This window comes from Ensifer sp. (assembly GCF_031989085.1).
GTDB lineage: Bacteria > Pseudomonadota > Alphaproteobacteria > Rhizobiales > Rhizobiaceae > Ensifer.
On sequence record NZ_DALZXU010000003.1, the window covers coordinates 1 to 56,734 of the forward strand.

Sequence of the window (56,734 nt, forward strand, 5' to 3'; positions counted from 1 at the left end):
CCCATTTCACAATCGACGCAAACGAGTTGAACGGCGCCGCATCCCCCGCAAACTGTGCCAGAAACAGACCGGGGCCCTTGATCGTTTTCATGATTTTTCCTCGTCTAAGCTACCGTGACCGGATCGAGGTCACACGGAAGAAACGCGGGGGGCACAGCTTTGGCCCGGCGCAAATTCGACCTTGAGAATGCGGGTGAAAGGAAAGGCGCGCCCGACCAGCGGGCGCGCCTCGTTGATCAGAACGGAGAATCCGGGAAGTAGAACTGCTCGGCATTGTCCTTCGTCACCAGCGTGGCGTCGAGGATGTATTCGCCGCTGACCGGCACCTGGTCATAGAACTTTGCAGCCGTCAGCTGCATTGCGGTTGCGACCATCGCCGGCGGATAGAGCACGTCGACCGGAACCATCTTGTCGCCGTCCATGACCTTCTTGATCATGTCCTTCGAGCCGGCACCGGCAACGATGTACTGGATGTCGGTGCGCTTGGCCTGGCCGATGGCTTCGAGAACGCCGACGGCCATGTCGTCGTCCTGGCACCAGACCACGTCGATCTTCGGATATTTCGTCAGGTAGTCCTGCATGACGCGGAAGGCGTCGTCGCGGTTCCAGTTGCCGTACTGGCGATCGAGAACCTTGACGTTGGAGCCGGCAATGCCCTTGTCGAAACCATCCTGGCGCTGCTGGTCGATCGGGATCGGCAGGCCGCGGATGACGACGACTTCGGCGTCCGGGGTCGTCTTCTTGATGTATTCGCCGGCGACCTGACCGAGCGCCGGGTTGTTGCCGGCGACGTAGAGATCGCGGATCGAGCTGTCGTTGACCGACGGCGCGCGGTCGACGAGTGCGACGAAGGCGCCGCCATCCTTGACCTGCTGGATGGCGTTGACCAGCGGATCGGGATCCGACGGCAGGATGACGAGCGCATCAAGCCCCTGAACCGCCAGGTCCTGCACCGCGTTTGCCTGGGTGGCGGCATCGGGCGATGTCTTGACGATGACGTTCAGGCCCGGATGCTCCGCCATCAACAGCTTGGCGACGCGCTCCGCATGGAAGACCACGCCGGCAGTCCAGCCATGGTCGGCCGCCGGGATCGACACGCCGATCGTCACCTTCTTGTCCTGTGCAAAGGCGCCCGGCGCAGCACCTGCAAATGCCGCCACGGCGGCGACGGTCAAACCGATAAATGTCCTACGCATAGTCTCCCTCCCAAGAGTTCCACGGGGCCTCGATTGCAATGAAACCGGGCTCGCCCCAACGGCCCGGCCAATCTCACGTGCGGCGCATCAGCGAGCGCTGCACCAGCATGGCTATGATGATGATCGCGCCCTGGATGGCGCCGATCAGGTATTCGCTGACGAAGTTCGAAAGCAGCATGATGTTGCCGACGATCTCCAGGATGAAGGCGCCACAGACCGTGCCCCAGACGCGGCCGACGCCGCCTCTAAGCGCAGTCCCGCCAACGACAACAGCGGTGATCGCCTGCAGCTCCCAGAGAATGCCTGTCGTGGCCGAGGTCGAGCCGAGCCGCGGCACGTAGAGAAGCACGGCAACAGCGACGCAGAGGCCCTGGATCACATAGGCGATGGTGCGGACCTTGTTGACCGAGATGCCGGAATAGCGCGCCACGTCCTCGTTGGAGCCGACCGCAACGACGTGACGCCCATAGCGGGTGCGATAGAGCACGAAGGCGGCAATCGCAGCGGTCACGAAGATGATGATGATCGGCACGGGAATGCCGGCGACCGAACCGAAATAGACAGGCCTATAGATCTGCTGTAGCTCGCGGTCCTGCAGCGTGATGGCGCCACCCTGCGACAGCCAGGTGGTCAGGCCGCGATAGATACCCATGGTGCCGAGCGTGGCGATAAAAGGTTCGATCCGGCCGACCGTGGTGATCAGCCCGTTGACGAGCCCGCACGCGGCACCGAGCACCAGCGCCAGGATCGCGGCGCAAATCAGCATCAGCACCGGGTCAGCGATGACGCCGCTGTTGATGAACAGGATCATCAGGCTGGCGACGAAGGCGACCATCGAGCCGACGGACAGATCGAGCCCGCCGGATGAAATCACATAGGTTGCGCCCAGCGCGATGATCGCGATGAAGGCGCTGCGGGTGATGACGTTCAAAAGGTTGGCGACGGAGATGAAATTCGGATTGGCGAAATAGCCAAGGACGAGCAGCAGCGCCAGCGCGACAAAGGGGGCGATCGCCGCCATATCCCAATCGCGCGAGGTTCGCGGCGCCTTCTGCGTTTCAGTTGCAACATTCGTCATGGTCTGCTCCCGCGCTTACGCGGCCTCCCCGGTATTGGCGCCTGTCGCAAGAACGACGATCTCGTTTTCGTTCATCCTGTCTCCCGTAACTTCGCCGACGATATGGCCCTCCCGCATGACGAGGATGCGGTCGGCGATGCCGATCAGTTCCGGCATTTCCGACGAGACGACGATGATCGACCGCCCCTCCTCTGCGAGCTTGGCGATGAATTTGTAGATCTGTTCCTTGTTGCCGATGTCGATGCCGCGCGTCGGCTCGTCGATGATGACGATCTCCGGATCGAGCATCATCATCTTGGCAAGCAGCAGCTTCTGCTGATTGCCGCCCGAAAGCTGCCCGGCCAGGATATCCTTGCGCCCGGTTCGAATGTCGAATTCGCGGATGGCTCCGTCGAGCGCGTCGGCCTCCTGGCGGCGATCGATCTGCAGGGTTTTGACGAACTTCGAAAGCGACGCCAGCGTCAGGTTGACCCGAAGGTCCTTGGTCAGCAGCAGGCCCTTGCCCTTGCGATCTTCGCTCAGATAAACGAGGCCGGCTTTCAGACTTGACTGAACGCTGGAGAAATCGACGGGTTTACCGTGATGCCGGATCCTGCCATGGCCGGGCCGAAGCCCGACGACGCCTTCCATCAACTCGGTACGCCCTGCGCCGACAAGGCCGGCAAAGCCCAGGATCTCGCCCTTTCGCAACTGAAAGCTCGCGTTGCGGGCAAAGCCCGGCACCGAAAAATCCTCGACCTCGAGCACCACCTCCCGCGCCGGCCCGCCGTGTCGCTCGGGATAGAGCTTTGCGACGTCGCGGCCGACCATCAGCCGGGCCATGTCGGCCGGCTGCAGATCGCCAGCGTCGTGAGAGGCGACGACGCGGCCGTCGCGCAGCACCGTCACCCGGTCGGCGATTTCCTTCACTTCCGGCAGGCGATGCGAAATGTAGAGGACACCGACGCCCTTGGCGCGGATGTCCCTGATGACCTTCAGCAATGCCTCGGTTTCGTGCGGCGTAAGCGATGCCGTCGGCTCGTCGAAGATGACAACCCGGTGCGGCACCAGCAGTACCCGTGCGATCTGGACGAGCTGGCGCTGCGCGATCGACAGCCGGCGCACGACGGTCTTCGGATCGATCTCCGCGCCGAGGTTGCGGATCGCTTGCGCGGCACGTTCGTTCATCGCCCGGTCGTCGACCGTCAGACCTTTGCGCAACTCGCGACCGAGAAAAATATTCTGCGCCACCGTCAGATCCGGCGCGAGCAGGATTTCCTGGTGGACAAGGACGACGCCGGCCGCTTCCGCATCGACGGGACCGGAAAAACTTACCGCCCTTTCGTCGATCGCAAGCTCTCCTCGGGTCGGCGCATGATTGCCGGCCAGGATTTTCATCAGCGTCGATTTGCCGGCGCCGTTTTCGCCGATGATGGCGTGAACTTCGCCCGGCCGCACCGACACGTCGATGTCACGCAACACCTCGACGACGCCGAACGTCTTGGAAACGCCCAGCGCCTCGAGCACGGGCCGCACACTCAGGGGTGTCGCAGCCGTCATATGGCGACCGCGCGGGGCGACCGGCGCCCCACAGGCTCGGCCGCCACGTCCCGTGCCGGCGCACGAACGCAACGAAAAAATCTCATAAGAACTCCTCCGAAAACAGTGCTAACGCATTTTCTGAGGTACGTAAATCAGATTTTGTTTCCCGGACGACAGTTTTGAGCAGCGGACAATTATGGCCTCGCCTTTTTGATCAAGGTCTCAAGCTGGCGGGGTGCCGATGCACGCATTCCTGCGTCCGCCCGGGAACACGAGCGGCTGCGGGCCGTTAGTTGGGATCGACAACCGAGGACACGGACATGAGCTTCGACCAACTCGTCCCCGCACCGGATCTCGCAGCCAAGGGCAGATCGCCCTTCCCCGGCGAATCGGCGGAATACAGGCGCGCACGGCAGGCGTTGCTGCGCGAAGAAATCGAGTTCCGGCGACAGATGACCCGGCTTGTGGAGCAGCGGCGATCGCTACCGGATGGCCCGGTGATCGAAAAGGACTATCGGTTCAGGGACGCCGACGGCAAGGAAGTCGGCCTGCTCGAACTCTTCGGCGACAGGCAGGCGCTGGTTACCTATTTCTGGATGTTCGGGCCTGAGCGCGCGCGGCCCTGTCCGATGTGCACAAACTGGCTCGGCGCGGTGAACGGCAACGCCGCCGACATCAAGCAACGCGTTGCACTGAAGATCCTCGGCCGCAGCCCCGTCGCGCGGCAGCTGGCATTTGCGGAAGAACGTGGCTGGAGAGATCTCGATTTCGTCGAGACGGTGGGCGACGACTATGCCCGGGATCTCGGCCTCATCAACGCTGACGGAAGCGAAAACCCTGCGCTGTGCGTCTTCAAGCGCGACGGCAAGACCGTCAGGCTGTTCTGGTCGAGCGAGATGACCATGGACATGGCCGACCCCGGCCAGGATCCGAGGGACGCACCTGACATCGCCTCGCTGTGGTCGATCCTCGACCTGACGCCGGACGGGCGCGGCACCGACTGGTATCCGAAGCTCAGTTACTGACGGTCGCTTTGGCGGCAACGACAGCGCTCTTTAACCGACCGCGACGCGCGCGGATGTCTCAGCATGGCAAACTGTGATGCGGGCGTCCGCCCGATCCGCATTTCCGCAAGATTTGCCGGTCGCTATCGTGCAAATCTGCCAATGAATTGCAGATCCGAGGTGGCGACGATGCGCAAGGCACAGACACAGGCGAGCTACGAGACCCGGATGAACCGGGTCATCGATCATGTCTATGCGCATCTGGACGAGGACATTTCCTTCGATGAACTGGCGGACGTCGCCTGTCTTTCGCCCTACCACTGGAGCCGGATCTATTCGGCCATGCGCGGCGAGACGATCGCGGCCACCGTTCGCCGGTTGAGGCTGCAGCGTGCCGCCGACCGGCTCGCCAATTCCGATACCGATATCGGCACCGTGGCCGCGCGCGCCGGATATGGGTCGGCCGATACATTTGGGCGGGCGTTCCGAGATACCTTCGACACCACGCCCGCTGCCTATCGCGAGAAGGGTTCGCACGCGGCCTTCAAGCTTGCCCACGCCGCCGGCGACAGCAACGGATTTCCGGTGAGCGTCGTCACCCTGCCCGAACGGCGTTGCGCGTCGATAGACCACCGGGGCTCCTATATGACGATCGACCATGCGATGGGTCGGCTCCTTGGCGAACTTGCTGCGCGTGGCGCCTTGCCTGACCGGCCGGAGATGATCGGCGCGTTCTTCGACGATCCTGATCTTGGGCCCGAAGACCAGCTGCGCTCGCGTGCCTGCATGCCGATCGCCGGTCCCATCGCACTCGACGCGCCCTTGACGGAAACCGTGCTGCGCGCAGGCCTCTACGCGAAGCTCAACTACACCGGTCCCTATGCGGCCATGCCCGGCGCCTATCGGTGGTTGCTCGGCGTCTGGTTGCCCGCATCAGGCAATGAGCCGGACGACGCGCCGGTCTTCGAAGCCTATCTCAACGATCCGCGCCTCGTTCCGCAAAGCGAGTTGCGCACCGACATCCACCTGCCGCTGAAAGGCGCGCCATGACGAGCCCTCCCGTTCCGGCGGCTGTTGCCGCAGTGTTTGCACACCACGCCGAGGCCACGCGGACGCGCCTGCTGCAGGTTCGCGATCTCATCTTCCTCGTTGCCGGGGAGACCGAAGGCGTCGGGCCGCTTACGGAAACGCTGAAATGGGGGGAGCCGGCCTATCTGACGCAGGCAAGCAAGAGCGGAACGACCATCCGCCTCGGCGTCGCCGAATCGGCACCCGGCCAATGCGCCGTGTTCTTCAACTGCAAGACGACGCTGGTCTCGACCTTCCGCATTCACTTCGGCCACGACTTTGCCTTCGAGGCGAACCGCGCCCTGCTGATGCCGACGACTGGCGCGTTGCCAACCGGACCGCTGGCTCTCTGCGTGCGGGCGGCGCTGACCTACCACCGCCGCGCGGCCGGGAGCGGCGCCACGTCGCACCCGACATCGACAGCTTTGCTCAGACGATGAAGCGAATGGCGCGCTGGATTTCGAAGAAATCCGTGGCCTCGAAGCGCAGCGTGCGCGCGGCGACATGCTCGACGCCGGGATAGTGACTGCCGCGATAGGCCTCGATCGGCGTGGTGTATTCCACGACCAGCTCGAAACGGTCGGCAAGCTTCGGCAGGCAGGCCTTCAGATCGCCCGACAGCGCTTTCTCCACGCCCGCGCGAATGGCGGCAACGGCCGCCTTTGGTGTCAGCGAACGGGTCGCCGGACCGAAACCCTCGCTGGTGGCAACGGTGCCGATACCCGAAGCGATCGCCTTGGCCTCGGCGCACATGCCGGCGTCCCCCGAGAGAAACGCCGAGGGCACGCCGTAGCGCGCGGCACAAAGTGCGTTCAAGGTGAACTCGGATGCCACCTCGCCATTGATCAGGAGCCGCGACACCGTGCCGGTCAGGGTGTGGGCGAGCGGGTTGGTGTCGGTTCCGGCCTTGTTGTGATAGCCGGTGTAGAGCGCTGCCGAAAAGCTCTTGTCGATGCCGAACATCATCAGGTCGGGATGGCCGCTCCAGCCCCTGATGATGCTGACATAGGCGGGCAGCTTCGACAGGATCAGGTTGCGGGCGGTCGAATGCGCGTCCTTGACGACAATCTCCTTGGCGCCGGCGGCCTTGGCGCCTTCGCAGGCGGCCACCAGCTCGTCGGTCATGTATTCGCGGAACTCCTCGTATTCCGGATGGCCCTTCTTGGCCTCGTCCCAGGCGGTGATCCCCGCCGTACCCTCGATATCAGCACTGATGAAAACCTTCATGATCGTTCTCTCATCTCTCAAAGAAGCTCGGCCATCGACTTGAGCAGCCGATCGATCTGAGCCGGGGAATGTTCTGAAAACACGGCGAGCCGCAGTGTCGGCACATCAGGCGCATCGGAATAGCCACCGGCCGGCTGCACCCGCACGATGATGTCGCGCTCGGCCAGACGGTCGCGCAGCTGTTCGAGATCGGTCACGCCCTTGACGGTGACGATCGGCACCGGCGTATCGGCGACCTCGAAGCCGAGCGCCCGCAGTCCGCCGCGCACATGCTTGATGTTGCGGGTGAGATTGGCGCGTTTTTCCGGCGTCGTTTGCAGCACCATCAGCGATGCGGCGGCCGCGGCCGCAAGGCCAGGTGGTGCCGGCGAGGCGCCGCGCATGATCATCGCGTTGCGGGCGATCTTTTCGGCGAGCGCCGTATCGCCGGGGACGACGCCACCAAGCGCGCCGAATGCCTTGCTCATGGTGCCGGCGAGATAATTGCCTTCGCTTTCGAGCCCGGCATGCTGCAGCGAGCCGCGACCGGTCTCGCCGAGCACGCCGACGCCATGGGAATCGTCGATGCACAGAAGCGCGCCGTCATAGCGCGCCATCGCCTGGCGATAATCGGCAAGCGGCGCAAGCCTGCCGGAGGACGGGAACACGCCGTCCGTCAGCACCGCCGGCCGCTCGCCCGGTTTTACACGCAGCGACAATTGCGTGGCCAGATCGTCTGGGTCGGCATGGCGAAACTCGTGGATCCGCTTGCCGAGCGTCGGGATTGCGTCGCGCGTGCTGTAATGCGTGGCGGAATCCATCAGGATGACATCGAAATCGTCGCGCAACCCCTGCAACAGCACCATCGGGCTGGTGTAGCCGGAGATCATGTAGACGACCTCTTCGACGCCGAACCAGTCGCGCAGCCGCTCCTGCAGATCGGCATAGACCTGCATGTGGGCGAGCGTGCCCGGTCCCATGCCGTAACGCCTTGTGGCGTCGCAGGCCGCCTCGATCACCTCGGGGTGGCCGTGCAGGCAGAAGTAGGACGTGCCGCAATAGTAGTCGACCTCGCGCCCGCCGATGAACATGCGGGCGCCCAGGGGTGACTCCATCCTGATCGGAGCGGTCATGGTCCGGTTCACGCCGCTTCCGCCTGGGACGAACCGCGCCGCTCCAGGAACATTGGCCCGACCCGGATACCGCGCTTGCCGTTGTCGTCGACGGCATCGAGTTCGAGGATTTCGTCCTCGTAGAGGCGGCCATGCATGCGGAACCGCCCTTCCTCGACCGGCTCGCAGGTGTGGGTGCAAAAGTATTCGATCAGGCACTTCAGCCCGCCATGGCTATAGGTCAGGTAGGTGATGTTGAAGTCGGGTCCGTATTCGCCGAGATGCGCTGCGATCGCGTCGGGCACGGTCTCGTCGGCGGGCGCGTCGATGCGGGTCCATGTCGCGTCCTTCCATGAAAGCTTGCCGTCTTCCGGGAAGGAGAGGTTCATGTGAGCATAGTCGGCGCCGCGCCCGTAAATGCGGCCGTCGATGACGAAGTCGTTGCCGGCGACCGGTCGGATCTGGTGCGGCACGCCCTCGCCCATCAGGTAGATCTTGCCGTCCTTGGATTTGACCTCGACGATCTCCTGCGTGGCGTCGTCGCGATAGTAGCCGGGCAACGCCTTGAACTGCGCGTCGGAGATTTCCGGCGGACGCTGGGTCCGCTCCGGCATCTTGCCCATCTTGCGTTCGGCAAGGGCGATGCGCACGCCGTCGACACCGAGCCGCGAGGCGATCTGGTTGGCAAAATCAAGCGTCGCGAAGATCAGAACGCCGATGCCGGCTGACGGCAGCAGCATCATCTGCGAGGCGTAGCCGTAGACGGCGCCGCCATGACCGACGGAGGTCCAGCCGTCGACGTCACCGGAACCGAAGCACAGGCCATAACCGTTGAGCGTCTTGTCGTGGCCGGCCGGACGCTTGCCGAACGGCGTCCACATTTCACGCAGCGACGCCGGCGAGATGATGGAATTGCCCTCGGCATCGAAGCCGCCGCGCAGCAGGCATTGGGCGTAACGCGCCATGTCGCCGGTGGTGGAGAAGATGTTGCCGGCCGGCGAGCCGCCGAGGCTGAAGACCGGCGCGGGCGTATCGCCGTCGAGCGTCCACATGTCGGCCGGTGCAAGCCGCTCGCGAATGCCGGGTGCCATGCCGCAGGACGAGCCGTCCATGCCGAGCGGCTTCAGGATGTTGGCGGCGACATAGTCGGAATAGCTCTTTCCGGTCACAGTCTCGATCACCCGACCGACGACGGCGATGCCGGCGTTGGAATAGTGCATCACGCCGAGGCTCGGGTCCTGCTTCAGGACGGAGCTTGCCAGCTCGTTGACCGTGTCTTCGAGCGGCGGTCGGGTGGCGTCGAGATAATGGCCGCTCTTCGGCTCGCGCACGATGCCGGCCGTGTGGGTCATCAGCTTGCGCAGGCTGATGACCGAGCCGTAGGGACCACCCTCGGCGCCCGCGAACGGGTTCTCCGGCTTGAAGCCGGGCAGATAGGTCGAGACGTCGACGTCGATGTCGACGAGGCCCTTTTCAACCAGCTGCATGATCGCCAGCGACGTGAAGGTCTTGGTGATCGAGCCGATGCGGAAGCAGGTGTCCTTGCCCATCGCGAAATGGCGGTCGTGGCGCTGGACATGGCCTTCGGCAAGCACGCCGTCGCGGTCGACGAGGGCATAGGAGATCGAGGGGATCGCCTTGTCTTCGACCTCATGACGGATCAGATCCTCGAAAAGCTGGATCGAGGCGGCAGATAGTAAGGACATCGGAAATGCTCCTTTGATCTAAAGGGATTGGGTCTCAATGGGCGTGGCGGGGGTCGAGCATGTCGCGCAGCGCATCGCCCACAAGGTTCCACGACAGCACGAACAGGAAGACGGCAGCGCCAGGGAAAGCCAGCGTGTACCAGAACTGGAAGGGGTTGCCGGGCTGGCCGACGATCCAGTTGCGCGAATAGGCAATGAACTGCCCCCAGTCGGCATAACCTTCTTCGGTGCCTACGCCGAGGAAGCTGAGCGCCGAGGCCGACAGCACCATGGAGCCGGTCGCCATCGTAGCCAGCACAAGCACCGGGAACATGGCATTGGGCAGGATATGCAGCACGATCAGCCGGAGATCGCTGGCGCCGTAGCTGCGGGCCGCGTGGATGTAATCCATCTCGCGGATCCGCAGGATCTCGCTTCTGACGATACGGGCATAACTCATCCAGCCGAAGGTGGTGAGCGCGATGGTGATCGGCACGATGCCCTTGCCGAGCAGCGCTGTGAGCACCATGGCCGCGATCAGGAACGGCACGGCCATGAACACGTCGACGATGCGCATCAGCACTTCCTCGACGACCCCTCGATAATAGGCGGCGACCGCACCGATGACGGTGCCGATCAAGACCGAGATAGCGACGACCCCGAGCCCGATCTTGAACGCCGTGCGCGTGCCCCAGACGACGCCGTAGTAGATGTCGTATTGGCCTTGCGTGGTGCCGAAGACGGCCTCCGGCGACGGCGGCTGCGGCGTGGCCAGAAAGCCGGCGCGTGGGGTATCATAGGGCGAAAGCTGGAAGCTTTGCGGTGGCGCAAGCACCGGCGCGAAGACGGCGATGAGCACGAAGGCCAAAAGGATCACGACACCGAACAGCGACACCGGATTGCGTGCGAGATAGCGAAGAAACTTCATTGCGTCTTCACCCTCGGATCGAGCAACGGATAGATGAGATCGACGACCAGGTTCATGACCACCAGAACGACCGCGAAATAGAGGCCGAAGCCGAGCACTGCGGGAAAGTCGAGATTGGCGGCGGTCTTGGCAGCGAACTGGCCTAGGCCCGCATAGTCGAAGATGGTTTCGGTGATGACGACGCCGCCCATCATCACCGCGAGCTCCATGCCGGCGATGGTTGCCAGCGGCAGGAGCGCGTTGCGCCGGGCATGACGCAGTTCGACCACGCGGCGCGGCAGACCCTTGGCCCGGGCCGTGCGCACATAATCCTGGCGCAGGGTTTCCAGCATCGAGGTGCGCATCACCCGCGTCATGCTGGCGACATTCACATAGGTCAGCGTGATCACGGGGGCTGCCAGATGTCGAAGTGCGTCGCCGAAGATCGCCAGATTTCCGTTGAGCAGGGCATCGACGGTATTGGCGCCGGTATAGCGCACGAAATCGCTGGAGCTGACCACGGTCTGGGCCCATTGGCTGAGCCGGCCGGGCGGGAACCAGTCGAGCGCCGAATAGAAGATCAAGAGCATCAACAGGCCGAAGACGTAGACCGGGAATGACCAGCCGAGAATGGTGAAGATGCGGATGACGTGGTCGGGCCAGCGGTTGAGGTAGATGCCCGCCCGCGAGCCGAGAAAGACGGCGAGCAGCAGGCAGGGAACGAAGGCCAGCACCACCAGTTCCAGCGTCGCCGGAAACAGCGACATCAGCGCCGTCGACACCGGCTGGCGAGCGGTCTCCGACCAGCCGAGATTGCCGGTCAGGATACCGCCGATCCAGCGGCCGTACTGGATGTAGAAGGGATCGTTCAGCCCATACTGCTCGATCATCCGGCGGATGCTTTCCTGGCCGCCCTTCAGATAGTCGGGCGACGGCGCATAGGCCGCCAGTCTCTGCGTCGGCGAAAGCGACATCTGCAGCGCGAAGATCATCAACGACAGGGCGAAGAGGACGATCGGCAGCATCATCAGTCGTCTGAGTGCGTAATTCAGCACGGTTCACACGTTCCGATTTCAGGGAAAATGAAGCAGGGAGGGTCGGGCGGAGCTTGCCGCCCGACCCTCCGTCGCCAATCAGTCGTTGGCCTTGGTCACCGGGTAGAAGTCCCAGGCGCCGTAGAGGATCATGTTGTCGACATAACCATCGATGTTGCTGCGGGTAACGACGTAGCCGAAGTCTTCCCACAGGAACTGGGTGGTGGCGTATTCGTAGGACATTTCCTGCAGCTTGGCGTAGATCGGCTCGCGCACGGCGGGATCGACCGAGGCCCAGGCTTCGTCGAGAAGCGGCTTGAACTTCTCCGCCATCAGGTCGCGGTAGCCCTGGCCGACCATGCCGCCGACGAGACCCGTGGGCGAGAGGTAGTAGCTGGCCGCACCGAGCGGACCGCCCGGATCGGAATAGTCAGGTCCCCAACCCATCACCGTCAGAGGTGCTGCCGGCTTTTCGCGGTTGTTGAGCTTGTCCGAAACGGATGCCCATGGCAGCGCCTGGATCTGCATCTTGAACTTCGGATTGATGCGAGACAGGCCCTGTTGCAGCGCCGAAAGTGCTGCTGTCAGCTGCGGATACCCTTCGGTCACATAGGCGGTGAAGGTAAAGCCGGTATCCCAGAGTTTGCCGCCGAACGCCTTCTTGAAATGTTCCTCGGCCTTGGCGGGGTCGTAGCTGTAGACGGGCGAATCCGGGCGGTAACCCATGATGCCGCGCACCGTCGGCCCGCGCGACTGCACCGTCTTGTTGAGCAGCACCTGGGTCAAGAGCGCATCGTAGTTCTGGGCGTAGTTGAAGCCCTTGCGCACATCGATGTCGGCGAAGAAATCCGGCGGAATGCCGGCACCGTCGAGCTTGCCGCTGCCGATCGCCGGATTGTCGTTGTCGTCGAGCGGCCAGGCGAAGAAGACGCCGCGCGAAAACACCTTCTGCAGGCCGTCGATGACCTTGACGCCTTCGGTCTTGCTCAGCTCGTCGATGAACTCGACCGGGGCCGTAACGAAATCGGCGTCACCGGACAGAAGCTGCAGCCGCCGCGTCGTCCATTCCGGAACGGTGCGCATGACCACCCGTTCGAGCTTGGCCGGTCCCATGAAATAGTTGTCGAAGCGCTTCAGCGTGATGCGCCGGTCGGTGCGGTCCCATTCCTCGAGCATGAAGGGCCCGGTGCCGTTTTCCTCGGCAAACAGCGGGTTGGCGCCGAGTTCGGGACGGTAATAGGTCTTCCAGGTATCGCCGGAACCATCCCAGCCGCCGACCGAGGCGACCCATTCCTTGTCGAGGACCGAGGTGCCGAACGGCAGCGCGATTACGCCGAGCGTGGCTGGAAACGACTTCGGCAATTTCAAAGTGACATTGTCGCCGTCGACGACGATCTGCGAGGCGAGCTGGTCGTAGACCTTGCGCAGGACCTCGGGGCTGGCGTCGTCGATCGATTTGACCTTGCCTTCGGTCTCGACCCATTTTGCGATGTCGGTGTACTTGCCGGCGGTGATCACCTCGGTGATCGCGTTCGACATCCACGACTGCCCTTGCAGAATGGCGCGCAACAGCGAGTAGCGCACGTCCTCGGGCGTAATCTGGCCGAAGCCCGGCTCGATCGTCGCCTTCTGGGCGTCGGTCAGCTTGTCGTAGTATTCCCAGGTGACCTTGCCATCGGCGCCCTTGACGCCGACCTTGTGGGCAAAGACGCCCTTGCGGATCGGGAAGGTATAGCTCACCGAGCCGTCATCGGCCTGCTTGATCAGGCCGTTTTCAAGCGAGGGCACCTCGGTTGAAAGCGACGGCACGAACTCGGAGATCTTCGAGCCGTTGAAGTTCAGCAACCGGCTGTAGATGTTGAGTGCGCCGTAGGAGCTCGGCGTGTTGGCGATATAGGCCGGGTCGAACGACTGGATGTCGTCGGTCCACATGAAGACGAAAGTGCCGGGGTTCTTGGTCTCGGCCATAGCGGGCGCAGCCGCGATGCCGAGCCCCAGGCAGAGGGCTAGGGCTAAGGTGCGTTTCATCGTTGTTCCCATTTGGTGGAGGCGGAAGTTTTCTTCTCGTTACAGGGGAGGCTAGAAGAGCGCTTGCCGGTCTGTCCAATGTGTAGTTAGGATAGACTATGCAAAACACGCATGAGGGCCGGCATGGAACTGCAATGGCTTGAAGATTTTCTGGAAATCGCCGCGACCAGAAATTTCTCGACGGCAGCGACGGCGCGCAACATCTCCCAACCGGCCTTCAGCCGGCGGATCAAATCGCTGGAGAATTGGATCGGCGCCGATCTGATCGACCGCAGCACCTATCCCGTACAGTTGACGCGGGCCGGCACGATGTTTCTGCCGGGCTGCCAGCGGCTGGTACGCGAAGCCTATCGGCTGCGCACCGACTGCCGCAACGTCGCCGGCGAAAGCTCGGCGATGCTCACCTTCACCTCGCTGCATACGCTGGCGATGTATTTTTTCCCGAAATGGATCGGCTCGCCGCTGATCTCGCGCCTGCCGCTTCGCACCAGCATGCATGCCGCCGACTTCCTCGAAAGCATCGACCATCTGTGCTCGGGCCAGTGCGATTTTGCCATCACCTATGTCCACCCCGACGGCCCACCGGTCTTGGAGGGTGGCCCGTTCGAATCCCTGCAGATCGGCAAGGATCGGCTGATTCTCGTCTCCGGAACCGACGACAGCGGCCGACCGCTCTTCGACATCGACGTGCCTGAAACAACGGAAATCCCTTATCTCGCCTATTCCTGGAGCGACGGCTACATCGGCAAGCTGGCGACACTCATTCAATCGCGCTGGCGCCGCCCGCTCAACCTCAGCACCGTCTACCAGTCGGGCCTTGCCGACGGCCTGAAACATATGGCGGTCGCCGGGCGCGGCGTCGCCTGGCTGCCGCAGATCTGCGTCTCCGAGGCGATGCGGCAGGGGCGCCTTGCCCAGATCGGCGGCCAGCAGATGTCGCTGGAGCTGGAGATCCGGATCTTCCGCCGCGCCGGCGCCGGCAGCCATGACAGCGATGCCTTGTGGCAGCACCTCAAACAATGTGCCGCACTGCCGCAATACAAGAGCGGGTTCGACAGCGCGATCGACGCCGCCTGAGGTACCGGACCCTCCCATATCGAGTGTGCGATGCGATATGCGAAGACAGGCGATACAATGCACAATGCGCATAGTTTCGCCTGCCACAATCGCGACACATTGATTTCATTCGATTTTGCTGGTGCAACCGGCCCGCTGCAACCCACAGAGCACCTGCAGCGATGCAGTCTGGCGTGGCAACCGGCCCAAGCTCCCATATTGACAGGATGCGACCCCGTTGCGAGACCTGAGGACACAACGCCCCTCGAAAACGGGTCCCTGTGCTGATGCTGCTTTCCAAATCCGCAACACCTGAACTGCCCGAGGATGTCATCCTTTCCGTGGAAGACCTCGAAGTGTCCTTCGCGGCCGGCACAAGGGCGCAGCTGCGCGCGGTGCGCGGCGTCTCGTTCCAGATCGCCCGGGGCGAGACCGTCGCGCTGGTCGGCGAATCCGGATCGGGCAAATCGGTCACGGCCATGACGATCATGCGCCTGACCGAATATGACGGCGCGACGATCACCGGCGGGCGGGTGCTGATGCGGCTGAAGGACGGCAAGGTGGCCGACCTCGCCAAGCTCTCCGACAAGCGCGTCGAGGCCCTTCGCGGCGCCGACATCTCGATCGTCTTCCAGGATCCGATGTCGAGCCTGAACCCGGTCTTCACCGTTGGCGACCAGATCGCAGAGGCGGTGATCCATCACCAGGACAAGACGCCGGATGAGGCGCGCCAGATCGCGCTCAACACGCTGAAGCTGGTGCGCGTGCCCGACGCCGAGCGCCGGCTCGACCAGTATCCCCACCAGCTCTCCGGCGGCATGCGCCAGCGGGTGATGATCGCCATCGCCCTTGCCTGCCGCCCGTCGCTGATGATCCTCGACGAACCGACGACGGCCCTCGACGTGACCATCCAGGCGCAGATCCTCGATCTGGTGCGCGCGCTGCAGCACGAAATCGGCATGTCGGTGCTGTTCATCACCCACGACATGGGCGTGGTTGCCGAAGTCGCCGACCGCGTCTGCGTCATGCTGAAAGGCGAAATCGTCGAGACCGGCTCGGTCTACGACATCTTCGCCCGGCCGAACCATGCCTATACCCGCGCGCTCATTTCCGCCGTGCCCCGCCTTGGCAGCATGGCCGACAAGGATGCGCCGGAGAAATTTCCCTTGCTGGTGTTCGAACCCGAGCGTGTGCTCGCCGAGGTGACAGAATGAACGCGTCCGCACCGATGAAGGATACCCGCCAGCCGCTCGTCTCTGTGCGCAACCTGGTGACGCGCTTCGATCTCAAGGCCGGACTGTTCGGCCATGTTTCCGGCCGCGTCCATGCGGTCGAGAACGTCTCTTTCGACATTTTTCCGGGCGAGACGCTGGCTCTCGTCGGAGAGTCCGGTTGCGGCAAATCGACGGTTGCCCGCTCGATCATGCAGCTCGACCGGCCGCGCTCGGGCTCGATCCGCTTTGACGGCACCGAACTGATCGGTGCGTCGCGCGCGGTGCTCGCACGCTTTAGGCGCGACGCCCAGATGGTCTTCCAGGACCCGTTCTCCTCGCTCAACCCGCGCATGACCATCGAGCAATCGCTGATGGACCCGATGCGGGTGCACAAGCTGGGCTCGACCGAGATGATGCGCGCCCGTGCCGCCGAGCTTCTGGCCAAGGTCGAGCTGTCTCCCGAACACCTCGAGCGCTATCCGCATGCGTTTTCCGGCGGCCAGCGCCAGCGCATCTGCATTGCCCGCGCGCTTGCGCTCAGCCCGCGCCTGATCGTTGCCGACGAGGCCGTCGCCTCGCTCGACGTGACCATCCAGGCGCAGGTCATCAACCTCTTGATGGACCTGCAGCGCGAAATGCAGATCGCGCTTCTGTTCATCAGCCACGACATGGCCGTGGTCGAGCGCATCGCCCACCGGGTCGCTGTCATGTATCTCGGCGAGATCGTCGAGATCGGCGATCGCCGCTCGGTGTTCGGCAATCCGCAGCATCCCTATACCCGCAAGCTGCTGTCGACCGTGCCGATCGCCGATCCGACGCGCCGTCCGGAAGGACGACAGCCGATGTCCGACGAAATTCCGAGCGCTGTGCGCGCGCCGGACTTCGTGCCCCGCGAGCTGCCGATGCACCAGATCTCATCGACCCATTTCGTTCGGCAGGTCGCGACGGGCTGACAGAGCCAGCAATTCCCTTTCCAGATCAGAGCACGCAAAATGACCACTTCCGAAGTGACGGTAGCGGCGCCAACCGCTGCCGGCAACGCGACCACTGACATCACCATGGGTTCCACCGGGCCCTCGGCCTCGGGCTTCTGGCGCCCGGCGGCGGCGGAACGCCCCACACCCTATATCGAAGTCGACGAAGCGCGACTCAAGCGCAACATGCTCGCCATGCAGCACCGCGCCGATGCGGCCGGCGCCGCGATGTTCCCGCATGTGAAGACGCATAAGAGCGTCCACATCGCCCGACAGCAGCTGGCGCTCGGCGCACTTGGCATTACAGCCTCCAAGCCGAGCGAGGCGCTGGTCTTTGCCGAAGCCGGCATCCCCGCGATCATCCTCGCCTATCCCATCGTCAAGGCGCAGTCGCTCGACCGCCTGTTGCCCGTGGTCAAGGCGCGCGGCACGAAGCTGCGCACGATTGCGGCGAGCGAAGCGGGCGTCGATGCGCTTTCGGCCGCCGCGAAGCACCACGACGTCGAGATTGGCGTATTCCTCAAGGTCGATGTCGGCCTCGGGCGTGTCGGCGTTAAGCCGAACGATCCGGCAGCCCTTGAACTCTGCGCCCGGATCGCGTCCGCCGAGGGCTTGTGCCTTGCCGGCCTGCTCTCGCATGCCGGTCATTCCTACGCCGCCAATGGGCCGGAGGCCCTGGCAAAGGTCGCCCGGGACGAAGCGGCTGATCTCATCGGTCTCGCTGGCAAGCTGCGCGCGCGCGGCATCGCCGTCGATTGCCTTTCCGTCGGCGCGACGCCGACCTGCCTTGGCGCCCCTGTGGCCCCTGAAGTCGACTGCATCCGTCCCGGCAATTACGTCTTTCTTGACGGAACAGCACTTCGGCTCGGCGTCTGCACCGCCGACGATCTGGCGCTTTCCGTCGTCGCCCGGGTCGTCGCATCCAACGACACTCACTTCATCCTCGACGCCGGCTCGAAATCGATGAGTTCCGACCGCGGCGCCCACGGCATGGGCGGCGCCGGATTCGGGACGGTGGTCAGCGCCGAGGGGAACAGCGAAGCGGGCATGTGGACGCTCGAGCGGCTCTCCGAGGAGCATGGTTTCGTTCCCTTCTCTGGGCGCCCCCTGCCGCTCGGCAGCCGGGTGCGGGTCTTCCCCAACCACTCCTGCGCCTCGATCGCCAATTTCGACCACTTCACGCTGCGCCACGCCGACGGCGAGCCGACGGTGCTGCCGGTCGATGCGCGCTCCTGCCAGACGTGACAGGTCGGCGGTATCGCGAACAAGCGCAGCGATAACGGCGCTTGTTCGTGCAACGCTCTGAGCGGCGCATTGCAGGGGCGCGGCCGCACGGACGGATCGCCGCTAGGGAGCGGCGCTGCTCTCAACAGCCCCTAGCTTGTGGAACGCCCGCTTCCAGTAGATGAGCGGCAAGCGCTGTTCCGTTTCGCCATGTACGATCGCGGCGGTCAGCAGCACGTGGTCGCCGAGCGGCAGGAGGTCGCGCACCCGCGCCGTGAGCCATGCGAGTGTCCCGTCGATCCGCGGCAGGGCATGTTCCTCGCACCAGCGCGTGTCCTCGAACCGATCGATCCCCGGCGTTGCGAAGCGACGGGCGAGCGCCTGCTGGCTATCGGCCAGAAGATTGATGCCGATGGTGGTGTCCGCCGCCAGCCGCTCAAGAAGACCGGATCCCCGCTTCATGGCGAACATCAGCAACGGTGGATCGAGCGAGAGCGCATTGAGGCTGCCGACTGTCGCGCCGTAGCGCTTTTCTGCTTTCCCGACGGTGATCACCGCAACGGCAGTCGGCATCTGGGCAAAGAGCGTCTTGACGTCCTCGGTCGTGGAGGCCGGATGTCCGCCCGCAGTCACCATTTCGCCGACAGCGGCACCGGCCCCTCCAGCGAAGGAAACAGCGGCAGCACCTCCTCGGCAAGTTCCTGGATGATCTCCGTGGCCGGGCGTTCCGCGAACTGCATGCCGAGTGCGGCGTGGTTGACGCCGGCAAGCTGCCATTCGCCAAGAAGATCGATCAGCCCTTTGCGTCCTGTCTTCAGCACAAACCCGCCGCGAAGCGGAGTGCGTGGGAAATCGGGATCGTCGACGAGATCCAGCCACTCGTTGGTCATATGCGGCCGGAACCCACCGCCAGGGATCTGGTTTCGCCAGGCACGGATGTTTTGCGCCAGCCGCTTCGGACCTTCCGGCGTATGCGTCGGCTGCGGATAGGTCAGCCAGCCATCCGCGTGTTCGACCACCCATGAGGGCTGCTGGCGGCTCGAGCCGGTGATTACAAGGGGAATTCGGCCCGTGGCAGGCTTCGGCAGGAAGTCGACACCCTCAAGGGTCCCGAGGCTCGAGCGGATCGCCGGGCGCCCCGGCGCAATCAGCTGGCGGAAATAGGAGACCGTCTCGGCGAAACGTTCGCCGCGGCCATCCATGTCGAGCCCATAGGCCGGGAATTCGACCGGCCGATCGCCGGAAGCGATGCCGAGGACGAGACGCCCGCCGGACAGACGATCGATCGTGGTTGCGGCCTTGGCGAGATCGATCGGGTGGCGCAGGGAAAAGACGGCACTTCCCGTCGCAAGCGCGACCTTTTCGGTTCGGGCCGCAAGATAGGACAGGTAGGTAAAAGGGTCGAACAGCTGGCCTGCATCGCCGAAATTCGGATCGAACAACGGCACGTCGCGCACCCAGACCGCGGCAAAGCCGCGCCGGTCGATCTCGGTGACGAGATCCGCCTGCCCTTCCAGCACGCTCATGTCGCCGCGATAGAAGCGCAGCGGCAGGAAGATCCCGAGCGTCAGCTGCTCCGGCGCGAACATGCGCCGATACCCGGGATGACCGGAAAAAGCGTCGGACGATGCGCCGGACAAAAACGTGGCGTGCCTAGCCGTGGTGGCTGCAATGGTCATGGTATGGTCCTTTCAGAATTTCATCAGGGCCCGGTCGCGGGAACCGGCAGAGCAACACCGCGCTGGACTGCGGGCCGCTCGGTGACGCGGGCGTGCCAACCGGCCAGATGCCGGTGACGGGTAAAGTCGAAACCGCAGATCGCGGCGATATGGGTCCAGCCGAAGGTGGCGATATCGGCGATCGAATAGTCGTCGCCGGCAAGCCACGGAACGTCGCCAAGACGGGCATCGAGTGTGGCGAATATCTCCTCGCTCAGCTGGCGGTAGCGGTCGATGGCGGGGGCAGATTTCGTCGTCGCAAACATTTCGAAATGCACGCGCTGACCGAGGATCGGGCCCATGCTTGCCGCATGGAACTGCAGCCACTGGATCGCCTGCCAACGGGCCTTCTCCGCTTTCGGCAGCAGGCGTCCCGAGCGCTCGGCGAGATAGAGGAGGATCGCCGCGGATTCGAACAAAGTGATGCCGGTCTCGTCGTCGGTGATGACAGGGATGCGGCCGTGCGGATTGAGCGCGAGAAACACAGGCCGCCGGTTCTCGCCATCGTCGATCTTCACGTGATGAAGACGGTAGGGCATCCCCAGTTCTTCAAGGGCGATCGTCGCCTTGAAGCCATTGGGTGAGGCGTCGGTGTAGAGATCGATCATTTGTACGGACTCGCCGGGGCACGGCTGTCGCCGCTGCTTTCAGGACGATCGGAGCTGGCGAAAGGAAAAGGGAGATCTTCACCCGGACGATGGCGCACGGCCATCGCTCTATCTGGATCGAATTTGGGTCTTTTGTCCGTTGGTATCATGTCATCCTCGTCGGCGGCGGGAGAACAAGGGACTGATCTGGAAGCGCCGCCGATGAGAAGGCTAAGGCATTCGCATACGCCAGGGGAAACGATGAAACCTGGCCGTAGAATTTAGAAATTCTATCTTTTGGTCCATCCGCGATATTGCATTTCCGGCGATAGCATTGGCTGGTTTATCTACCTTTCTCTATAGGTTGGTGATAATGGATCGATAGCCGTCGATGCCGATAGCGACAGCAGCATGTCTGATTTCTAAACTCTGAACGGAACGCCCATGGGCCGAGTCCTGCCTTTGCTGGCGCTGCGCGCCTTCGCCGAAACCGGCCGCCATGCGAGCATCAAGCGTGCGGCGGCAGCGATGGGGGTGACGCCGGGCGCGGTCAGCCAGCAGGTGCGTCTGCTTGAGGTGCGGCTGGGCATCACGCTGTTTTCCCGGACGCGCTATGGCGTGGAGCTGACCGAAGCGGGCGCAAGGGCATATCCGGCCATTCTTTCGGCATTCGACCAGCTCGAAGCCGGCCTCGACGCGCTAGAGGCCAGCAACGCCTCGGCGTCTGTAACCGTCTGCACGGTTCCGTCTTTCGCGGCGTCCTGGCTGGTGCCGCGGCTCGGTCGGTTTACCAGCCGGCATCCCGACATCGAGGTTCGGGTGGAGGCGTCGGCGACCTTGACCGACCTGCGCCGGGAGCGGGTGGACGTGGCGATCCGTCATGGCCTTGGCGACTACCCGGGGCTTGAGAGCGTGCGCCTGATGGCGCCCGAGCTGATCCCGGTGGCAAGTCCGGCGCTGCTTTCCGCTGGCGCTTCGATCACGACTCCATCCGATTGCCTTGCCTATCCGCTGCTGCAGGATTCGGCCCGCGCGGACTGGCGCCTGTGGCTGAAGGCGCTCGGCACGCAGGATGACCCGCGCATCGAACGCGGCCCCTCCTTCGACGACGACTTCCTGCTGGTGCGGGCAGCTGTCGCCGGCCAGGGCATTGCTCTTGTGCGGGATATCTATGCGCGCGAAGAAATCGCCGATGGCCGCCTTGCCGTCGCGATCGATCGCCCATGGCCGAGCGAATTCGCCTACTATGTCGTGACCCTACCGGCGGCAATCGAGCGCCCGGCCATTGCCCATTTCGTGCAATGGCTGATGGAAGAGGCGCAAGCCCGGAAAATGCCGGGGCGACCGCCTGTGGCGGATGCCTGAAACCGGCATCGCCTGAACCGGAATTTGACTTATGTCACAGGCAGTGAATAATGTCAGAAATCGTCGCCTGAAGGATCCCCATGCCCATCCGCAACACCGACCAGATCATGCACAAGGCCGCCTGGCTCTACTACAGCCACGGCTTGCGGCAGGACGAAGTCGCACAGAAACTGGAGATATCCCGCGCTTCTGTAGCAACCTATCTCAGGCGGGCGCGCGAGACCGGGATCGTCAATATCAGCACGTCGACCGAACTTTTCACCGACGACGTGCTGGCGCGCGAACTCGAGGATGCAACCGGCGTAACATCGGTCTGGATCGTGCCCGAGGACCGGCAGGCGATGGACCCGACGGCGGAAATGCCGGTGCTGGCCGCATCGGTCTTCCTCGAGTTGATCAACAAGGGTGACCGCGTCGGCGTCGCCTGGGGACGCACGGTCTACCATATTGCCGACGTCATGCCCTTCGCCGACCTGCGCGGCGTGACCGTGGTCCAGCTCTGCGGCAATCTCGGCGCACCCTACTCCTATCGCCCGGACCAGTGCACAACGGAAATCGCGCGCCGGCTCAACGCCGAAGGCATCAACTTCTATGCACCGTTGGTGCTGTCGTCCGAACGGCTGGCAGACGAGCTTCGCGGCGAGCCGGTGATCCGCGAGCAACTGTCGACCATCGCCGACTGTCATCTGGCGCTCTATTCCGTCGGTGGCATCGAAGACGACAGCCACCTCGTCAAATGCGGCGCGCTCAGCGCCGAGGAAATGCACCGCATGGGCGAAGAAGGCGCCGTCGGCGTCATCGCCGGGCAACTGATCGACGGCGACGGGCAATGGATAAACTGCGCTCATAACCGCCGCTGCATCTCCGCCGACCTCGGCTCGATCCGCGCGATCAAGAAGCGCATGCTGGTCGTCCAGGAAGACAGCAAGTTCGAACCGCTGCTGGCCGCACTGAAGGGCGGTTTCGCCTCGCATCTGGTGATCACAACATCGATGGCGCGCCGGGTGATGGACCGCTGGAAGCGCGACGGCCTTGGCCGGGTGCAAGCGGCATCCGCCTAACCAGCCATATCGACAAAATGCAAACGGGGCGGCCTTTCGACCGCCCCGCCGCTTTGTCCGAGAGCTGTACAATCAGGGCTTCGGCATCCACGACGGCATGGCGACATCCGCATGGGCGAACTGCGGCAGCTTGGTGCCGAGCTCTTCCATGTTCTTGATGTCCTGATCGTTCAGGTCTTTCTGGGTGATCAGCGTCGGCGGCACGATGACGCTGCGGCCCGGATCCTCGCCGGCAAGCAGCATGGCGAGCGTTCTGACCGATACCTGCCCAACCACGGCCGGGTTGGTGGCAGCGGTTGCCGCCCAGGCGGAATCCGGCTCGCGCATCGCCGCAATATCCGAGGTCGAGATGTCGGCGGAATAGATCTTCACGCTCTGCGACAGGCCGGCTTCGTCGACGGCAATCTTCACGCCCTTGGCGAACTCGTCATAGGGCGCGAACATTACCGTGATGTCAGGGTTGGCGGAGATGACCGAGCGCGCCTGGTTGGCGACCGAGTTGGCGATCGGGTTGTCCATCGTGCCGAACTGCGAGATCTCGTTGATACCCGAATACTTGGCCTTGAACTCCTTCCACGTCTCGTCGCGACGGTCGAGCGGCGCGATGCCTGCGACGTAGACGTAGCCGGCCTTGAAGCTGTCGCCGTTGTCCTTGATCGCCTGCTCGAGGGCAAGGCGGGCAAGGTCGCGGTCGGACTGCTCGACCTGCGGGATCTTCTCGTTTTCGACGTTGACGTCGAAGGCGACGACCTTGATGCCGGCATCGACGGCGCGCTGGGCGGCTTCCTTCATCGATTCCGTCAGGCCGTGCTGGATGATGATGCCCTGCACGCCGAGCGCGATCGCCTGGTCGACCATGTCGGCCTGAAGTGCAGCATCCTGACGGCTGTCGAGCACCTGAAGCTGGACGCCGAGTGCCTTTGCCTGCGCCTCCACGCCGGCAAGATAGGACTGGAAGAAGTCGCCGGTCGACAGATAGCGCACGAGCGCGATCTTGACGTCGCCCGGCTTGTCGAAGGGCTTCGGCATGTCGGCGGCAAAGGATGCGGTGGCGAACGCCACGGTTCCGGCAAGGCCAAGCGCCAGCTTGCCCATTGCTCTGCGTGTAAAGTTCATTTCAGTCTCCTCCACTGGTGAACGTTTGTTGTCCGCGTCCGGGGTTTTCCCGTCAGCGTTTGCCTCTTTTCGAGAGCGCAAAGGTGAAGATCAGGGCGATGACGAGAACGGCGCCCTTGATGAAATCCTGGGTGTAATAGGGCGCGTTCATCATCGTCAGGCCCTGCAGCAGGATGCCGACGAAGAGCGCACCGATCGCCGTGCCGAACGCATTCGGCTTGGCGGCGCCGAGCACGGCAAAACCGATGAGGGCGGCTGCGACCGCGTCGAGCAGCAGGTTGTTGCCCGAGGCGATGTCGCCGCGGCCGAGGCGCGCGGCGAGCAGAATGCCGCCGATCGAGGCGAAGACGCCCGAAATGACATAGGCCGAGATCTTGTAGGCATTGACCGGCGCGCCCGCGAGACCGGCGGCGCGCTCGTTGGAGCCGACCGCATACATCATCCGTCCAAAGCGGGTATATTCGAGGAAGAACCAGATCACGACCGCGAGCACGATCAGCACCACGACCGAGACCGGCACGAGGTTCGGCAGGATCAGGTCGAAGCGGTGACGGCCGAGGGCCAGGAAGGCGGGGCTGAAGGTGCCGGTGGCCACCGATCCGTCGGGAAGCGTCATGCCGGCGGCGATCGAGCGTCCCTCGGTCGGGATGCGCTGCAGGCCGAGCAGCAGGAACATCATGCCGAGCGTCGCAAGCAGGTCCGGCACGCGCATATAGACGATGATGACGCCGTTGATCAGGCCGACGAGAACGCCGATCGCCAGGCAGACGAGCGTTGCCGTCAACGCGTCGCCGCCCATCACCACCATTACGTAGGATGACGCCATCATCGACGTGGTTGCGACCGAGCCGATCGACAGGTCGAAGCCACCGACGACGAGCGTGGCGGTCACGCCGAGCGCCAGGATGCCGGTGATCGAGACGGACTGAAGGATGAAGACGGCACTCTGCGGCGAGGAAAAGCCGCTCGTCACCGACGAGAAATAGACGACCAGCCCGGCCAGAAGAACGAGAAAGCCGTATTTGATCGCGACGTCGCGCAGGCTGAACGCGGGGCTTGGTGGCGCCGGCAGCGTTGAGGCGACGGGTGCCGCGGGTTTCATCTGTTCACTGCTCATGGGGCTGGTCCTGCTGATGATGTTGACCGGCGATCTCCTGCAGGAGCCGCTCGACGTCGACCGAGGCGTTACGATGCTCGCCGACTACAGTGTGTTCCGACATCACGAGAATGCGGTCGGCGATCTCGAAGGCTTCGTCGAGTTCGGTCAGGAAAACGATGGTGGCGCGGCCGGAAGCCGACGCGCGCAGCTTGGCGCCGATATCGCGGCGGGCCGCTATGTCGACGCCCTGGAAGGGCTCGTCGAGGATGAGGAGACGCGAGGGCTCGGAAAGCCAGCGCCCGACCATCACCTTCTGCTGATTGCCACCGGACAATGTGTGCATTTCGTCGCGCTCGCTGCGGCAGACGACACCTAGCGCTGCGATCTGCGCCCGCGATTTTACCCGCTCTGCCCGCCGGCTCGATATGCCGAAGCGCGACAGCCGCTTCAGGAACGGCAGGCTGATATTCTCGTAAATGTTGAAGTCCGGAACGATGCCGCTGTCGGCACGATCCTTGGCCACCAGAAACACGCCCTTGGCAATCGCCTGGCTCGTCGATTGCGGACGATAGGGCACGCCGTCGAGCGTCATCTGGCCGGCCTTCGGAGGCCGCGCGCCGAACAGCGTCTCGGCCAGCACCGTCTTGCCGACGCCGACGAGGCCGGTAACGGCGACGATTTCACCATCCCCCAGCGCCAGGTCGAACGGCCGCGACGTCTCCGTCAGCCGCAGGCCCTTCACCGAAAAGACCGGGCCGGAACCATCGCGCACGGTGACGGCGCCTGCGGAAATCTTCTGCCCGAGCATGGCGTTGACGGCACCTTCATAATCCAGATCCGCCCCTTCGAAGCGGCCGGTTATGCGCCCGTCGCGCAGCGTGACGATACTGTCTGCGAGCCTGCGAATGTCCGACATCCGGTGCGATATATAGAGAATGGCAACGCCCCGGGCTTTCAGCATGTCGAGGAGTTCGAACAGCCGATCGGCCTCCGCGCTCGACAGCGACGAGGTCGGCTCGTCGAGGATCAGCACCTCGGGCTCGTGCGCCATGGCGCGGGCAATGGCCACCATCTGCCGGTCGGCCAGCGTCAGGTCGTTGATATCGGCTGAGAGATCGATGGCAAGGCCCATGCGGGCGGCGACAACGGCCGCCTCGCGCCGGACACGGCGCGGATTGAAGAAGAGGCGCGCGCCGCGGCCGTTCAGCCGGTCGAGCGTCAGATTGGTGGCGACATCAAGGTCGGCGACGACGCCGTCATTGATGTTCTGGTGAACCGTCACCACGCCGGCCCGGATCGCCTCGGCCGGCGTTGCCGGCGCAAAGGCGTGATCGCCGAGAAGCATATCTCCGGCATCCCTGGCGTAGACGCCACTGAGGATGCGCACCAGTGTCGACTTTCCAGCGCCGTTGGCCCCCATCAGCACCGTGACGGCACCCTTGCGCAATTCGAGATCGACGCCCTTCAGGACCGGTATCAGCCCGAAGGATTTGCGCACGCCCTCGATGCGAAACACTGCTTGTTCGCTCATGCTCTCCTCCCAATGAAGGCAGGTTAGGATGGTCATCCATCAAATGTCAAGGCGATTGACATTTGACAGAATGACGAATTACCTATGGGCCACGACAGCATGACGAGGAGCGGCAAAGGCCGGTCATGCCGACAGGAGGAACCATATGGACAAGCACGTTTTCGAGGCACTGAGCGCCGAAACGCTGCCATCGAGATTGAGCGGCAATACAGCCCTTTGCGACAGGATCGGCAGCGACCATGGCCGCTGGCAGGTCAAGGAGGTCGGCGACGGCAACCTCAACCTCGTCTTCATCGTCACGGGCGAGAAAGGTGCTGCCATCGTCAAACAGGCGCTCCCCTATGTAAGGCTCGTCGGCGAGCGTTGGCCGCTGCCCCTGAAGCGCTCGTTCTTCGAATATCATGCCCTCATCCGCCAGGCGGCGCGCGATCCCCGCATGGTCCCGGACATCCTGTTCTTCGACGCCGAGCAGGCGATGATCATCATGGAATATCTGACGCCGCACGTGATCCTGCGCCGTGCGCTGATTGCGGGGCGCATGCCGCCGAAGATCGGGCGCGACCTCGGGCTCTTCACCGCCCGCACTCTCTTTCGCGGCTCGGACCTCGCAATGCCGACGCGCGAGAAGAAGGCCGACCTCGCCCTCTTCGCCGACAATGTCGAGCTCTGCGACATCACCGAAAACCTCGTCTTCTCCGATCCCTATTTCGAGGCGGAGATGAACCGGCATACGAGCCCGCATCTCGACGGCCTGGTCGAGGAACTGCGTCGCGACCGTGACCTCAAGGTCGAGGCCCAGCGGCTGAAGCACATCTTTTCCGCCAAGGCGGAAACCCTCTGCCACGGCGACCTGCACACCGGCTCGGTCATGGTCACCGACGACGAGACGCGCGTCATCGATCCGGAGTTCGCCTTCTACGGTCCGATCAGCTTCGATGTCGGCATGCTGCTCGCCAATTTCTGGATGAGCTACTTCTCGCAGGATGGTCACGAGGCGGCCGCCGGCGAACGTGACCGGATGCGCGCCTACCTGCTGGATACCGTCGACACGATCTGGGAGACCTTCTGTGACGAGTTTTCGGCTCTGTGGCGGAGCGAACGCAAGGGCATCCTCTACCAGGCAAGCCTGTTCGAAGACAGGGACGATCCGTTCGGTTCCGAGCAGGCGCTGGCCATCGTTCTCGATGAAATCTATCGCGAGATGCTTGGCTTTGCCGGGGTCGAGATTCTCAGGCGCATCCTCGGCCTTGCCCACAATGCCGATTTCGAAACCATTGACGACCTCAGCCGCCGCGCCCGGTGCGAAAGCAAGGCGCTGAAGCTCGGACGTCATCTCGCCGTCAACCGGGATCGCATTGCGAGCCTCAGGGACATTCGCGCCACGGCGCAACGGCTTCAGCAGGAGACACTTTCGTGAAAGTCGGAGACAAGCACTACCATACGATCTGGCTCAACGCCGACGGCCGCTCGGTCGACATCATCGACCAGCGCTGGCTGCCGCACGAGTTCCGGATCGTCACGCTGAAGACGGTGGCCGATGTCGCCGTCGCCATCCGCGACATGTGGGTGCGCGGTGCGCCGCTCATCGGGGTCACCGCCGCCTATGGCATTGCGATCGCCATGGCGAAGGATCCGTCTGACAGGCATCTCGACGCGGTCTGGGAGGAGCTCAACGAGACGCGGCCGACGGCCATCAACCTGCGCTGGGCGCTCGAGGCCATGCGGCAGTTCCTGCGGCCGCTGCCCGTCGACGAGCGCGCCGAGGCCGCCTACCGGCGCGCTGGCGAGATCGCCGAGGAGGACGTCGAGCTCAATCGGGCGATCGGCGCCAATGGCCTGAAGATCATCCGCGAGATCGCGGCGACGAAGAAGCCCGGCGAACCGGTCAACATCCTCACCCATTGCAATGCCGGCTGGCTCGCGACCGTCGATTACGGAACTGCGACGGCACCGATCTACATGGCGACCGAGGCGGGTATTCCCGTGCATGTCTATGTGGACGAGACCCGGCCGCGCAACCAGGGTGCGCAGCTGACCGCCTGGGAATTGAACGGCCATGGCGTGCCGCACACGCTGATCGTCGACAATGCCGGCGGCCACCTGATGCAGCACGGCGCCGTCGACATGGTCATCGTCGGCACCGACCGCACGACGGCCAACGGCGATGTCTGCAACAAGATCGGGACCTATCTGAAGGCGCTCGCCGCCAGCGACAACGATGTGCCCTTCTATGTGGCGCTGCCGTCACCGACCATCGACTGGACGGTCAAGGACGGCGTCAAGGAAATCCCGATCGAAGAGCGCACCGGTGACGAAGTGAGTTTCGTCCAGGGGCGCGGCCCCGATGGCACTGTTATCTCGGTCCGCGTCTCGCCGGAAGGTAGCCCTTCTGCGAACCCGGCCTTCGACGTGACGCCGGCGCGGCTGATCACGGGCCTCATCACCGAGCGCGGCGTCGCCACGGCGTCGCCGCAGGGCCTCAAAGCGCTGTTTCCGGAAAGGAGCTGACCCGTGAGCCTGACCAACCAGAAGACCACGGAAGAAATCGCGCTCGGCATTCGCCGCCGCGTCTTCTTTCACACGATGAAGAACAACGGCGGCTACCTGAGCCAGGCGTGCTCGGCCGCCGAAAGTCTCGCGCTGCTCTATAACGAGTTCCTGAAGCTCGGCGAACCGACCTTGCCGAAAGTGCCGCTGCCGTTTCGCGGCGTTCCCTCGGCCGACAATCCCGACGCATTTACCGGCGCCGGCTATCATGGGCCGGCAACCCCGGACTACGATCGCCTCTTCATCTCTCCGGCGCATTATGCGCTGGTGATCTATTGCGCGCTGATCGAGACCGGCCGCATGGACGAGCACGCGCTCGACCACTTCAACAAGGACGGCAGCTCGGTCGAGATGATCGGCGCCGAGCACAGCCCGGGCATGGAGGTAACGACCGGCTCACTCGCCCAGGGGCTTTCGATGGCCGCAGGCGTCGCCTTCGCCCGCAAGAAGCGCAATGAGCCGGGCAAGGTCTGGGTCTACATGTCCGACGGTGAATTCCAGGAGGGCCAGACCTGGGAATGCCTGGCGGCCATGGCCCATCATGGCATCGACAACATCCGCGTGATCGTCGACGTCAACCGCCAGCAATGCGACGGCGCCATGTCCTCGGTTCTCGATCTCGGCGACCTTGCCGGGCGGGTTGCCGCCTTCGGCGCGACGTGCCGCTCGATCGACGGGCACGACCTTGAAGCTATGCGCAACGCTGCAGACAGCGCCGAGCCGGGCAAGCCGCTGATCATTCTCGCCAACACATCGCCGTTCCAGGGCATGAATTTCCTCAAGAAGCGTTTTCCACGCCTTCACTACGTACGCTTCAAGAGTGCGGAAGAAAGGCTTGAGATGCAGGCGGCGCTTGCTGTCGAACTGGGCATCAGCCCGAACGAAATGGAAGGGGCCTGACCATGGTCGAAATCGTCAACCGCCCCTATGCTGGTGCCTTCGAGGCGTTCGCGACTGCGCGCCCGGAAGTGCTTTGCCTTTCGGCCGACCTCACGTCCTCCTGCGAGGTCGACGGCTTCCGCGACCGGCATCCCGAGCAGTTCCTGTCACTGGGGATGGCAGAGCAGAACATGCTCTCCTTTGCCGGCGGGCTTGCCATGCAGGGCTATCGGCCCTTCATCCACACCTTCTCGGTGTTCCTCTACCGGCGCCCCTATGACCAACTGATCAATTCGATCGCCTATTCCAACCGCAAGGTGCGCCTGATGGGCTTCCTGCCTGGCATCACCACGCCCGGCGGCATCACACACCAGGCGATCGAGGACATCGCAGTGCTGCGCGCCGTGCCGAACATGACGATCCTGGAAACCGGGGACGCGACCGAGGTCGAGACTGTCCTTGAGGTTGCAGACGCCGTCGACGGGCCCGTCTATGTCCGCATCCTGCGCGGCGAAGTCCCCCGGCTGTTCTCGGCGCCATTCGCGTTCAACAAGCTGCGCACGCTTTCGGAAGGCGACGACATCCTCGTCGTCAGCTCCGGTGTCTGCACCGAGGAGGCGCTACGCGCGACAAAGCCGATCGAGGCGCGCGGCATCGGGCTTCATCATCTGCACGCCTCGACGCTGAAGCCCTTCGACCGAGACGGCTTGCTCAAGGCCGCGCGCGGGAAAAAGGGCATCGTCACCCTGGAAAACCACACCATCATCGGCGGGCTTGGTTCGATCGTAGCCGAGATCCTCGCCGAGGAGGGACTGGGCGTCCGCCTGAAACGTCTCGGCCTGAACGACACCTTTGCCCATGGCGCCTCGAAGCCGTACCTGATGAAGAAGTATGGCCTCGACGCCGGCGCGCTTGTAGCCGCAATCGAGGAGCTGACCGGCAGGTCGCTCGAAATCGGCGAGGACGAACTGACCGAGGTCCGTCTCGATCACGTGCATTCGGCGCAGAAGGCGGAGGCGCTCTGATGGCTCCACGGTTTACCGTCAGCTATTATGTCAGGGCCGCCGACGAGGCGGAGGCACGCGCAAGGGCGCTCGATATCGCCCTCGAACAGACCGTCGAGATCCCGAGGGACGTCGTGCCGAAAGGATATGTCGAGGACGAAATCCTCGGCAAGCTCGAGGCGCTGGCGCAAGATCCGGACGGACGGCCCGGTTATCTCGCCACAATTTCCTACAGCGAGGACGACGTCGGCGGCGACTTCCTGCAGTTCCTCAACATCGTATTCGGCAACAGCTCGATCAAGCCGGGCCTGAAGGTCGAGGAGATTGGCCTGTCCGCAGGCATTCTCGCCCTTTGCCCCGGCCCGAAGCATGGCATTGCCGGCTTGCGGCAAAGGGCCGGCATCGGCGCGCAACCTCTGTTGATGTCGGCAATCAAACCGGTCGGGCTGTCTTCAGCCGAGCTTGCCCGGCGCGCGCATGATTTCGCGCTCGGCGGCATGCATTTCGTCAAGGACGACCATGGGCTGGTCGACCAGCGGACATCACCCTTTGCCGAGCGCCTGGCCGCCTGCGTCGACGCCGTCGGCGAAGCCAATGCAAAGGGTGGCGGGCGGACGAGTTTCGTGCCGAACATTACTGCATCGGCAAAAGAACTTTTCGAGCGGGCAACGATGGCGCAGGAAGCCGGTGCCGGTGGAGTAATGATCTCGCCTGCCCTTGCCGGCTATGACGCCATCCACGCGCTCGCCTGCGATCCCGGATTCACCCTGCCGATCGTCTCGCACCCGGCATTTTCGGGGGCCAATGTCGTTTCGCCGGATACGGGCTTTTCGCATCGCTGCTTCTACGGCGCCTTGCAGCGGCTGATGGGCGCCGATGCTGCGATCTATCCGAATTTCGGCGGCCGCTTCGGATTTACCCGCGAAGAATGCCAGTCAATCGCCAAGGCCTGCGCGGTCGATATGGGCGGCCCGAAAGCCATCGTCCCGGCTCCTGGCGGCGGCATGAATCTCGGCCGGGTGCCAGAGATGCGCGAAGCCTACGGCAACGACGTGATGTACCTGATCGGCGGCGCCTTGCTGCAGGACACCGACATCGTCTCGGCCAGCCGCCGGATCGTCGAAGCGGTCGCAAGTTAAGCGTCCGACGGTTCGCCAACAGGTTACCTCCCCGGGGATAGCTGGGCGCGGCGACGCGCCCGGCATTCCTGTCAAAGGTCGCCGCGAAGATCAGGTGAAGCCGCCCGCGCGCCTGCCACGAGCGGGCACCGAACATTCCGACCCTCTAATCTCCTTCAAGTACGCCGTCGCCGCCCGCCGAAGAAGCCTCTGCATTGCCGCCTCGTCGCATGCCCAGCAGCTTCAGGCCGGGCAGGAAAACGGCGAGCAGCGTCGTGCCGGCCAAGGCTGCAGCGCAGCCAAAGAGCAGCCATTGCGCGCCAAACACTTCGACCGCGCCGCCAGCCAGGACGATGGCCGCCGGTATGGCCGAAAGCTCGAGCGCATCCGCCGTGCCCAAGACGCGTCCGCGCAGCCTTGAGGGCACGCGGCGAAGGACGGCCGTCGCCACGAGTGGCCCGATGGGTCCGGTCGCCAATCCGGCGAGGGCTCCGGCCACGATCAGGACCGAAACCGGCGGGGCAAATGCCAGAACGAGGATGGACAGCGCTTCGATGGCGCAGCCGAAGACGAGAATGCTGCGTCCGGGAAGCCGATGCCCCCAGGCCGCATAGGCAAGCGTTCCGACGATCGCACCGCCGCCGGTTGCCGACAGGAAAAGCCCCAGATTCATGGCGCCTTGCCCGCTTTCCTTGAAGAAGGCAGGCATGACGACGCCCTGTAGCGCGCCAAAAATGATGCCGAACAGCGTTCCGAGCGTGATGAGGCTGCGCAGAAGCGGATCGCGCAGCAGAAACCGGACAGCCTCCAAAGCCCCCGGCACGCCGATTGCGACGGGCTGAGCACCGCTCGCCCGGCGACGCGTCGGCAGCGACAGGACGTCGAGCACGGCTGCTGCAAGCGAACAGCCGGCGGTCAGCCACAGGGTGTCTTCGACGCCGACCAGGGCGATCATCACCCCGGCGAGTGCCGGTCCCACCAGAACGCCGGCACTCTCGATCAGTTCGTCAGCAGCCTTGATCCGCTCCAGCCGGAAGCCGGCAAGGCGCGCCAGTTCAGGATGGCGGCTCTCGGCCGCGATTGCCGCGGGGCCATCCATCATCGCGCCAACCGCGATCAGTGCGACGAGCGTACCGATCCCCAGCATGTCGAGGTGATAGATGACCGGCACGGCTGCCACTGCCAGCGCGCTGGTAAAATCGCCGGTGAAAGCGATCCAGCGCGGACCGAAGCGGTCGACGAGGCCGCCGCCGACCAGCGAGCCGACGATCATCGGCAACATGCCCGCCGCCGCAGCAATGCCGGTCCACAACGGGCTCCCCGTCAGCGTCAGCACGAACCAAGGCAACGCCACCATGGCGACCGAATTGCCGATCGTCGAAAACGCACCGGCCAGCACGCTGCCCAGCACAGGCAAGCGCCGACGGATATGAATGGACTGGGTTTTCATGCGTTGCTCGGGGGAGTGAAGCGTCACGGGAATGGCCTGCAAGGGGCGAACATCGGATCACGGGGCGTTGGTGCAAGCGGCGATGCGAAATGCAGGCATCCCGATCGAGCGGCTTCGTTAATTTAATTAACTGATTGATCTATTAATCGCACATGCCGTTTTGGCCGTCAAGCAGGCCGGTGGCTTCGCCCGAACCGTTCACCTTCGTGACTGCCGGCCAACGTGTGAAAACGATGTCGGCATTTGAACGAGATTTGGCCGAGTTCCGGCGAAGCACATTTACCTGCGGCGGGTCCTTGCCATCGACGACCGCTTGCGTATGTCGCCGAATGCCGTCCTCAGCGACGATACCAGGGTGATGATCCGAAGCCCCGGGGCAAGAACCTGGGATCGCGGTCCCGCCACCGGCGCGAGGCGAGGTCACAGGCGGCCGGCGTGAATCCGCACCGCCGATGCCTTTCGACCATCGCGGCCGATTGCGGGGGCTGTGGATCCTGGTTGTACGGCCTGAAGGAAATTGGGGAAACCGTCGTCAGCTTCGCACGGCTCGCCTCTAGTCCGTTTCGCGGTCGAACTGGTTGACGATCCGCAGAGCGGCCTTGCGTTGCGCGCGGCGCGCTTCGGCGTCGTTTCTGCCTTTCAGCATCAGATGGGCGGCGCGCACCGCCGGAAGGGCGACCGGCTTGTATCCGGGTTCGGTGACGGCATGGACAGTCTGGTTAAGCTTGGGCTTACGCATTGTTCACTCCTCATTCGAACACTGCCCAGCTTGTTCACACGCTAAAATCGGGACGATCAAAACCGGGCACGAACGCACCCTGCCTGCCAATGGAGGCGACGGTTTGATCGGGTGATTCAAGTTTTGTTGCGCTCTGAAATGACTTCGCGGTGCAATTGCAGCGGTCGGAAGCGACAACGAACCGGATGTCGGCAACGGCAGCACCCGCCCGATCCGTGCCGATGGCCCGCCGATGCGGGCCGAGCACGGTATCCGGGCGAGCACCCGATCGGCGGTTCGCGTTATCCGGCGTCGGCCACGAGGCCGGCCGCAACGATACCGGCAACGGCGCAGGCCTCGTCATTGTCGGACGTGTCCCCGGTGATGCCGACCGCGCCAATGAGGTCGCCGCCGACTGTGCGCACGAGAACGCCACCCGGCACCGGCACGATGCGGCCGCCGGAAACGCCCGAAAGACCCTCAATGAAATGCGGCCGCTCGATCGCCGTGTTGTTCAGCCAGCGCGAGCCCATGCCGACGGCAAGCGCGCCGTAGGCCTTGCCCGACGCGATCTCGAAGCGCAGCATCGACGACCCATCCTGCTTTTGAAACGCCACAAGATGGCCGCCAGCATCGAGGACCGCCACCGATAGCGGCTTCATCCCGGCTTTCGCCGCCGTTGCGAACGCGACCGCGATGATGCCGTTGGCGAGATCGAGCGTGAGTTGGGGCATGAGAGATCCAATCTGTTTTTTGCCGGCACAGGCCAGCCTGATGATTTCATTTCTGGTGAAGTTGGCATCGGGCCAACCTTGATTAAGGTCGCCGATCCCTGAACCTTTACGAACGCAACTTGCCCGCCTCGCCGGAGGTCGTCCAGTGAGGCGGGCAAGATCGGGTATTGCAACGTCCCCGGTTAGGCGAGTTCGTTGCAACGCTCCATTCCTTTGAGCGGGCGGCGCGCCGCTAGCGGACCGCACGTTTGCCGGACGTGCCTTAATTGGCGACGCCCATGACCTTGCCGAGATAGGCGACGTATTCGCCGAACTTCGGCATGGCGCGGGTGGTGGCGGCATTGCGCGGGCGCGGCAGGTCGATCGTCACGTCCTCGACGATCTTGCCCGGGCGGTCTGCCATCACCAGAACCCTGTCCGAGAGGAACACGGCTTCGGCGATGCTGTGGGTGATCAACATCACTGTCTTGCGCGATTCCTGCCAGATGCGCAGCAATTCGACGTTGAGCTTGTCGCGCGTCAGCGCATCGAGCGCGCCGAAGGGTTCGTCCATCAGCAGGATCTGCGGATCGAGAACCAGCGCCTGGCCGATCGATGCGCGCTGGCGCATGCCGCCGGACAACTGATGCGGATGCGCACCGGCAAACTTGGTCAGCGACAGCACGTCGAGGATCTTGTCGACGGCGGCATCGCGGGCGCCCGCCGGCATGTTGCGGATGCGTGCACCGAGTTCGACGTTGCGGCGCACCGTCAGCCACGGCAGCATGTTGTTGGTCTGGAAGACCACGCCGACGTCGGGGCGCGGCGCCCGTACCGCCTCGCCCTTGATCGTCGCCGAGCCGCTCTCGTAAGGGATGAGGCCGGCGACGATACGCAGCAGCGTGCTCTTGCCGCAGCCGCTCGGGCCGAGCACCGACACGAACTCCTGGTTCCTGATTTCGAAATCGATGTCTTCGAGCGCCTTGAACGAGCCGAAGGTCTTGTTGAGGCCCCGCGCCTCGATATGGTTGGCGGCCGGCTCTGCCGTCATCTTCAAACCCATGTCTGCCACGTTGACTGATTGCGGCGCTGCGGCCGAGGCTGTCGACACCATCTTTTCCTCCCGAACGGTAATGTTCATACCTGAATTCCCCGCCACCAGACGGACTTGGCCGCAAACTCGATCAGCGCATAGAGGGCCAGCGAGATCAGGGTGATCACAATGATGCAGCCGAAGACGAGGTCGGTGCGCGTCGAGGCCGTTCCCAGCATGATCAGGTTGCCGAGGCCGCGCTCGGATCCAACGAGTTCGCCGATGATCGCACCGATCATCGCCAGCGGCATCGCAACGCGACACCCGTCGATGAAGCTCGGCAGGGCGCTCGGCAGCCTGAGCGTGGTGAAGGTGCGCCACGGGCCGGCATTCAGCGCACGGAAGTGTTCCTCGAGGTTCTTCGCCGTGCCGGCAAAACCGCCGAGCGTCGCGACCACGATCGGGAAGAAAGCAAACAGGAACGCCATCGCCACCTTGGAGATGAAGCCATAGCCGAACCAGACGATCATCAGCGGCGCAAGCGCGCTTTTCGGCGTCGTCTGCAACGCGGTCACCAGCGGATAGATGGTGCGCTGGGCAAAGGGCGAGACATAGACCACCATGCCGAGCATGACGCCGACGACGACGGCTGCGCCGAAGCCGATCAGCACCTCGGCAAGTGTGTACATCGAATTCTCGAAGATCTCGCTGCGCGCTTCCCAGACGGCGACGGCGATCGCCGAGATCGGCGGCAGAATGTAACTTTTCACTTCAAAATATCGGACGCCATATTCCCAGAAGAGTAGAAAAGCACCGAAAAACAAGACGACTTGGCTATAGGCGGCAAGTCGTGAACTAACGCCTGGCATGTGGGCCTCCGAAGAGCGAGTTGGCATCCGTGGTGAGACGCGCCGGCTGGCGCCGGCGCGCGGGAGCATTCCCGGGAAAAGCAGATCGGTTTTCCGTCGGCAATGCCTGAGAGCAGTGCGGTCGTTTCCGTCATCCGGTTCGGACCGAAACGCTCCAGGGATCACTGCCCCTGCTTGTCCTTGACCACCTGATGCGGTGGCGGCACGACGAAGCGCTTGAAGCGCCATTGGTCGAAGGCGTCGATGTTGCGCTCCCAAACCTGCGGCGTGTGCGGGTTTTCTTCCGTAACCTGGATCATGTCACAGTAGATCTCGCAGTTGTTGCCGTCCGGGTCCTTGAACACGAGGAAGCAATTGGCGCCCGGACCGTGCTTGCCGATGCCGCGCACGATCTCGACACCCCGTTCCTGCAGCATCTCGGCGGCAGCTTCCATGTCTTCGAGACTGTCGACGAGATAGGAGAAGTGTTCGAGGCCGGGCCTCGTATACTTCGGCAGGTCGTCACGATCGGGCGAATCCGCCGGCAGTTGCGACAGGGCAAGGTCGTGATGGTCGCTGCCTGCGCGCAGGAACACCATCTTGTCCTCGATCCAGTCCGAGACCTCCAGGCCGACGACATTGGTATAGAAGTCGACGGACTTGTGGATGTCGCGGACCATCAGCACCATGTGGCCGAGTTTCCGCACGTTGATCTTCTTCTTCATGTTCCTCATCCCAGGTTTGGGCCGACCTCAGCGACTGATGTTGCGGTAGAGGTCGACGGTCTTAATGCTGTCGTCGACGACGAATGCTTCGCGCACGAAGCCCATCGTCTTTTCCATGCGGTCGGCGCGAACGAAGCCGAGATCCTTGTTTTCGGCGTGCGGATCGCGCACCAGCGCATTGATCTGCTTGATCTGGTTGAGCACGACGGTCTTCTTCAGCGTCGGATATTGCTTGACGATCAGGTCGGCGGCTTCCTCCGGATGCGCGGCCATATATTCGTAGCCGCGATAGGAGGCGTCGAGGAACTTGTCGACGACTTCGGGCTTCTCAGCCAGCATCGCTTCGGTGGTGACGAAGCCGCTGCCATACATGTCGAGACCGAAATCGCGATACTTGATCATGCCGATCTTCTTGCCGGTCTCTTGCGCATTCTCGTTCAGGATGGGCAGGCTGGCGCCTTCCCAGCACTCGGCCAGATCGACCTGGCCTTCCAGGAACGACGAGGTGATGACCGCCGGGTTCATCCGCAGAAGCTTCAGGTGATCCTTCGGAAGACCATTCTGCTCCAGCCAGGCCGGCACGATGTTCTGGACCGGGGACGTTGCGCCGCCGCCAACCGACTTGCCGCTGAAATCGGCAAGCACGGGTGTCTTTTCGCCGTCCTTCTGGATATAGCAGAGTGCCCCCGGCCAGACGGTGTTGATCGAGCCGACGAACACGGCCTTGCCGCCGTTGACGCGGTTGAGAATGACGCTCACCGGATCGCCGTAGCCGATATCGAACAGGCCCTGGTCGATTTCGTTGACCGTGCGCTGTCCGCCATAGCCCTGGTAGACCGAAACGTTGAGACCTGCCTCGTCGTAAAAGCCCTTGGCCTTGGCAACGAGAACGCCTCCAACGCTCCCTTGCGGCAACCACGACATGTTGAACGAGATTTCCTCGGCGGCGGAAGCCGCCGTCATCATCGATGCGAACGCTCCGGCGAGCGCTGCCAGGCGAAGCGAAATTCCAAGTTTTTTAGCCATACTGTCCTCCTCAGTTTAGCCATTGCTGGCGGTTTGGTTGTTAGTCGATCCGAGCTCCTCTGATCGGATTGGTGATCGTGCCGACCTTCTCCACGGCGGCCGTCACGATGTCCCCGGCATTCAGGAATTCTCCCGTGCCCATGCCAACTCCGTCCGGCGTACCGGTGGCAACGAGATCGCCCGGACGCAAGGTCAGGATCGACGACAGATAGGAAATCTGCTCGGCCACGGAGAAGATCATCGAGCCGGTGCTGTCGTCCTGCTTGCGGGTTCCGTTGACGTCGAGCGTCAGGCGCAGGTCCTGCGGGTCGCCGACGCAGTCGGCCGGCACCAGCCAGGGACCGAGCGGCGCGAAGGTGTCGAAGCTCTTGCCGCGGAACCAGTCGTGCTTGAACGGAAAATCGCTGCGGCGCGTCAGGTCGCGCGAGGTGATGTCGTTGATGACTGTGTAGGCGGCGACGTGGTCGAGCGCCTTTTCGACCGGGATGTCGCGGCCGCCGATGCCGATCACCGCCGCCAGCTCGACCTCCCAGTCGACCTTCTGGGCGCGCTGCGGAAGGATGATCGCCTCATCCGGACCGATGACGCTCGAATCCGCCTTCATGAAGACGAAGGGCTGACTCTCGGACTTCGCCGCTAGCACCGTCCCCATCTCCTGCGCATGCTCGACATAATTCGAAGCGGTAGCAAAGATCCTGTTCGGACGATAGGGCGCGCAAAGCTTCGTCCCCGTTCCGAGCGGTTCGAATTTCGGACCGCTTGCGGCGAGGTTTTCGGCAAGGGCCGCCAGCGCCGGCTCGACGTCGATCCAGGCGTCGAGCATGGCGGCGATGCCGCCGGCCCGCCAACGGCTCCAGTCCTCGCCGGGGCGTCCCAGGACACGCGACACCAGATCCAGATCGTAGACGCCCTGCTCGGTCACGATGACCAGCCGTATTTCTTCCCTGATGAGCCTTTGCCCAAGCGCATGCCAAACCACCGGCTGTCTCCTTCCATGCTGTTTGTATCGTCTTGCATACAATTTCGTCATTATGTATTCTTGTCAAGCGTCATGGTGCACACAAAGCGAAAGTTGCGGAGAAATGCGCAAGAGAAATGCCGCCCGTTTCGACAACGCCGCGCAATCGGGTCCGGCAAGGCTCGTCACCGGCGCACGGAAGACAGTTTGCGGGGCATTTCCATCGCGGTGCCCATCGCCGGCCGCGCACGGGCCGAAAGGCTGCGTGCGATGACCACAGATAAAAGTCAGAGACAAACAACGTCCGAAAGGGACCCCATGGACCATCGAGGCCTTCAATCCACCCAGGCGGACACGGCGCTACTGGAAAAGATCTTTACCCGGGCGAGAAGCCAGAACGGCTGGCTCGATCGCGCCGTCCCACCCGCGATCCTGGAAGAGATCCACGATCTTGCGTGCCTGGCGCCGACGAGCATGAACTGCTCGCCGCTGAGGATCACCTATCTCGTCACGACAGAGGCCAAGGAAAGGCTGCGTCCGGCACTTGCCGCCGGCAACGTCGACAAGATGATGACCTGCCCTGTCGTCGCGATCTTCGCGACCGACTTCGCCTTTGCAGAACGTCTGCCGTTTCTGTTTCCACATACGGACGGCAAGGGCTTCTTCGAGCGCAATCCACATCTTGTCGAAGACACCGCCCTGCGCAACGCCACGCTGCAGGCCGGATACTACATGCTGGCGGCGCGCGCGCTCGGGCTTGATTGCGGTCCGATCTCCGGTTTCGACGCAAAGGCGGTCGATGCGATCTTCTTTGGCGAAACCGCGTTGAGATCGAATTTCCTCTGCGGTCTCGGCCATGGCGATCCGGCAAAGCTCTTTGCCCGGCATCCGCGCCTGGCGTTCAAGGACGCGTGCACGGTCCTATAAACGGCAATAGCCCCGGCGATCGCCGGGGCTATTTCATGGAGACGGCAAGTGCTTCAGGTCGGCGCGCGCGCCACCACCTTCAATTCCACGACCATGTCGGGATGCGGCAGCTCGCGCACGCCCACCGTCGTGCGGGCCGGACCGTCGCTCGCAAACCAAATATTGTACTCGTCATTCATGGCCCTGTAGTCGCGCATGTCCGTCAGGAAGACGGTGACATCGACGATATCGGCAATACTTCCGCCATTGCGGGTGAGCGTTTCACCGACCTTGCGCAGGATCACCCGCAACTGCTCGGCGACGTCGTGGATCGCGGTGCCGTTGGCGACCCTCGTTGTGCCGGCGATGGTGCCATCCGCCTGCCGGGCGCTCATGCCCGAGACGAATAGCAGACCGCCGGCTTGTCTGAGCTCGGGATAATTGGCAAGCGGCTTGACCGTTTCCCCGACCGCCGCGCTCATGCGGGCTCCATCGTTGCGGCCCAGGGCCTGAAGCCGATTTCGGCGCAGGCCGAGACGAATTTCTGTTCGGCCTGCCGATCAAGCTCGACCAGTGGCGGGCGCACCGCGCGCCAGGTCTCGTCACCGGTATGGCGGGCCATCGCCACCTTCATCGCCTGGATCATCGGGAACTGCTGGAAGAGCCCGCGCACCGGCGCAACCGCGGCGAAAGCCTGGGCCGCGCCTGACGTCCTTGCCGCCGCGACCGCATCGACCATGGCCTTGGCATTGACGTTGGCGGTTGCCGAAATGCAGCCGACCGCGCCGCGCTCGATGGTCTCGCCAAGCAGGACCTCCGATGCCGGAAACACGCGAAAACCGTTGCCGACCGAGAGAAAGCCATTCAGCGTATCGCGGTCGCCGGAACTGTCCTTCACGCCGAGAATGTTGGCGGGGTAGCGCCGCCTCAGCGTCTCGATCAGCTCGAGGGTGATCGGAACACCGGTGAACTGCGGGATGTGATAGAGAACGATCGACAGCCGGTCGGAGCCGACCGCCTCGATCAGCCGCCCGTAATAGCCGGCAAGACCGTCCGTCGTCAGCGGCTTGTAGAAGAACGGGGGCAGCACGAGCACGCACGGCGCACCTGCGTCGACCGCAGCGCGGGCAAGCTCGATCGTTTCCTCCAGGCTGCAGGCGCCGACGCCCGGCATCAGCGCCCTGGTCGGGATCCCCGCCTGGACAACCGCGTCGAGCAGTTCGCGCTTCTTGCGCAGCGAAAGCGAGGCGGCTTCACTGTTGGTGCCGAAGACGGCGAGCCCGGCGCCCTGTTCGACGATCCAGCGGCAATGCTCGATGAACCGGGGTGTGTTGCAGCTCAGGTCCGGTTTGAACGGGGTGAGGACGGGCGCGTAGACGGAAAGAAGCTCTGGATTCATGACTTTCACTTTCGGTTTTGACAGGTGAGGCCGCAGGAAAAGAAACCGCACTCCTGCTGGGCGAAGCGGATGATCTCGCGCCCAAGTTCCTCCTCGGGCGTGTCGAAATGCGCGACGATCGATGTGTGGTTGTGGCGGTTCAGTTGCAGGAAACGTGGCGACTTGCCCTTGCGAAGCGCATGGCGCTGGACAAACTCGGCGCCATAGGCATCGATGTAGCGGTTCTCGTGCTCCGCCACGGCGACCAGCACCGGCAGGTCGCGCGTGCCCGCATGGGTGACCGGGGAGCGCGCCTCGTAGGTGGCGGGATCGTCGCCGAAATAGTGCCGGACATTGGCCGCGTTGGGGTTGTCGGGCAGTTGATCGGCCCTCAGCCGCGCGCTGATGAACACGGCGCCCTTGACCGCCGGGCTCGGCAATCGGCCGGTAGCCGGATCATAGAGATAGCCCGCGACATGGCAGCCGCCGGCGGAATGGCCGATGAGCAGGATCGACTGCGGGTCGCCACCATAGTCACCGATCCGCCCGGTGATCCAGTCTATCGCCGCGGCGACGTCGCGCGCGCCCTCAGGATATTGGGCGCCCGGCGCCAGCCGGTACTCGATGTTGACGCCGACAAAGCCCTGTCGGGCAAACCAGCGCAGCACATTGTCGTAGATGAGCCCGTCGGCGCTCTTGGAGCCGCGTGTGAAGGCGCCGCCATGGACGAAGGCGACAACATTGCGTGCCCGCCCGCCGGCGCAGGCATAGGCGCTCTCGAAGACGTCGAGGCGCTGGGCGGCGTCCTGGCCATAGGGGATGTCGCGGTGCTCGGTGAGCGGCTGGCGGGCAACGCTCATCTCGACATGCGGCCGATAGACGTCGAGTACGACCTTGCGACTTGCCGCCAGGTCATCGTTCCAGACGGCGCCGACGCCATCGAGGCGTCCCTGATCCTTGGCCGTCAATCCCGCAAACCTCATCCCGCATCTCCATGCTTGTTGTGACGGTCACCTTCCGCGCACCGTCGCCGTTGTGCATTTCGATAACATCCAAAAACACACTTGACAACCATTTTGCATACACGGATTAGTATTTGCATACACGAAACGATTTGAGCTCGTGTTACGCGCCGCATGTCGCGTCGCGTCATCGAAAGAAGGAAAATACCCATGGCAAAGTTGCGCCATCTCGCTATCGCGGTCTCTGATCCGGAAGCTGCCGCCCAGTTCTTCGAAAAGGCGTTCGGCATGACCCGCGCCGGCCAGGCCATGCGCGGCGTCTACATGACCGACGGCATCATGAACGTGGCTCTGCTCAACTTCGGCGAAGAGCCCGTGCCCGGCTTCGAGACCGAGAAGGACTATAACGGCCTCATCCACTTCGGCGTCTGGGTCGATTCCGTCGAAGAGACCGACCAGCTGGTGCGCGCCGCCGGCGGCTCCTACATGGCCGGCCGCAAGGAGACCAACCCGAACGTGTTTTACGAGGTCAAGTACAAGACGCCCGAAGGCATCGTCTTCGACGTCACCGAGAATGGCTGGAAGGGTGCGGTCAAGAACGTCAACGCCGCCTGATCAGCGCCTGTCGCGGCCGCGCCTTAGGCGCGGCACGCCACCTGCCTGACACACGCGTCGGCTCGGCCCGCGCGAAGACATGAACATCCATTGGAGAGACTGACATGGCAAGAAAGACGATCGTGGTTGCAATACCGGTTTCCGAGAAGTGCCTGTCACGCCTGTCCAGCTCCTACGATGTGATCACGCTGCCCAACGGCTTGGGCAGCGGATCACCGGATCTCGACCCCCGCGCAACCTGGGCGGTCGTGACCAACGGCAGCACCGGTCTGTCCGAGCCCGCCATGGCGCAACTGCCCGGCCTCGCCCTCGTCTGCTCCTATGGCGCCGGCTTCGAAAACATCGATCTCGATGCGGCAAGGCGCAGCGGCGTGAGCGTCACCCACGCGCCCAACACCAATATGGAGACGGTTGCCGATCACGCGCTGGCACTGATGCTGGCGGTCTCGCGCGATATCTGCGCCCGAGACCGGGCGCTCAGGACAGGCGGCTGGGCCGCGATCCGCTCGCCGCGCCCGACGCTGTCGGGATCGCGGCTTGGGATGATCGGTCTCGGCAATATCGGCCAGGCGATTGCCCGTCGCGGCGAAGCCTTTGGCATGAAGGTTACGTATACGGCGCCGGAAGACATGCCCGGCGTCAGCTGGCCCCGCGTCGCGGACGCGGCGACGCTCGCGGCCACCAGCGATTTCCTGGTCGTTGCCTGCCCCGGAGGGCCCGCAACGCGGCATCTGGTCAACCGTCAGGTGCTCCAGGCGCTCGGCCCCAAGGGCTTCCTGGTCAACATCTCGCGCGGCATGGTCGTCGATACCGAGGCGTTGGTCGAAGCGCTGCAGCGCGGCGAGATCGCCGGTGCGGGTCTCGATGTCTTCGAAGGTGAACCGAACCTGCCGGCGGCGCTGCGCAGTCTCGACAATGTCGTCCTCACCCCGCACATGGCCGGACGCTCGCCGGCTTCGGAAGACGCCCAGATATCGGCTCTGCTGCACAACCTTGACGCGGCCCGCGAGGGCCGTCCGCTGACGGCTCAACTTGCATAAATGTCTGGCTGTCATTAAATCGATTCCAAGCACCTTCGACAGAAGGTCGCTCAATGTCGTGAAGACAGGAAAGCTGCGCGCATGACGACGATCGCCTCTCAAATCTACCAGGCCCTGGCGGAAGAGATCGCCAAGGGTGTGATGACGCCTGGGCAGAAGCTTGAGGAAAAAATGATCGCCGAGAAGTTCGGTGTATCCAGAACCCCGGTGCGCGAGGCTATGCGCGAACTGGGCGCACGCGGGCTGATCGAGATGAACCCGCGCCGCGGCGGCATCGTCGCGCGCATCGACGTCGAGCAGATGGCCGACATGCTCGAGGCCGAGTGTGAGATCGAGGCATCCTGCGCCCGGCTTGCCGCCCAGCGCATGACCGGCATGGAGCGTGAACAGCTCTACGAACTGCATCGGCTCTACGCCGAATGCGTCGGCAATCAGGATCTCGACGGCTGTCGCGACATCAATCGCAAGTTCCACGACGCGATCTGCCGCGGCGCCCACAACACCACGATCGCCAGCATGGCCGTGGAGTTGAGGGTGAGGCTCGCGCCCTTCCGCCAGCACCAGGCGGGCCCCGCCGACGTGCGGCTGCAGCAGTCGCTCGACGAACACCAGAAGATCGTCGACGCCATCCGCGCCAACGACGCGGCCGGCGCCTACGCCGCCCTTTCCGAGCACAATGCCCGCCTGAGCGCCGGCGTCATGCGTCGGTTTACGGCCGCTGCCGGAAAATAGACTTCTGAACTGAATTGTCAGACCTGAACCCGTCGCCGTCCGCGACGGGTTGCGCGTTGTTTGCCGGCCACGACGCTGGCGTCGACCGACGCTGTCTGGCGCTTTCGGGCGCGGCCTTGCCTGCCATGGCCGGCCGACGACGACGCTCCGAGGCCCACCGCGCCTCCTCCACCACCTTTCCCCATCCAGTTTCGTCCTGTTGTAGCCGGCGGGCCGGCCATCTCGATGGCGTGCTGCATGCTGTTTCTGCGCCACTGCACCGCAACGCTCAGATGTGCACATTTATCCGTTTGCATTCCATATATCATCTGTGCATACAATATGACCGTGTTGAATGCACACGCTGGCGCGCCTCGGCGCTCCGGCGAAATTCATGACCCGAGTTCTGGAGGAGAAACCATGGGCAGGAATGCACGATTCATGACGCTTGTTCTGGCGGTCGCGGCAACCGGCGCGCTCGCCGCCCCCGCCGGCGCCGAAACGCAAAAGACAATTGGGGTCACGGTTCCCTATTTCGCCTCGCCCTTCTGGAAGGCCGGATTGTACGGCGTCGAGACGGCGGGCAAGGAGAAGGGCTACACGGTCATCAAGGGCGACGCCAAGGACAAGGCCGAACTGCAGATCGAGCAGATCCGCGGCTTCATCGACAAGAAGGTCGCCGCCATCATCATCGGCGCCGCCGATGCCGCGGCCGTCGCACCGGCCGTGGAAGAAGCGATCGACAAGGGCATTCCGGTCATCGCCCTTTCGGTCCCGCCGAAATCCGATCGGCTGACGTCGTTCGTCGGCGCCGACAATATCGGCATGGGTCGCCTGCAGGGCATCTGCCTTGGCCGGGCGATCGGCGGTAAGGGCGAGGTCGGCCTGTTCGCCGGTCCGGACGAGATCTGGGCCAAGCTTCGCGTTACAGGTTTCAAGAACACGCTTGAAGCCGACTTCCCGGAGATCAAGATCGTCGCGGAAAAGGCCGGCGGCACGAAGGATGCGGGCGTTGCCGTGACCGAATGGGCCAAGGCTTACCCCGGCATGCACGGCATCTTCACCGCGGCCGACACGATGGCGGTGGAATCGATCAAGTCGCTCGACGCCGCCAAGGCCACGGACAAATTCAAGGTATCGACCTCGAACCTGAACGACGAGGCACGCGCGGCACTCGACAACGGCACGCTGACCTGCGCCTCGCTGCAGCCTGCAGTCTCGATGGGCCGCGACGCCATGCGCGAAGCCACCGCCGCGATCGAAGGCGGCAAGGTGCTCGGCCGTATCGAGGCGCCGGCACTGCTGGTCACCCGCGACAAGGTCGCATCCTACGACTTCAGCAAGATCATCGCACCGGCCGACTACCAGCCTTGAGTTTTCGCGTTCCGCGCGAATACCATTGCAACCCGATGAGACGGGGCCCGGCCGAGCCGGGCCCTCTTTGCGTTTGCGCCTCCTGCAATCCGGATGGACACTGGGCCGGCTTGCGGCCCGGTTCAACTTATGCGCTATTCCTCCCGGAAGGCCCCGGTGCAACGGCATGCGGGCCGAAGGCCGCCGCATGGAGAGATTGGAGAAGATGGGCTTCGTTGCGTCCTTGACGCTCCGCCTGCCGACCGTAGCGTTCGGGCGCGCGGCGAGACGTCGCCTCGCAACATCCGTACCGCCGGAGATCGCTGCCGTGATCTGGCGCAATGCCCTAAGCATCCGGCGCGAGATCAAGCGGGACCGGCCGAACCACTCGACGGGTGTTAATCTCCTGTTGCGCTACATGGAATGGGATTGCGCGCTCTACCGCGCCATGCGTGAACACGGTCTTCTTCCCGAACGCGCCGGCGACTTGATCGCAGAGATCAACTGGGACCTGTTCAAGGGGCCGATCGCCACTGCCTTCGGCGCGACCCGCCTCGCCGCCTCCCGTCCGCAGACCCGCATCCGCTTCATGCTCGATGCCATGTTCGCGTTTGTATTCACCGCCCCGTTCCAGCGCTCGAAGGATCCGTCCGGCGAAGGGCTCGTGTTCGACGTGCTCGTCTGTCCGCTGGCAGCCTACTTCAAGCAGCAAGGTCTTCCCGAACTCACCCGACATGCGGCTTGCAGCCTGGACTACCGGATGGCGGCTCAGTGGGGCGCTGGCTTTCGTCGACGGCAGACCCTTGCCGAGGGCGCGCCTTCTTGTGATTTCCGCTTCACCCTCGACGAGGACTGGGACGACGCGCGCCTGCCCCCGCCGGAGCCTCGCGCCCATTCCAGACAATCATCCGATCTGGCCGCAAGCGAATAAGGCCGCGCGAAAGACGAATTGCATGAATGCCCCGGTTTTGTCAGATCTCTCTCTCGAGAGCGCACGCTGACGACCCTAGTGTCTGCCCATGCCGACGTTGAATGTCGCAAGGGAGACGAAGATGAAAAGCACGCTAGATACCCAAAAGACCAGCCGCCGCCAGTTTCTGCTCGCAGCAGCAGCCCTGGCCGCAACGAGTGCAGTTACAAGGAGCGATGCCATGGCGAAAGGCAAATCGGAGAAAGTCGTCAATGCCAATGGTGTCACCATCGCAACCGAGGCATTTGGCGATCCCGCGGCCCCGCCTGTCCTCCTGATCATGGGGGCGATGGCCTCGATGATGTGGTGGCCGGACGCGTTCTGCGCCGCGCTCGCTTCAACCGGCCGTTACATGATCCGTTACGACAACCGCGACACCGGGCTATCGACCAAATATGCCCCGGGCAATCCGCCCTATACGATGGACGACATGGCCGGCGACGCGGCTGCTGTCCTCGACGCCTACGGTTTGGCGGCGGCCAACGTCGTCGGCATGTCGCTCGGTGGCATGATTGCCCAGATCCTCGCACTGTCAGCGCCAGAGCGTGTGTCTTCGCTGACGCTCGTCAGCACCACGCCGATCGGTCTCGAGATCGAACTTCCGCCGATCAGTGCTGCCTACTTGGAGCATGCCGCTTCAGCGGAAAGCCTCGACTGGTCTGATCGGGGCCAGGTGATCGCGTTCATGACAAAGGACGCCCGCATGATCGCAAGCACCGCGCATCCGCATGACGCCGATCGGGTTCGAACTTTCATCGAGCGGGATTACGATCGTTCGGGTGGCCTGCTTTCGGCCACCAACCACTTCATGCTCAAGGGCGGCGAAGCCGTCAAAGGCAAACTCAAATCGCTCGAAGCGCCGCTTCTGGTCATCCATGGCACCACCGACCCGATCTTTTCCATCGAGCACGGAATGGCGATTGCCGATGCGGTCGCCGGCTCCAGATTTGTTTCGATCGCCGGCGGTGGTCACGAACTGCACGGCGACGATTGGGATATCATCCTCGCCGCCATTGCAGGGCACACGAGCTAAGACGTCATCGCCATCAGGCATTCAAGGCCAGGCGCGCCGGCAAACGTCCCGCGTGTCTGGCTTGAGATGGCGTTGTCAGGCCAAAACGGGGCAAGCGGTGCTGTTGTCGCCGCCGCCCTCAGCGGCAACGGGTCCTGTTGCGGGCAATGTCGCGTCGGATTTCCTTCAGCGTGTGCCGCAACTCGGTGAGCGTGCCATCGTCGCAGAGCGCGGTGCTGGTGCACTCCAAGAGATCGAGCCTGAGTTCCAGTTCATCGTGCCGTTCGATCAGTCCGGCCAGAATTCGAGACGCGCGCATGTGTTACCCATCAAAGGTCGACGCTGCCGCGGGCAGGCGCGGAGGTCAGGATTGCTTCGCGGTCTGCGATACCTTTCCTCTGCGACAGTTTGTTGAAGGTGCGACGCCTTTCACGCCCTGTCCCCCGCCTCGATCAGCACCGCGCGGAAGTCGTTGACGTTCGTTCTCGTCGGACCCGTGACGATCAGATCGCCGAGCCGTTCGAAGAAACTGTAGGCATCGTTGTCTTCAAGATGCGCGCCGGCATCGAGGCCGAGCGCTTTTGCTCGCGCCAGCGTATCCGGACGCAGGAGCGCCCCGGCATTATCCTCCGATCCGTCGATCCCGTCGGTATCGCAGGCGAGCGCATGGATGCCGGCGCAGCCGTCGAGACCCGCTGCCAGCGCCAGCAGGAACTCGACATTGCGGCCGCCCCTGCCCTTGCCACGCACGCTGACCGTGGTTTCTCCGCCCGACAGCAACAGCGCGGGGCCTGAGAGCGGCTGACCGAAGTCGCGGACCTGACGGGCGATCGCCGCATGCACCGCGCCGACGTCTCGGGCTTCGCCTTCGATACGGTTGCTGAGGATGAGTGGCGCAAGCCCGAGGTCCCGCGCCTTGGCGGCGGCAGCCTCGAGCGCATGCTGGGCGGTTGCCACCACCACGACCCGGTTTGCGACATTCGGGGCAGCCGTCGGTCGAGCGCTCGGCGCGCTCAATGCGGCCCGCACGGCAGGCGGCACGTCGATGCCATACCGCTCCAGAATGGCCAGGGCATCGGCCGATGTGCTGGCATCGGGGATGGTCGGACCGGAGGCAACCACCGCGGGATCATCGCCCGGCACGTCGGACAAAACCAGCGTCACGATCCGCGCAGGCCCGCATGCCTCCGCCAGTCGTCCGCCCTTGATCGCCGACAGGTGCCGGCGGACACAGTTCATCTCGCCGATCGGCACGCCGTTCACGAGAAGAGCGCGGTTGATTGCCCGCTTCTCCGCAAGGGTCACGCCCGGTCGTGGCATGGAGAGCAGCGAAGACCCGCCGCCGGAGATGAGACACAGGACCAGATCGCCGGGGCCGAGCCCGGAGACAAGGTCGAGAATGCGCCGCGCCGCATCGGCGCCCGCCTCGTCTGGAACCGGGTGGCCGGCCTCGACGACTTCAATGCGCCGGCAGGCGGATCCGTGGCCGTAGCGTGTGACCACGAGGCCTTCGAGTTCACCATCCCAATGGGCCTCGACAGCCTCTGCCATGCGCGCCGCTGCCTTGCCGGCACCGACGACGACGGTGCGTCCGTTGAGCGGCGGGGTCGGAAGAAACGGCGGAACGACGATCAGGGGATCGACAGCGGCCAGAGCGGCAGCGAAGACCGCATTAAGGCACTCTTCCGGCGCCCTGCGCGGTGCCGGCGCCGCCCGGCTTCTTGCGAACTGGATATTCGTTGCGGCTGTACTCATCCGGCGTCTCCCGCGTGCTTGCAGACGTTGATGGAATACCGGCGCGCCATTGCGCGAGCGCCGGGACTGGGTTCGGGTCTGTCACACCCCGCCCCGATCGCACCGTCCCACGGCGCGACCGGGGTTGGCTGTGCTAGCGCTGCATGGCCTTCGGAATGAAGGCGATGACGCAGACGGCACCGATGCAGAGACTTGCCACCAGCGCGTACATTCCGGCATCGGTGCTTCCCGTGGCGTCGCGCACGGCGCCGATGAGATAAGGGCTAACGAAGCCGGCGAGGTTGCCGATCGAGTTGATGATCGCAATGCCGGCAGCCGCGGCCACGCCGCCGAGATAGCCGGTCGGCAGGGTCCAGAACAGCGGCAGCGTGGTGAGGATCCCGAGCGTTGCCAGCGAAAGGGCTGCAAGCGAGAGCGGAATGCTGCTGATGACCAGCGTGGAAAGCAACAGTCCGACGGCACCGATGACCGCGCAGACGGCGATATGCCACCGACGTTCGCCGGCGAGATCGGAATTGCGGCTGATCAGCACCATGCCGACGGCTGCGACGGCGTAGGGAATGGCCGTCAGGAAGCCCACTTCCATCACATCCTTGGCGCCGGCATTCTTGATCAGTTGCGGCAGCCAGAAGCTGATGCCGTAGAGACCCATGATGCAGCAGAAGTAGATCCCCGACAGCAGCCAGACCTTGCCATTGCGAAAGACCGAGCCGAGCGTCATCGTCTGTTTCTTGCCATTGTCATTGGCCAGATCGGCCTCGATCAGCGCCTTCTCCTCATCCGAAAGCCACTTGGCGCTGCGCACGCTGTTGTCGAGATAGAACAGGACGAAGACGCCCAGCAGCACGCTAGGTATACCCTCGAGCAGGAACATCCACTGCCAGCCGGTCCAGCCGTTGACGCCGGCGAACTCCTGCATGATCCATCCGGACAGCGGTCCGCCGATCACGCCGGCAAAGGCAATGCCGGTCATGAAGGTCGCGACGATGCGCGCCCGGCGTTCGGCCGGAAACCAGTAGGTCAGGTAGAGGATGACGCCCGGGAAAAACCCGGCTTCGGCAACGCCGAGCAGGAAGCGCAGCACATAGAACATCTCCGCCGAGGTCACGAACATCATCGCGGCCGAGATGATGCCCCAGGTCACCATGATCCGGGCGATCCAGCCCTTGGCCCCGACGCGCGACAGAATGATGTTGCTCGGCACCTCGAAGACGAAATAGCCGATGAAGAAGATGCCCGCGCCGATACCGTAGACCGTGTCGCTGAGCGACAGGTCCGACATCATCTGCAGCTTGGCGAAGCCGACATTGACGCGATCGAGATACGAGGCGACGTAGCAGATGAACAGCAGCGGCACGAGGCGCCAGAACACCTTGCTGTAGACGGCATTTGCCTTGGCGGCACGATCAGGCTGCAGCGAACGCACGTCCGCTGCATGGGCAGTTCCTTGTTGCATGTTATCCTCCCAGATAAGCCGCGGCTCCCACCGCGGGTGTCAATGGGCGAGGACTAACAGCGCGCTTCCTGCAGGGCCAATCGCATTTCGGAATTGCAGCAATTCCGCTAGGGAATGAGCCGGATCGGCGCGGCTATCTATCTGACGAAACGTCGAATTCTGCGGTGCCCACGGCTGACGGCGGGGCAGGATTTTCTTCGACCATGCTCTCGAGAACATGGAGCATCGTCGCAATCGGCGCATCCGACTTGCGATTTTCGCGATAGATGAAGGACAAGGGGCACAGCGGGATGACGCCTTCCCACATCACCAGGTCGCCGTTTGCGACATCGCTTCGCGAGACTTCTTCGCGCATCAGGCAAAGGCCGACGCCGCTCTTGACGAGACTGATCATCGAGGATTCCTGATCGACCTCGATTGCCGCCGTTGGTGGCGCGACACCGGCATCCGCAAACAGGTCATGCAGGATGCGGTGCTGCGAGCTCTGCAAATTCGGCCCGACCCACGGAAGGCCCGCCAGGTCCTGCAGCGTCGCTCCGTGAAGCTTCTGCGCCCAACTTGCCGGCGCAATGACGACATAGACGACTTTTCGCAGCTCGAGCGCACCCATGCCCGGCATCTCCACCCGTCCAAGATAATAGCCGGCGTCAAGATCGCCGGCGGTGACCTGCTGCGCTATCTCGCCCGAAATGCCGTGCTTGAGCTTGACGTCGATCATCGGATGCCACTGCAGCATGCGGGCGAGAAACTCGCCGAGCCGCAGCGATTCCGGATCGACGATGGTGCCGAGCTTCACTGTTCCGGCAACCTCGCCTCTGAGCTGGGCGGCCTTGTTGGTCAGCGCCATCGCGGAGCTCAGCGTGACCTCGGCCAGGTGAAAGATCTCCTTGCCGCTTTTCGTCAGAAATACGCCGCTCGGCGTGCGCTCGAACAGGGTCAGGCCCAATTCTTCCTCAAGCGCCTTGATGTGCTTGGAAACGGCCGGCTGACTGACATGAAGCTGCTCGGACGCGCGGGTCAGGTGCTGGCAGCGCGCCACGGCGAGGAAGGTTCTGAGCTGATAAATTTCCATGGAAACGTACCTGATGCATATGCGGCACTTGGGCAAGGGGGGCTTTTCTGGTCAGGCAGCAGCGCCTTACCTTTGAGCGCCGTCAACCGCTGAAACCCGCCCTCAGCAAAGCAGCCTTCGCATCGCCGATCAAGCTTACGCGTGCCCACCAGCGCGCGCAGCCGTCGAAGACGTCAACTCAAGATCTGCAACCCAAAGGGAATCGTAAACGAACTTTCGTCCCGCCTCGCGGTATTAACGCCGCGTTAAATCGTGCATGCGAAATATAGCCAGGCAAAATCTGGGGGTTACGCATGCGCATGATGCGCCGATGGTAACGCCTGTTTGCGATGATGTGCGTTCAGGCTGTGTAACGGCGCTCCCGCGTGCGAGTGCCAGCTTCGCCACGGCCGCAGATCTGCCCCTTACAAAGGACTTTCCAGATGAAACGTTTTTCGGTTGCCTTCGGCTCCGAGGCCAAGGCCGTGCGCGATGCGATGTCCCGCTCCCAGGCGATGATCGAATTCGACCTCACCGGCCGGATCCTCGATGCCAACGCGAATTTCTGCGCCACGATGGGCTACGAGCTCAAGGAAATCGTCGGACATCACCACAGGCTCTTCGTCGATCCCGCCGAGGCCGCATCGCCCGACTATCAGGCGTTCTGGGCAAAGCTTGCCCGGGGTGAATTCGACCGCCGGCAATACAAGCGCCTCGGCAAGGGCGGCAGGGAGATCTGGATCGAGGCGTCCTACAATCCCGTGTTCAGGGCCGGCCGGCCCTACAAGGTGATCAAGCTTGCAACGGATATCACCGAATACAAGCGCAAGAGCGCCGAGGACGCCGGCAAGCTTGCCGCGCTTTCGCGCGCGCAGGCCGTGATCGAGTTCACGACGACAGGCGAGATCCTGAACGCGAACGAGAATTTCCTCACGACGCTCGGCTACGAGCTCTCGGAGGTCAAAGGCAAGCATCATTCGATGTTCTGCGAGCCGGACTACGTCACCAGCGACGCGTATCGCCAATTCTGGCAGCGGCTCGCCGGCGGCGCATTCGTCACCGACGAATTCATGCGGCTCGGCAAGGGCGGGCGCAAGGTGTTCATCCAGGCGTCCTATAACCCGATCTTCGACATGAACGGCAAGGTCTTCAAGGTCGTGAAGTTCGCAACCGACGTCACCGGTCGCGTGAGCAATGTGGAGGTGCTTGCAAACGCGTTGCAGTCGCTCTCCGACGGCGACCTGACGCAGACGCTCGACACCGCTTTCATCCCGACGCTCGACAAGCTGCGGGTGGATTTCAACGCCGCGGCCGCAAAACTGAAGGCCGCGATGCAGGCCGTCGCCGAGAACGCGCGCGCGATCGCCGCCGGCGCGCAGCAGGTTCGATCCGTCTGTGACGATCTGTCGAAACGCACGGAACAGCAGGCCGCTTCCGTGGAGGAAACAGCCTCCGCTCTCGAACAGATCACCACGACGGTTGCCGACAGCAGCCGTCGTGCGGAAGACGCCGGCGCGCAGGTGCGCCAGACGCGCGACAACGCCGAGCAATCCGGCTCGGTCATGCGCAGCGCCGTCGAAGCGATGGGCATGATCGAAACCTCGTCGGCGGAGATCTCCAACATCATCGGCGTCATCGACGAGATCGCCTTCCAGACCAACCTGCTGGCGCTCAACGCTGGCGTCGAGGCCGCCCGCGCGGGCGATGCCGGCAAGGGGTTTGCGGTCGTGGCGCAGGAGGTGCGCGAGCTTGCCCAGCGTTCCGCAAAGGCTGCAAAGGAGATCAAGGCGCTGATCGGCGCATCCAACGGTCACGTCAAACGCGGCGCGACGCTCGTCGGCAAGACGGGCGCCGCGCTCGAAGAGATCGTCTCGCGGGTCCTCGAGGTCAACGACAATGTCGGCGCGATCGTCGAGGCGTCGAAGGAGCAGGCGACCGGCTTGAAGGAGATCAACCAGGCCGTCACCACCATGGACCGGGGCACGCAGCAGAATGCCGCCATGGTGGAAGCCTCCGCCGCCGCCGCACGCCGGCTCGCGGGCGAAGCCGAGGCGCTTTTCCAACTGCTTGGCCAGTTCGAGATCGGCGCGGCTGCGCCGTCTGCCGCAGGGGCGCGACGGGGCATGGCGGTCGCTTCGGGACCTGCGGCCCTTGCGCGACAGCGCCCGTCCCCGAGGATGTCCGCGGTCGTTCGTGGTAATGTTGCCCTCGCCGACGAATGGCAGGAGTTCTGATCATTCCCGGCATTCGAACATCCCGTTTCATGACCTAGGCATCGGCTCAGGAGAGGCATGCGCAAGCGAATACGAAGGCATCAGGTCCGGCTCGGCATGTTTGTCGAGGAACTCGAGGGCGGCGCAAGTGAGGCGGCGCTGCGCCGCGGCTTTCTGCTGAGCACGGCAACGGAGGTCGACCGTGTCCGCAACAGCAAGGTCATCAGCGTCCTGATCAACGTCCAGAAGGGTTGCGACATCGCGGCCTCTTCGCGGGACGCGCCGACCTTCGCGCAGTCTGCCTTCACCATTACAGCTGCCGAAAACAAGGCGGTCACGCAAACGATCGACCAGACGAAGCACCTTCTGGCCGGCGTGTTTACCGATGCCCGGCTCAGCGGGACGGTCGCGCTCGACCGGGCGCAGGACGCCGTCGAGAAGATCGCCTCCGCCGTCGAGCACAACCCGATTGCCCTCATCGGCATCAGCCGGCTGAAGAAGAAGGACGAATACACGTTCCTGCATTCGATCGCCGTCAGCGGCTTGATGGTGCATTTCGGCCGATGGCTGAAGCTCGACGAGCGAACGGTGCAGATCCTGGGCCTCAGCGGTTTGCTGCACGATATCGGCAAGCTGCTGCTGCCGAAGGGGCTGCTCAACAAGGCCGAGCGGCTCGATGAGCAGGAGATCGCGCAGATCCGCACGCATACGCGGCGCGGCTACGATCTGCTGCGGGCCAACGGCAACGTTCCCGAAACGGTGCTCGACGTCTGCCTTCATCACCATGAGCATGTCGACGGCGGCGGCTACCCCGACCGCCTTCGCGGCGAGCAGCTCTCCATGCCGGTGCGCATCGCCTCCATCTGCGACGTCTACGATGCGATGACGACGCTCAGGCCCTACAAACGCGCCTGGAGCCCGGCGGAAACCATACAGATGATGTACGGCTCAAAAGGGCATTTCGACCGGGCGCTTCTGTCGGAATTCGTCGCAAGTCTCGAACCGTTCCTGAAACAGAAGTCCCAGCACCCATAGGCGCAGCACCGATCGGACGATATGCTTTGCATCGGCGCGCGACCCGCATGTGACCGTCGTGTGCCTGGCAGGTGCGAAACGCGAAGGCGCGCAAGGGAGATGCTCGATGTATTACGCCATCCTCGCCTATCATGAAGAGGGAGTGGTTCAGTCCTGGAGCCAGGAGGAGGACGCGGCGCTGATGACCGACCTGCTCGAGGTCAACGATCGTCTCGTGCGCGCCAGGTCGCTCGGGCCCGCTGCCCGACTGGGGGCGACCGAGCGCGCCGTGACGCTCCGGGGCAAGGGCGAGGGCACTGTCATCGACGGCCCCTTTGCCGAAACCAAGGAGCAGCTGCTCGGCTTCTACGTCGTCGACTTCCCGACGATCGAGGCGGCGATCGGCGCTGCCCGCGAACTGCGCCGCGCCAATCCGACGGCGGTCTACGAAATCCGGCCGATATCGCTCTATGTTCCCGGTGCGTCCCTGCCGGG

The 56,734-nt window shown here is 63.7% G+C and carries 52 protein-coding genes and 1 pseudogene (1 of these 53 cut by a window edge); 23 read left to right on the plus strand and 30 right to left on the minus strand.

What is annotated here, in order from left to right; translation table 11 throughout:
* Positions 1–236: 236 nt before the first annotated feature.
* The 3 genes from RTP54_RS17120 to RTP54_RS17130 all read right to left on the minus strand — a co-directional run bounded on the left by RTP54_RS17120 (position 237) and on the right by RTP54_RS17130 (position 3,813).
* A complete protein-coding gene (locus tag RTP54_RS17120) occupies positions 237–1,196 on the minus strand; it encodes a substrate-binding domain-containing protein (protein ID WP_112811917.1) in 960 nt (319 codons plus the stop codon).
* A gap of 73 nt (positions 1,197–1,269) precedes the next feature.
* On the minus strand, positions 1,270–2,274 hold the full coding sequence (locus RTP54_RS17125; RefSeq protein WP_112811916.1) for an ABC transporter permease: 1,005 nt from the start codon (positions 2,272–2,274) through the stop codon (positions 1,270–1,272).
* A gap of 15 nt (positions 2,275–2,289) precedes the next feature.
* Positions 2,290–3,813 (minus strand): sugar ABC transporter ATP-binding protein, encoded by a 1,524-nt coding sequence (locus RTP54_RS17130; RefSeq protein WP_312364470.1) that lies wholly within the window; start codon positions 3,811–3,813, stop codon positions 2,290–2,292.
* Positions 3,814–4,115: 302 nt separating this feature from the next.
* Between RTP54_RS17130 and RTP54_RS17135 the strand changes: the two genes are divergently transcribed.
* From RTP54_RS17135 to RTP54_RS17145, 3 genes are all read left to right on the plus strand, one after another.
* Positions 4,116–4,820 (plus strand): DUF899 family protein, encoded by a 705-nt coding sequence (locus tag RTP54_RS17135; RefSeq protein ID WP_312364472.1) that lies wholly within the window; start codon positions 4,116–4,118, stop codon positions 4,818–4,820.
* Positions 4,821–4,988: 168 nt separating this feature from the next.
* On the plus strand, positions 4,989–5,849 hold the full coding sequence (locus RTP54_RS17140) for an AraC family transcriptional regulator (protein WP_312364474.1): 861 nt from the start codon (positions 4,989–4,991) through the stop codon (positions 5,847–5,849).
* Positions 5,846–6,307, plus strand: a complete 462-nt coding sequence (locus tag RTP54_RS17145) for a DUF1801 domain-containing protein (RefSeq protein ID WP_312364476.1) — start codon at positions 5,846–5,848, stop codon at positions 6,305–6,307. The genes RTP54_RS17140 and RTP54_RS17145 overlap by 4 nt, the downstream gene beginning before the upstream one ends.
* On the opposite strand, the gene RTP54_RS17150 is transcribed toward RTP54_RS17145, so the two are convergent.
* From RTP54_RS17150 to RTP54_RS17175, 6 genes are all read right to left on the minus strand, one after another.
* Complete coding sequence (locus RTP54_RS17150; protein WP_112833341.1) at positions 6,297–7,094, minus strand: M55 family metallopeptidase; 798 nt, start codon at positions 7,092–7,094, stop codon at positions 6,297–6,299. The two genes, RTP54_RS17145 and RTP54_RS17150, sit on opposite strands and share 11 nt — an antisense overlap.
* Positions 7,095–7,111: 17 nt before the next feature.
* The gene (locus RTP54_RS17155; protein WP_312364479.1) at positions 7,112–8,188 is read right to left on the minus strand and encodes a pyridoxal phosphate-dependent aminotransferase family protein; all 1,077 of its coding nucleotides are present in this window, start codon (positions 8,186–8,188) and stop codon (positions 7,112–7,114) included.
* A gap of 26 nt (positions 8,189–8,214) precedes the next feature.
* Entirely contained in the window at positions 8,215–9,891 is a 1,677-nt protein-coding gene (locus RTP54_RS17160; protein WP_312364481.1) for a serine hydrolase, read from the minus strand.
* Positions 9,892–9,925: 34 nt separating this feature from the next.
* A complete protein-coding gene (locus RTP54_RS17165; RefSeq protein ID WP_112811912.1) occupies positions 9,926–10,798 on the minus strand; it encodes an ABC transporter permease in 873 nt (290 codons plus the stop codon).
* Positions 10,795–11,832: an ABC transporter permease gene (locus tag RTP54_RS17170; RefSeq protein ID WP_312364483.1), complete on the minus strand. Its 1,038-nt coding sequence runs from the start codon at positions 11,830–11,832 to the stop codon at positions 10,795–10,797. The genes RTP54_RS17165 and RTP54_RS17170 overlap by 4 nt, the downstream gene beginning before the upstream one ends.
* A 78-nt stretch (positions 11,833–11,910) precedes the next feature.
* Positions 11,911–13,839, minus strand: coding sequence for an ABC transporter substrate-binding protein (locus RTP54_RS17175; RefSeq protein ID WP_112811921.1), 1,929 nt, complete (start codon positions 13,837–13,839; stop codon positions 11,911–11,913).
* Positions 13,840–13,962: 123 nt separating this feature from the next.
* Between RTP54_RS17175 and RTP54_RS17180 the strand changes: the two genes are divergently transcribed.
* The 3 genes and pseudogenes from RTP54_RS17180 to RTP54_RS17195 all read left to right on the plus strand — a co-directional run bounded on the left by RTP54_RS17180 (position 13,963) and on the right by RTP54_RS17195 (position 18,328).
* Positions 13,963–14,916 (plus strand): LysR family transcriptional regulator, encoded by a 954-nt coding sequence (locus tag RTP54_RS17180; RefSeq protein ID WP_112811920.1) that lies wholly within the window; start codon positions 13,963–13,965, stop codon positions 14,914–14,916.
* A gap of 266 nt (positions 14,917–15,182) precedes the next feature.
* A pseudogene (locus tag RTP54_RS31075) lies at positions 15,183–17,062 on the plus strand (ABC transporter ATP-binding protein).
* Positions 17,063–17,101: 39 nt separating this feature from the next.
* Positions 17,102–18,328, plus strand: coding sequence for an alanine racemase (locus RTP54_RS17195; protein WP_312364491.1), 1,227 nt, complete (start codon positions 17,102–17,104; stop codon positions 18,326–18,328).
* A 102-nt stretch (positions 18,329–18,430) separates the two neighbouring features.
* Here the strand turns inward: RTP54_RS17195 and RTP54_RS17200 are convergent, their stop codons facing one another.
* The 3 genes from RTP54_RS17200 to RTP54_RS17210 are packed head-to-tail and all read right to left on the minus strand — an operon-like array spanning position 18,431 to position 20,633.
* Positions 18,431–18,940 carry a flavin reductase family protein gene (locus tag RTP54_RS17200; RefSeq protein ID WP_312364493.1) on the minus strand — a complete coding sequence of 170 codons (510 nt, stop codon included), beginning with the start codon at positions 18,938–18,940 and terminating at the stop codon, positions 18,431–18,433.
* Positions 18,937–19,986 carry an LLM class oxidoreductase gene (locus RTP54_RS17205; RefSeq protein ID WP_312364495.1) on the minus strand — a complete coding sequence of 350 codons (1,050 nt, stop codon included), beginning with the start codon at positions 19,984–19,986 and terminating at the stop codon, positions 18,937–18,939. Before RTP54_RS17205 ends, RTP54_RS17200 begins: the two co-directional genes overlap by 4 nt.
* A 23-nt stretch (positions 19,987–20,009) precedes the next feature.
* Entirely contained in the window at positions 20,010–20,633 is a 624-nt protein-coding gene (locus tag RTP54_RS17210) for a glutathione S-transferase family protein (protein WP_312364497.1), read from the minus strand.
* Between the two features lie 423 nt (positions 20,634–21,056).
* Here RTP54_RS17210 and gcvA point away from each other — a divergent pair, with 423 nt between their 5' ends.
* Positions 21,057–21,977: a transcriptional regulator GcvA gene (gene gcvA, locus RTP54_RS17215; protein WP_312364499.1), complete on the plus strand. Its 921-nt coding sequence runs from the start codon at positions 21,057–21,059 to the stop codon at positions 21,975–21,977.
* An 80-nt stretch (positions 21,978–22,057) separates the two neighbouring features.
* Positions 22,058–23,038: a sugar-binding transcriptional regulator gene (locus RTP54_RS17220; protein ID WP_112818133.1), complete on the plus strand. Its 981-nt coding sequence runs from the start codon at positions 22,058–22,060 to the stop codon at positions 23,036–23,038.
* A gap of 72 nt (positions 23,039–23,110) precedes the next feature.
* Here the strand turns inward: RTP54_RS17220 and RTP54_RS17225 are convergent, their stop codons facing one another.
* Genes RTP54_RS17225 through RTP54_RS17235 form a run of 3 tightly spaced genes read right to left on the minus strand, consistent with a single transcriptional unit; the run spans position 23,111 to position 26,784 of the window.
* Entirely contained in the window at positions 23,111–24,154 is a 1,044-nt protein-coding gene (locus RTP54_RS17225; RefSeq protein ID WP_312364501.1) for a substrate-binding domain-containing protein, read from the minus strand.
* Between the two features lie 52 nt (positions 24,155–24,206).
* Positions 24,207–25,271 (minus strand): ABC transporter permease, encoded by a 1,065-nt coding sequence (locus RTP54_RS17230; protein WP_312364503.1) that lies wholly within the window; start codon positions 25,269–25,271, stop codon positions 24,207–24,209.
* The gene (locus RTP54_RS17235) at positions 25,261–26,784 is read right to left on the minus strand and encodes a sugar ABC transporter ATP-binding protein (RefSeq protein ID WP_312364505.1); all 1,524 of its coding nucleotides are present in this window, start codon (positions 26,782–26,784) and stop codon (positions 25,261–25,263) included. The genes RTP54_RS17230 and RTP54_RS17235 overlap by 11 nt, the downstream gene beginning before the upstream one ends.
* Before the next feature lie 145 nt (positions 26,785–26,929).
* Here RTP54_RS17235 and mtnK point away from each other — a divergent pair, with 145 nt between their 5' ends.
* From mtnK to RTP54_RS17260, 5 genes are read left to right on the plus strand one after another with little or no spacing between them, the layout of a single operon-like run.
* Entirely contained in the window at positions 26,930–28,201 is a 1,272-nt protein-coding gene (gene mtnK / locus RTP54_RS17240; RefSeq protein WP_312364507.1) for an S-methyl-5-thioribose kinase, read from the plus strand.
* Positions 28,198–29,292 (plus strand): S-methyl-5-thioribose-1-phosphate isomerase, encoded by a 1,095-nt coding sequence (gene mtnA / locus RTP54_RS17245; protein WP_312364509.1) that lies wholly within the window; start codon positions 28,198–28,200, stop codon positions 29,290–29,292. The genes mtnK and mtnA overlap by 4 nt, the downstream gene beginning before the upstream one ends.
* 3 nt (positions 29,293–29,295) lie before the next feature.
* Positions 29,296–30,231 carry a 1-deoxy-D-xylulose-5-phosphate synthase N-terminal domain-containing protein gene (locus RTP54_RS17250; RefSeq protein WP_312364511.1) on the plus strand — a complete coding sequence of 312 codons (936 nt, stop codon included), beginning with the start codon at positions 29,296–29,298 and terminating at the stop codon, positions 30,229–30,231.
* A 2-nt stretch (positions 30,232–30,233) separates the two neighbouring features.
* Positions 30,234–31,235, plus strand: coding sequence for a transketolase family protein (locus RTP54_RS17255; protein ID WP_112833326.1), 1,002 nt, complete (start codon positions 30,234–30,236; stop codon positions 31,233–31,235).
* Positions 31,235–32,353 (plus strand): RuBisCO large subunit C-terminal-like domain-containing protein, encoded by a 1,119-nt coding sequence (locus RTP54_RS17260; protein WP_312364513.1) that lies wholly within the window; start codon positions 31,235–31,237, stop codon positions 32,351–32,353. The genes RTP54_RS17255 and RTP54_RS17260 overlap by 1 nt, the downstream gene beginning before the upstream one ends.
* Positions 32,354–32,498: 145 nt before the next feature.
* Here RTP54_RS17260 and RTP54_RS17265 read toward each other — a convergent pair whose 3' ends face one another.
* The 8 genes from RTP54_RS17265 to RTP54_RS17300 all read right to left on the minus strand — a co-directional run bounded on the left by RTP54_RS17265 (position 32,499) and on the right by RTP54_RS17300 (position 39,824).
* Entirely contained in the window at positions 32,499–33,782 is a 1,284-nt protein-coding gene (locus RTP54_RS17265) for an MFS transporter (protein WP_312364514.1), read from the minus strand.
* A gap of 553 nt (positions 33,783–34,335) precedes the next feature.
* Positions 34,336–34,521, minus strand: coding sequence for a hypothetical protein (locus tag RTP54_RS17270; RefSeq protein ID WP_112811894.1), 186 nt, complete (start codon positions 34,519–34,521; stop codon positions 34,336–34,338).
* Positions 34,522–34,802: 281 nt separating this feature from the next.
* Positions 34,803–35,234 carry a heme-binding protein gene (locus RTP54_RS17275; RefSeq protein ID WP_312364517.1) on the minus strand — a complete coding sequence of 144 codons (432 nt, stop codon included), beginning with the start codon at positions 35,232–35,234 and terminating at the stop codon, positions 34,803–34,805.
* Positions 35,235–35,496: 262 nt separating this feature from the next.
* Positions 35,497–36,354: an ABC transporter ATP-binding protein gene (locus tag RTP54_RS17280; protein WP_312364519.1), complete on the minus strand. Its 858-nt coding sequence runs from the start codon at positions 36,352–36,354 to the stop codon at positions 35,497–35,499.
* The gene (locus RTP54_RS17285; RefSeq protein WP_312364520.1) at positions 36,351–37,016 is read right to left on the minus strand and encodes an ABC transporter permease; all 666 of its coding nucleotides are present in this window, start codon (positions 37,014–37,016) and stop codon (positions 36,351–36,353) included. Before RTP54_RS17285 ends, RTP54_RS17280 begins: the two co-directional genes overlap by 4 nt.
* Before the next feature lie 260 nt (positions 37,017–37,276).
* Complete coding sequence (locus RTP54_RS17290) at positions 37,277–37,819, minus strand: VOC family protein (protein ID WP_209789048.1); 543 nt, start codon at positions 37,817–37,819, stop codon at positions 37,277–37,279.
* A gap of 27 nt (positions 37,820–37,846) precedes the next feature.
* The gene (locus RTP54_RS17295) at positions 37,847–38,845 is read right to left on the minus strand and encodes an ABC transporter substrate-binding protein (protein ID WP_112818143.1); all 999 of its coding nucleotides are present in this window, start codon (positions 38,843–38,845) and stop codon (positions 37,847–37,849) included.
* Positions 38,846–38,885: 40 nt separating this feature from the next.
* Entirely contained in the window at positions 38,886–39,824 is a 939-nt protein-coding gene (locus RTP54_RS17300) for a fumarylacetoacetate hydrolase family protein (RefSeq protein WP_312364526.1), read from the minus strand.
* 297 nt (positions 39,825–40,121) lie between these two features.
* On the opposite strand from RTP54_RS17300, the gene RTP54_RS17305 reads away from it, so the two are divergent.
* Complete coding sequence (locus RTP54_RS17305) at positions 40,122–40,730, plus strand: malonic semialdehyde reductase (protein WP_112833321.1); 609 nt, start codon at positions 40,122–40,124, stop codon at positions 40,728–40,730.
* 53 nt (positions 40,731–40,783) lie between these two features.
* On the opposite strand, the gene RTP54_RS17310 is transcribed toward RTP54_RS17305, so the two are convergent.
* The 3 genes from RTP54_RS17310 to RTP54_RS17320 are packed head-to-tail and all read right to left on the minus strand — an operon-like array spanning position 40,784 to position 43,070.
* Positions 40,784–41,191, minus strand: a complete 408-nt coding sequence (locus RTP54_RS17310) for a RidA family protein (protein WP_312364529.1) — start codon at positions 41,189–41,191, stop codon at positions 40,784–40,786.
* Positions 41,188–42,108 (minus strand): dihydrodipicolinate synthase family protein, encoded by a 921-nt coding sequence (locus RTP54_RS17315; RefSeq protein ID WP_312364532.1) that lies wholly within the window; start codon positions 42,106–42,108, stop codon positions 41,188–41,190. Before RTP54_RS17315 ends, RTP54_RS17310 begins: the two co-directional genes overlap by 4 nt.
* Positions 42,109–42,113: 5 nt before the next feature.
* Positions 42,114–43,070, minus strand: coding sequence for an alpha/beta hydrolase (locus RTP54_RS17320; protein WP_112818148.1), 957 nt, complete (start codon positions 43,068–43,070; stop codon positions 42,114–42,116).
* A 189-nt stretch (positions 43,071–43,259) separates the two neighbouring features.
* Between RTP54_RS17320 and RTP54_RS17325 the strand changes: the two genes are divergently transcribed.
* The 6 genes from RTP54_RS17325 (at position 43,260) to RTP54_RS17350 (ending at position 48,771) form a co-directional block, all read left to right on the plus strand.
* Positions 43,260–43,664 (plus strand): VOC family protein, encoded by a 405-nt coding sequence (locus RTP54_RS17325; protein ID WP_077501493.1) that lies wholly within the window; start codon positions 43,260–43,262, stop codon positions 43,662–43,664.
* A gap of 104 nt (positions 43,665–43,768) precedes the next feature.
* Positions 43,769–44,704 (plus strand): 2-hydroxyacid dehydrogenase, encoded by a 936-nt coding sequence (locus RTP54_RS17330; RefSeq protein ID WP_112833317.1) that lies wholly within the window; start codon positions 43,769–43,771, stop codon positions 44,702–44,704.
* Between the two features lie 81 nt (positions 44,705–44,785).
* The gene (locus RTP54_RS17335; protein WP_112811882.1) at positions 44,786–45,436 is read left to right on the plus strand and encodes a GntR family transcriptional regulator; all 651 of its coding nucleotides are present in this window, start codon (positions 44,786–44,788) and stop codon (positions 45,434–45,436) included.
* Between the two features lie 420 nt (positions 45,437–45,856).
* Entirely contained in the window at positions 45,857–46,789 is a 933-nt protein-coding gene (locus tag RTP54_RS17340) for a sugar ABC transporter substrate-binding protein (protein ID WP_162704475.1), read from the plus strand.
* A 307-nt stretch (positions 46,790–47,096) separates the two neighbouring features.
* Positions 47,097–47,699 carry an L-2-amino-thiazoline-4-carboxylic acid hydrolase gene (locus RTP54_RS17345; RefSeq protein ID WP_312364542.1) on the plus strand — a complete coding sequence of 201 codons (603 nt, stop codon included), beginning with the start codon at positions 47,097–47,099 and terminating at the stop codon, positions 47,697–47,699.
* A 220-nt stretch (positions 47,700–47,919) separates the two neighbouring features.
* Positions 47,920–48,771 carry an alpha/beta hydrolase gene (locus RTP54_RS17350; protein ID WP_312365022.1) on the plus strand — a complete coding sequence of 284 codons (852 nt, stop codon included), beginning with the start codon at positions 47,920–47,922 and terminating at the stop codon, positions 48,769–48,771.
* 118 nt (positions 48,772–48,889) lie between these two features.
* Here RTP54_RS17350 and RTP54_RS17355 read toward each other — a convergent pair whose 3' ends face one another.
* The 4 genes from RTP54_RS17355 to RTP54_RS17370 all read right to left on the minus strand — a co-directional run bounded on the left by RTP54_RS17355 (position 48,890) and on the right by RTP54_RS17370 (position 53,033).
* Positions 48,890–49,069, minus strand: a complete 180-nt coding sequence (locus RTP54_RS17355; RefSeq protein ID WP_112811878.1) for a hypothetical protein — start codon at positions 49,067–49,069, stop codon at positions 48,890–48,892.
* 110 nt (positions 49,070–49,179) lie between these two features.
* Complete coding sequence (locus RTP54_RS17360; protein ID WP_312364545.1) at positions 49,180–50,505, minus strand: glycerate kinase; 1,326 nt, start codon at positions 50,503–50,505, stop codon at positions 49,180–49,182.
* A gap of 133 nt (positions 50,506–50,638) precedes the next feature.
* Positions 50,639–51,961, minus strand: a complete 1,323-nt coding sequence (locus tag RTP54_RS17365) for an MFS transporter (RefSeq protein WP_312364548.1) — start codon at positions 51,959–51,961, stop codon at positions 50,639–50,641.
* Positions 51,962–52,094: 133 nt separating this feature from the next.
* Positions 52,095–53,033 carry a LysR family transcriptional regulator gene (locus tag RTP54_RS17370; protein ID WP_112833312.1) on the minus strand — a complete coding sequence of 313 codons (939 nt, stop codon included), beginning with the start codon at positions 53,031–53,033 and terminating at the stop codon, positions 52,095–52,097.
* A gap of 422 nt (positions 53,034–53,455) precedes the next feature.
* Here RTP54_RS17370 and RTP54_RS17375 point away from each other — a divergent pair, with 422 nt between their 5' ends.
* The 3 genes from RTP54_RS17375 to RTP54_RS17385 form a co-directional block, all read left to right on the plus strand.
* The gene (locus RTP54_RS17375; RefSeq protein WP_312364550.1) at positions 53,456–55,246 is read left to right on the plus strand and encodes a PAS domain-containing methyl-accepting chemotaxis protein; all 1,791 of its coding nucleotides are present in this window, start codon (positions 53,456–53,458) and stop codon (positions 55,244–55,246) included.
* 57 nt (positions 55,247–55,303) lie between these two features.
* The gene (locus tag RTP54_RS17380) at positions 55,304–56,260 is read left to right on the plus strand and encodes an HD domain-containing phosphohydrolase (protein WP_312364552.1); all 957 of its coding nucleotides are present in this window, start codon (positions 55,304–55,306) and stop codon (positions 56,258–56,260) included.
* A gap of 106 nt (positions 56,261–56,366) precedes the next feature.
* On the plus strand, positions 56,367–56,734 hold the 5' portion of the coding sequence (locus RTP54_RS17385; RefSeq protein ID WP_112811872.1) for a YciI family protein. 19 nt of this gene lie beyond the right edge of the window; only the first 368 of its 387 coding nucleotides appear in the window; its start codon is at positions 56,367–56,369; the stop codon falls past the right edge of the window.

Bases quoted from the DNA above. Each gene is read 5' to 3' on its own strand.
- RTP54_RS17120 (WP_112811917.1), bottom strand. From the start codon at position 1,196: ATGCGTAGGACATTTATCGGTTTGACCGTCGCCGCCGTGGCGGCATTT.
- RTP54_RS17125 (WP_112811916.1), bottom strand. From the start codon at position 2,274: ATGACGAATGTTGCAACTGAAACGCAGAAGGCGCCGCGAACCTCGCGC.
- RTP54_RS17130 (WP_312364470.1), bottom strand. From the start codon at position 3,813: ATGACGGCTGCGACACCCCTGAGTGTGCGGCCCGTGCTCGAGGCGCTG.
- RTP54_RS17135 (WP_312364472.1), top strand. From the start codon at position 4,116: ATGAGCTTCGACCAACTCGTCCCCGCACCGGATCTCGCAGCCAAGGGC.
- RTP54_RS17140 (WP_312364474.1), top strand. From the start codon at position 4,989: ATGCGCAAGGCACAGACACAGGCGAGCTACGAGACCCGGATGAACCGG.
- RTP54_RS17145 (WP_312364476.1), top strand. From the start codon at position 5,846: ATGACGAGCCCTCCCGTTCCGGCGGCTGTTGCCGCAGTGTTTGCACAC.
- RTP54_RS17150 (WP_112833341.1), bottom strand. From the start codon at position 7,094: ATGAAGGTTTTCATCAGTGCTGATATCGAGGGTACGGCGGGGATCACC.
- RTP54_RS17155 (WP_312364479.1), bottom strand. From the start codon at position 8,188: ATGGAGTCACCCCTGGGCGCCCGCATGTTCATCGGCGGGCGCGAGGTC.
- RTP54_RS17160 (WP_312364481.1), bottom strand. From the start codon at position 9,891: ATGTCCTTACTATCTGCCGCCTCGATCCAGCTTTTCGAGGATCTGATC.
- RTP54_RS17165 (WP_112811912.1), bottom strand. From the start codon at position 10,798: ATGAAGTTTCTTCGCTATCTCGCACGCAATCCGGTGTCGCTGTTCGGT.
- RTP54_RS17175 (WP_112811921.1), bottom strand. From the start codon at position 13,839: ATGAAACGCACCTTAGCCCTAGCCCTCTGCCTGGGGCTCGGCATCGCG.
- RTP54_RS17180 (WP_112811920.1), top strand. From the start codon at position 13,963: ATGGAACTGCAATGGCTTGAAGATTTTCTGGAAATCGCCGCGACCAGA.
- RTP54_RS17195 (WP_312364491.1), top strand. From the start codon at position 17,102: ATGACCACTTCCGAAGTGACGGTAGCGGCGCCAACCGCTGCCGGCAAC.
- RTP54_RS17205 (WP_312364495.1), bottom strand. From the start codon at position 19,986: ATGACCATTGCAGCCACCACGGCTAGGCACGCCACGTTTTTGTCCGGC.
- RTP54_RS17210 (WP_312364497.1), bottom strand. From the start codon at position 20,633: ATGATCGATCTCTACACCGACGCCTCACCCAATGGCTTCAAGGCGACG.
- gcvA (WP_312364499.1), top strand. From the start codon at position 21,057: ATGGGCCGAGTCCTGCCTTTGCTGGCGCTGCGCGCCTTCGCCGAAACC.
- RTP54_RS17220 (WP_112818133.1), top strand. From the start codon at position 22,058: ATGCCCATCCGCAACACCGACCAGATCATGCACAAGGCCGCCTGGCTC.
- RTP54_RS17225 (WP_312364501.1), bottom strand. From the start codon at position 24,154: ATGAACTTTACACGCAGAGCAATGGGCAAGCTGGCGCTTGGCCTTGCC.
- RTP54_RS17230 (WP_312364503.1), bottom strand. From the start codon at position 25,271: ATGAGCAGTGAACAGATGAAACCCGCGGCACCCGTCGCCTCAACGCTG.
- RTP54_RS17235 (WP_312364505.1), bottom strand. From the start codon at position 26,784: ATGAGCGAACAAGCAGTGTTTCGCATCGAGGGCGTGCGCAAATCCTTC.
- mtnK (WP_312364507.1), top strand. From the start codon at position 26,930: ATGGACAAGCACGTTTTCGAGGCACTGAGCGCCGAAACGCTGCCATCG.
- RTP54_RS17255 (WP_112833326.1), top strand. From the start codon at position 30,234: ATGGTCGAAATCGTCAACCGCCCCTATGCTGGTGCCTTCGAGGCGTTC.
- RTP54_RS17260 (WP_312364513.1), top strand. From the start codon at position 31,235: ATGGCTCCACGGTTTACCGTCAGCTATTATGTCAGGGCCGCCGACGAG.
- RTP54_RS17265 (WP_312364514.1), bottom strand. From the start codon at position 33,782: ATGAAAACCCAGTCCATTCATATCCGTCGGCGCTTGCCTGTGCTGGGC.
- RTP54_RS17270 (WP_112811894.1), bottom strand. From the start codon at position 34,521: ATGCGTAAGCCCAAGCTTAACCAGACTGTCCATGCCGTCACCGAACCC.
- RTP54_RS17275 (WP_312364517.1), bottom strand. From the start codon at position 35,234: ATGCCCCAACTCACGCTCGATCTCGCCAACGGCATCATCGCGGTCGCG.
- RTP54_RS17280 (WP_312364519.1), bottom strand. From the start codon at position 36,354: ATGAACATTACCGTTCGGGAGGAAAAGATGGTGTCGACAGCCTCGGCC.
- RTP54_RS17290 (WP_209789048.1), bottom strand. From the start codon at position 37,819: ATGAAGAAGAAGATCAACGTGCGGAAACTCGGCCACATGGTGCTGATG.
- RTP54_RS17295 (WP_112818143.1), bottom strand. From the start codon at position 38,845: ATGGCTAAAAAACTTGGAATTTCGCTTCGCCTGGCAGCGCTCGCCGGA.
- RTP54_RS17305 (WP_112833321.1), top strand. From the start codon at position 40,122: ATGGACCATCGAGGCCTTCAATCCACCCAGGCGGACACGGCGCTACTG.
- RTP54_RS17310 (WP_312364529.1), bottom strand. From the start codon at position 41,191: ATGAGCGCGGCGGTCGGGGAAACGGTCAAGCCGCTTGCCAATTATCCC.
- RTP54_RS17315 (WP_312364532.1), bottom strand. From the start codon at position 42,108: ATGAATCCAGAGCTTCTTTCCGTCTACGCGCCCGTCCTCACCCCGTTC.
- RTP54_RS17320 (WP_112818148.1), bottom strand. From the start codon at position 43,070: ATGAGGTTTGCGGGATTGACGGCCAAGGATCAGGGACGCCTCGATGGC.
- RTP54_RS17325 (WP_077501493.1), top strand. From the start codon at position 43,260: ATGGCAAAGTTGCGCCATCTCGCTATCGCGGTCTCTGATCCGGAAGCT.
- RTP54_RS17330 (WP_112833317.1), top strand. From the start codon at position 43,769: ATGGCAAGAAAGACGATCGTGGTTGCAATACCGGTTTCCGAGAAGTGC.
- RTP54_RS17335 (WP_112811882.1), top strand. From the start codon at position 44,786: ATGACGACGATCGCCTCTCAAATCTACCAGGCCCTGGCGGAAGAGATC.
- RTP54_RS17340 (WP_162704475.1), top strand. From the start codon at position 45,857: ATGACGCTTGTTCTGGCGGTCGCGGCAACCGGCGCGCTCGCCGCCCCC.
- RTP54_RS17350 (WP_312365022.1), top strand. From the start codon at position 47,920: ATGGCGAAAGGCAAATCGGAGAAAGTCGTCAATGCCAATGGTGTCACC.
- RTP54_RS17355 (WP_112811878.1), bottom strand. From the start codon at position 49,069: ATGCGCGCGTCTCGAATTCTGGCCGGACTGATCGAACGGCACGATGAA.
- RTP54_RS17360 (WP_312364545.1), bottom strand. From the start codon at position 50,505: ATGAGTACAGCCGCAACGAATATCCAGTTCGCAAGAAGCCGGGCGGCG.
- RTP54_RS17365 (WP_312364548.1), bottom strand. From the start codon at position 51,961: ATGCAACAAGGAACTGCCCATGCAGCGGACGTGCGTTCGCTGCAGCCT.
- RTP54_RS17370 (WP_112833312.1), bottom strand. From the start codon at position 53,033: ATGGAAATTTATCAGCTCAGAACCTTCCTCGCCGTGGCGCGCTGCCAG.
- RTP54_RS17375 (WP_312364550.1), top strand. From the start codon at position 53,456: ATGAAACGTTTTTCGGTTGCCTTCGGCTCCGAGGCCAAGGCCGTGCGC.
- RTP54_RS17380 (WP_312364552.1), top strand. From the start codon at position 55,304: ATGCGCAAGCGAATACGAAGGCATCAGGTCCGGCTCGGCATGTTTGTC.